At 39.3% G+C, this 50,658-nt stretch carries 47 protein-coding genes and 1 pseudogene (1 of these 48 cut by a window edge); 10 read left to right on the top strand and 38 right to left on the bottom strand.

The annotated features are described in order from the left end of the window. A partial coding sequence (locus ABES02_RS17345; protein WP_430137468.1) for a hypothetical protein occupies positions 1-222 on the bottom strand: 222 nt, incomplete at its 3' end. 68 nt (positions 223-290) lie between these two features. Here ABES02_RS17345 and ABES02_RS17340 point away from each other — a divergent pair. Next, entirely contained in the window at positions 291-2,099 is a 1,809-nt protein-coding gene (locus ABES02_RS17340) for a TIGR04190 family B12-binding domain/radical SAM domain protein (protein WP_430137465.1), read from the top strand. 34 nt (positions 2,100-2,133) lie between these two features. Here the strand turns inward: ABES02_RS17340 and ABES02_RS17335 are convergent, their stop codons facing one another. The 11 genes and pseudogenes from ABES02_RS17335 to ABES02_RS17285 all read right to left on the bottom strand — a co-directional run bounded on the left by ABES02_RS17335 (position 2,134) and on the right by ABES02_RS17285 (position 15,231). Further along, on the bottom strand, positions 2,134-2,841 hold the full coding sequence (locus ABES02_RS17335; protein ID WP_430137462.1) for an ABC transporter ATP-binding protein: 708 nt from the start codon (positions 2,839-2,841) through the stop codon (positions 2,134-2,136). A gap of 1 nt (position 2,842) precedes the next feature. Further along, a complete protein-coding gene (locus ABES02_RS17330) occupies positions 2,843-3,622 on the bottom strand; it encodes an ABC transporter ATP-binding protein (RefSeq protein ID WP_430137459.1) in 780 nt (259 codons plus the stop codon). Then, positions 3,597-4,571 carry a branched-chain amino acid ABC transporter permease gene (locus tag ABES02_RS17325; protein WP_430137457.1) on the bottom strand — a complete coding sequence of 325 codons (975 nt, stop codon included), beginning with the start codon at positions 4,569-4,571 and terminating at the stop codon, positions 3,597-3,599. The genes ABES02_RS17330 and ABES02_RS17325 overlap by 26 nt, the downstream gene beginning before the upstream one ends. A 14-nt stretch (positions 4,572-4,585) precedes the next feature. Beyond that, positions 4,586-5,464, bottom strand: coding sequence for a branched-chain amino acid ABC transporter permease (locus tag ABES02_RS17320; RefSeq protein ID WP_430137454.1), 879 nt, complete (start codon positions 5,462-5,464; stop codon positions 4,586-4,588). Between the two features lie 271 nt (positions 5,465-5,735). Continuing rightward, entirely contained in the window at positions 5,736-6,911 is a 1,176-nt protein-coding gene (locus ABES02_RS17315) for an ABC transporter substrate-binding protein (protein WP_430137452.1), read from the bottom strand. Between the two features lie 318 nt (positions 6,912-7,229). Next, the gene (locus tag ABES02_RS17310; RefSeq protein ID WP_430137450.1) at positions 7,230-8,432 is read right to left on the bottom strand and encodes an MFS transporter; all 1,203 of its coding nucleotides are present in this window, start codon (positions 8,430-8,432) and stop codon (positions 7,230-7,232) included. Between the two features lie 183 nt (positions 8,433-8,615). Then, positions 8,616-10,466: an ABC transporter ATP-binding protein gene (locus tag ABES02_RS17305; RefSeq protein WP_430137447.1), complete on the bottom strand. Its 1,851-nt coding sequence runs from the start codon at positions 10,464-10,466 to the stop codon at positions 8,616-8,618. Between the two features lie 2 nt (positions 10,467-10,468). Beyond that, positions 10,469-12,196, bottom strand: a complete 1,728-nt coding sequence (locus ABES02_RS17300; RefSeq protein WP_430137444.1) for an ABC transporter ATP-binding protein — start codon at positions 12,194-12,196, stop codon at positions 10,469-10,471. Between the two features lie 141 nt (positions 12,197-12,337). Next, the gene (locus ABES02_RS17295; RefSeq protein ID WP_430137442.1) at positions 12,338-12,685 is read right to left on the bottom strand and encodes an ASCH domain-containing protein; all 348 of its coding nucleotides are present in this window, start codon (positions 12,683-12,685) and stop codon (positions 12,338-12,340) included. 69 nt (positions 12,686-12,754) lie between these two features. Continuing rightward, positions 12,755-14,469 (bottom strand): annotated as a pseudogene (locus tag ABES02_RS17290) (GMC family oxidoreductase). Positions 14,470-14,496: 27 nt separating this feature from the next. Next, positions 14,497-15,231, bottom strand: coding sequence for a gluconate 2-dehydrogenase subunit 3 family protein (locus tag ABES02_RS17285; RefSeq protein ID WP_430137440.1), 735 nt, complete (start codon positions 15,229-15,231; stop codon positions 14,497-14,499). Positions 15,232-15,376: 145 nt separating this feature from the next. Between ABES02_RS17285 and ABES02_RS17280 the strand changes: the two genes are divergently transcribed. After that, positions 15,377-16,075, top strand: coding sequence for a hypothetical protein (locus ABES02_RS17280; protein WP_430137437.1), 699 nt, complete (start codon positions 15,377-15,379; stop codon positions 16,073-16,075). 20 nt (positions 16,076-16,095) lie between these two features. On the opposite strand, the gene ABES02_RS17275 is transcribed toward ABES02_RS17280, so the two are convergent. The 4 genes from ABES02_RS17275 to ABES02_RS17260 are packed head-to-tail and all read right to left on the bottom strand — an operon-like array spanning position 16,096 to position 19,235. Further along, entirely contained in the window at positions 16,096-16,893 is a 798-nt protein-coding gene (locus tag ABES02_RS17275) for an ABC transporter permease subunit (protein WP_430137434.1), read from the bottom strand. Positions 16,894-16,911: 18 nt separating this feature from the next. Continuing rightward, positions 16,912-17,709, bottom strand: a complete 798-nt coding sequence (locus ABES02_RS17270; RefSeq protein WP_430137431.1) for an ABC transporter permease subunit — start codon at positions 17,707-17,709, stop codon at positions 16,912-16,914. 2 nt (positions 17,710-17,711) lie between these two features. Further along, on the bottom strand, positions 17,712-18,596 hold the full coding sequence (locus tag ABES02_RS17265) for an ABC transporter ATP-binding protein (protein WP_430137428.1): 885 nt from the start codon (positions 18,594-18,596) through the stop codon (positions 17,712-17,714). 15 nt (positions 18,597-18,611) lie between these two features. Further along, positions 18,612-19,235, bottom strand: coding sequence for a TetR/AcrR family transcriptional regulator (locus ABES02_RS17260; RefSeq protein ID WP_430137425.1), 624 nt, complete (start codon positions 19,233-19,235; stop codon positions 18,612-18,614). A gap of 209 nt (positions 19,236-19,444) precedes the next feature. Between ABES02_RS17260 and ABES02_RS17255 the strand changes: the two genes are divergently transcribed. Beyond that, the gene (locus ABES02_RS17255; RefSeq protein ID WP_430137422.1) at positions 19,445-20,407 is read left to right on the top strand and encodes a nuclease-related domain-containing protein; all 963 of its coding nucleotides are present in this window, start codon (positions 19,445-19,447) and stop codon (positions 20,405-20,407) included. Between the two features lie 498 nt (positions 20,408-20,905). Next, the gene (gene pepT, locus ABES02_RS17250) at positions 20,906-22,138 is read left to right on the top strand and encodes a peptidase T (protein ID WP_430137420.1); all 1,233 of its coding nucleotides are present in this window, start codon (positions 20,906-20,908) and stop codon (positions 22,136-22,138) included. A 33-nt stretch (positions 22,139-22,171) separates the two neighbouring features. Here pepT and ABES02_RS17245 read toward each other — a convergent pair whose 3' ends face one another. Together ABES02_RS17245 and ABES02_RS17240 are read right to left on the bottom strand one after the other, a co-directional pair. Next, positions 22,172-23,122 (bottom strand): phosphotransferase, encoded by a 951-nt coding sequence (locus ABES02_RS17245; protein WP_430137416.1) that lies wholly within the window; start codon positions 23,120-23,122, stop codon positions 22,172-22,174. 87 nt (positions 23,123-23,209) lie between these two features. Next, the gene (locus ABES02_RS17240) at positions 23,210-24,787 is read right to left on the bottom strand and encodes a glutamate synthase-related protein (protein ID WP_430137413.1); all 1,578 of its coding nucleotides are present in this window, start codon (positions 24,785-24,787) and stop codon (positions 23,210-23,212) included. Between the two features lie 141 nt (positions 24,788-24,928). Between ABES02_RS17240 and ABES02_RS17235 the strand changes: the two genes are divergently transcribed. Next, the gene (locus ABES02_RS17235; RefSeq protein ID WP_430137410.1) at positions 24,929-25,054 is read left to right on the top strand and encodes a DUF4023 domain-containing protein; all 126 of its coding nucleotides are present in this window, start codon (positions 24,929-24,931) and stop codon (positions 25,052-25,054) included. Between the two features lie 41 nt (positions 25,055-25,095). Here the strand turns inward: ABES02_RS17235 and ABES02_RS17230 are convergent, their stop codons facing one another. From ABES02_RS17230 to ABES02_RS17205, 6 genes are all read right to left on the bottom strand, one after another. After that, entirely contained in the window at positions 25,096-25,698 is a 603-nt protein-coding gene (locus ABES02_RS17230) for a hypothetical protein (RefSeq protein ID WP_430137407.1), read from the bottom strand. Positions 25,699-25,711: 13 nt separating this feature from the next. After that, positions 25,712-26,878, bottom strand: a complete 1,167-nt coding sequence (locus tag ABES02_RS17225) for a ParM/StbA family protein (RefSeq protein WP_430137405.1) — start codon at positions 26,876-26,878, stop codon at positions 25,712-25,714. Positions 26,879-27,387: 509 nt separating this feature from the next. Further along, positions 27,388-27,837, bottom strand: coding sequence for a DUF3052 domain-containing protein (locus ABES02_RS17220; protein ID WP_430137403.1), 450 nt, complete (start codon positions 27,835-27,837; stop codon positions 27,388-27,390). 373 nt (positions 27,838-28,210) lie between these two features. Then, a complete protein-coding gene (locus tag ABES02_RS17215) occupies positions 28,211-28,744 on the bottom strand; it encodes a L,D-transpeptidase (RefSeq protein WP_430137400.1) in 534 nt (177 codons plus the stop codon). Between the two features lie 534 nt (positions 28,745-29,278). After that, positions 29,279-30,844: a flavin monoamine oxidase family protein gene (locus ABES02_RS17210; protein WP_430137397.1), complete on the bottom strand. Its 1,566-nt coding sequence runs from the start codon at positions 30,842-30,844 to the stop codon at positions 29,279-29,281. 134 nt (positions 30,845-30,978) lie between these two features. Beyond that, entirely contained in the window at positions 30,979-31,335 is a 357-nt protein-coding gene (locus ABES02_RS17205) for a nucleotide excision repair endonuclease (RefSeq protein ID WP_430137394.1), read from the bottom strand. A gap of 288 nt (positions 31,336-31,623) precedes the next feature. Between ABES02_RS17205 and ABES02_RS17200 the strand changes: the two genes are divergently transcribed. Then, positions 31,624-33,072, top strand: a complete 1,449-nt coding sequence (locus ABES02_RS17200) for a L,D-transpeptidase family protein (protein ID WP_430137391.1) — start codon at positions 31,624-31,626, stop codon at positions 33,070-33,072. A gap of 23 nt (positions 33,073-33,095) precedes the next feature. On the opposite strand, the gene ABES02_RS17195 is transcribed toward ABES02_RS17200, so the two are convergent. The 7 genes from ABES02_RS17195 to ABES02_RS17165 all read right to left on the bottom strand — a co-directional run bounded on the left by ABES02_RS17195 (position 33,096) and on the right by ABES02_RS17165 (position 40,617). Next, positions 33,096-33,971 carry an MIP/aquaporin family protein gene (locus tag ABES02_RS17195; RefSeq protein ID WP_430137388.1) on the bottom strand — a complete coding sequence of 292 codons (876 nt, stop codon included), beginning with the start codon at positions 33,969-33,971 and terminating at the stop codon, positions 33,096-33,098. Between the two features lie 68 nt (positions 33,972-34,039). Then, positions 34,040-34,363, bottom strand: coding sequence for a PTS lactose/cellobiose transporter subunit IIA (locus ABES02_RS17190; protein ID WP_430137385.1), 324 nt, complete (start codon positions 34,361-34,363; stop codon positions 34,040-34,042). Positions 34,364-34,417: 54 nt separating this feature from the next. Continuing rightward, a complete protein-coding gene (locus tag ABES02_RS17185) occupies positions 34,418-35,710 on the bottom strand; it encodes a PTS sugar transporter subunit IIC (RefSeq protein ID WP_430137382.1) in 1,293 nt (430 codons plus the stop codon). Positions 35,711-35,788: 78 nt separating this feature from the next. After that, the gene (locus ABES02_RS17180) at positions 35,789-36,103 is read right to left on the bottom strand and encodes a PTS sugar transporter subunit IIB (protein ID WP_430137379.1); all 315 of its coding nucleotides are present in this window, start codon (positions 36,101-36,103) and stop codon (positions 35,789-35,791) included. A 239-nt stretch (positions 36,104-36,342) separates the two neighbouring features. After that, positions 36,343-37,785, bottom strand: a complete 1,443-nt coding sequence (locus tag ABES02_RS17175) for a 6-phospho-beta-glucosidase (RefSeq protein WP_430137376.1) — start codon at positions 37,783-37,785, stop codon at positions 36,343-36,345. A 166-nt stretch (positions 37,786-37,951) separates the two neighbouring features. After that, complete coding sequence (locus tag ABES02_RS17170) at positions 37,952-39,868, bottom strand: BglG family transcription antiterminator (protein WP_430137373.1); 1,917 nt, start codon at positions 39,866-39,868, stop codon at positions 37,952-37,954. An 11-nt stretch (positions 39,869-39,879) separates the two neighbouring features. Further along, the gene (locus ABES02_RS17165; RefSeq protein WP_430137370.1) at positions 39,880-40,617 is read right to left on the bottom strand and encodes a MurR/RpiR family transcriptional regulator; all 738 of its coding nucleotides are present in this window, start codon (positions 40,615-40,617) and stop codon (positions 39,880-39,882) included. A gap of 217 nt (positions 40,618-40,834) precedes the next feature. On the opposite strand from ABES02_RS17165, the gene ABES02_RS17160 reads away from it, so the two are divergent. Both ABES02_RS17160 and rluF read left to right on the top strand, forming a co-directional pair. Next, positions 40,835-42,163: a 6-phospho-beta-glucosidase gene (locus ABES02_RS17160; protein ID WP_430137367.1), complete on the top strand. Its 1,329-nt coding sequence runs from the start codon at positions 40,835-40,837 to the stop codon at positions 42,161-42,163. A gap of 142 nt (positions 42,164-42,305) precedes the next feature. Continuing rightward, the gene (gene rluF, locus ABES02_RS17155; RefSeq protein ID WP_430137476.1) at positions 42,306-43,022 is read left to right on the top strand and encodes a 23S rRNA pseudouridine(2604) synthase RluF; all 717 of its coding nucleotides are present in this window, start codon (positions 42,306-42,308) and stop codon (positions 43,020-43,022) included. Between the two features lie 144 nt (positions 43,023-43,166). Here rluF and ABES02_RS17150 read toward each other — a convergent pair whose 3' ends face one another. Then, entirely contained in the window at positions 43,167-44,135 is a 969-nt protein-coding gene (locus tag ABES02_RS17150) for an SIS domain-containing protein (protein ID WP_430137364.1), read from the bottom strand. A 225-nt stretch (positions 44,136-44,360) separates the two neighbouring features. On the opposite strand from ABES02_RS17150, the gene ABES02_RS17145 reads away from it, so the two are divergent. Continuing rightward, the gene (locus ABES02_RS17145; protein ID WP_430137361.1) at positions 44,361-45,089 is read left to right on the top strand and encodes a UTRA domain-containing protein; all 729 of its coding nucleotides are present in this window, start codon (positions 44,361-44,363) and stop codon (positions 45,087-45,089) included. A 285-nt stretch (positions 45,090-45,374) separates the two neighbouring features. Here ABES02_RS17145 and ABES02_RS17140 read toward each other — a convergent pair whose 3' ends face one another. The 5 genes from ABES02_RS17140 to ABES02_RS17120 form a co-directional block, all read right to left on the bottom strand. Then, a complete protein-coding gene (locus tag ABES02_RS17140; RefSeq protein WP_430137359.1) occupies positions 45,375-46,343 on the bottom strand; it encodes an SIS domain-containing protein in 969 nt (322 codons plus the stop codon). Between the two features lie 98 nt (positions 46,344-46,441). Then, the gene (locus tag ABES02_RS17135; protein ID WP_430137356.1) at positions 46,442-47,287 is read right to left on the bottom strand and encodes a fructoselysine 6-kinase; all 846 of its coding nucleotides are present in this window, start codon (positions 47,285-47,287) and stop codon (positions 46,442-46,444) included. Between the two features lie 14 nt (positions 47,288-47,301). Continuing rightward, the gene (locus ABES02_RS17130) at positions 47,302-48,024 is read right to left on the bottom strand and encodes an amino acid ABC transporter ATP-binding protein (RefSeq protein ID WP_430137353.1); all 723 of its coding nucleotides are present in this window, start codon (positions 48,022-48,024) and stop codon (positions 47,302-47,304) included. Next, positions 48,011-48,673 carry an amino acid ABC transporter permease gene (locus tag ABES02_RS17125; protein ID WP_430137350.1) on the bottom strand — a complete coding sequence of 221 codons (663 nt, stop codon included), beginning with the start codon at positions 48,671-48,673 and terminating at the stop codon, positions 48,011-48,013. Before ABES02_RS17125 ends, ABES02_RS17130 begins: the two co-directional genes overlap by 14 nt. A 102-nt stretch (positions 48,674-48,775) precedes the next feature. Continuing rightward, positions 48,776-49,597, bottom strand: a complete 822-nt coding sequence (locus ABES02_RS17120) for a transporter substrate-binding domain-containing protein (protein WP_430137347.1) — start codon at positions 49,595-49,597, stop codon at positions 48,776-48,778. A 382-nt stretch (positions 49,598-49,979) separates the two neighbouring features. Between ABES02_RS17120 and ABES02_RS17115 the strand changes: the two genes are divergently transcribed. Next, positions 49,980-50,105, top strand: a complete 126-nt coding sequence (locus ABES02_RS17115) for a hypothetical protein (protein WP_430137344.1) — start codon at positions 49,980-49,982, stop codon at positions 50,103-50,105. A gap of 345 nt (positions 50,106-50,450) precedes the next feature. On the opposite strand, the gene ABES02_RS17110 is transcribed toward ABES02_RS17115, so the two are convergent. Then, a protein-coding gene (locus ABES02_RS17110; protein WP_430137341.1) for a metallophosphoesterase family protein crosses the window boundary here: on the bottom strand, positions 50,451-50,658 show its 3' portion. Its footprint extends 533 nt past the window's final position; 208 of the gene's 741 nt are visible here — the last part of the coding sequence; its start codon lies beyond the right edge, outside the window; the stop codon is at positions 50,451-50,453.

Below are 50,658 nucleotides of genomic sequence, written 5' to 3'. Positions count from 1 at the left end.
TAAGTATAGTAAACTAAAGTAAATTGGAAAAATTCTCTTATTTATAGGCTCTGTTAAATTTGGCTGTTGATTTCCGCTCCAGGCGCTCGCTTTCCGCGGGCGTGCCGGGGAGCCTCCTCGGCGCTTTTGCGCCTGTGGGGTCTCCCCAGCCCCGTACTCCCGCAGGAGTCGAGCGCCCTCCGCTCCAATCAACAGGGTATGTAAAACAACAATATCGTTCAAACAGAGCCTATTTATAAATGAAAATTTGTGAATATATTCACAAAAACTTTTCTCCAGAGGTGGTTAAATTGAAATACGATATAGTGCTATTACATGCACCGAGCGTCCATGACTTTCGGAAAAATTCTCTGCTGGCCGGACCAATTAGTGATGTCGTTCCGTCGTCGCCAGTTTTTGAAATGTATCCGATTGGATTAACAAGTATTGCCGATTATTTAGAAAGATATGGATTAAGGGTGAAAATCATTAATATCGCGAATCGCATGCTGATGAATGAAAACTTTGATGTGGAAAAAAAGTTAAAGAAAATCCAAACAAAAGCATTCGGTATTGACCTCCATTGGCTCCCGCATGCCCATGGCAGCATTGAACTGGCGAAGATAGTGAAAAGTCTCCACCCTGCAACCCCCATCATCTTCGGAGGATTATCCGCCACCTATTATCATAAGGAACTAATTGAATACCCTTTTATTGATTTTGTCATGCGCGGTGACTCCACTGAAAAGTTGATGCTGCTCCTGATGAACATGATTGATCTTGGAAATACCCACTATGCCGATATTCCTAATTTAACATGGAAAAAGGACACCGAGGTGGGGTATAATCCACTGACCTTTGTGCCAAAGGATTTGGATGATATTGACGTACCAGGCTATCGCTATACCATCCGCTCCGTTTTTAAATATAAAAACTTCCTCGACCCGCTGCCTTACAATGGCTGGCTGCAATATCCAAACACGGCGCTGTTAACCGCAAGGGGCTGTACGCAAAACTGCCTTATCTGCGGTGGTTCAAGAGAGGCATATGACCAAAACTGCAACCGCAATTTGCTGGCACTAAGATCACCGGCAAAGCTTATAGAAGACATTCAATTTATCTCACGATTTAGCAGGGCACCGATTTTTATCTTACATGACCTTCGTCAAGGTGGACGTGAATATGTGGATGAGTTTTTTAGTCGCTTAAAGAAGTTAAATCTAAAAAATGAAATCGTGTTTGAGTTATTCCAGTATGCGGATGTAGATTTCTTTCAAAAGATGAATGACAGCTGCGCCAAATACAGCATTGAAATTACGCTTGAGACACATGATGAGAACATTAGACGTTATAACGGTAAATTTAGCTGTACAAATGAAAAGGTTATCGATACTCTCAATTTCGCCTTAAAGAATGGCTGTAAAAAAATTGACTTGTTCTTTATGGTTGGAATTCCAGGACAAACCTATCAAAGTGCTGTAGAAAACATTGATTTCTGTGAGACCATCCATCTCGCCTGCAACAAGGACCCAAGGATCTTTTATTTTGTCGCACCGCTCGCACCGTTCCTTGACCCAGCAAGTCCAGCCTTTGAGCATCCAGAGATCCATGGCTATAAAAGGCTCTGCCATACGCTTGAGGACCACCGTAAGGCGATTACCCAGCCTTCATGGAAGCATATGCTAAGCTATGAAACAAAAGATATGACCCGTGATGATATTGTCAACTCCACCTATGAAGCAGCAAACAAACTGAATGAGTTTAAATTAAAATATCAGCTCATCGATCAAGCGGGATATAAGGACATTAAGTGGAAGATTGAACAATCCATTGCTTATATTGAAAAAATTGATGTTCTGCTCTCACTGCCGGTAGAGGAACAAGCCGGAGAATTAGAAAAAATTCACAGGGAAATAGTAGAATTAAACAGTTATAGTATTTGCGGAAAGAACGAGTTAAAGTGGGAGGTTCCAAAGAATTATGCCAACTTCTTTTCGCTTGCCTTAGTCGGCTTGGAACAACTCTATGTGGATTATGCCAATAAAATCAGAAATCAATTACAACCAAAACTCCGCCAACAATTTAAACTGGAGCCAGAACAAAGAAAATTAAAAGCATAATAATAAAAGGTATCGGAGCGCTCTCCGATACCTTCTAATGTCCGCCTAAATAAGCATTTCTAATTTGGTCACTTGCACTGAGCTCTGCCGCAGTGCCAGAGGCAACAATTTTACCGGTCTCAATTACGTAAGCACGGTCTGCGATCGAAAGTGCCATGTTCGCGTTTTGTTCAACTAATAGGATGGTTGTACCTGTCTTATTAATTTCTTCGATAATATTAAAAATAGTCTTTACTAACAATGGGGCAAGACCCATTGAAGGCTCATCCAACAATAATAGCTTTGGTCGTGCCATCAAAGCGCGGCCCATTGCGAGCATTTGCTGCTCTCCGCCTGACAGCGTTCCTGACAGCTGCTTGCGGCGCTCATGCAAACGCGGGAAAAGCTGATAGATTTTTTCAAAATCTTCGCGAATCCCTTTTTTATCATTACGTAAATATGCTCCCAGTTCGAGGTTCTCCTCAACAGACATATTGGAAAAAACACGGCGCCCTTCTGGTACCTGTGATAGTCCCCTTTTCACGATTGACTGCGGCACTTTGCCAGCAACATGTTCGCTTTCGAACAAAATTTCACCATTCTTCGGCTTTAATAAGCCGGAAATGGTTTTTAAAAGAGTACTTTTTCCCGCACCGTTTGCGCCAATCAAGGTCACGATTTCGCCTTGGTTGATTTCGAGGGAAACTCCCTTCAATGCATGAATATTTCCGTAATAAACATTGATATCGTTGATTTTTAGCATGTTAAGAGACCTCCTCGCCTAAGTACGCTTCGATGACTTTTGGATTATTTCTGATTTGCTCTGGAGTACCATTGGCAATCAATTGGCCGTGGTCAAGTACATAGATTCGTTCACAAACACCCATTACAAGTAGCATGTCATGTTCAATTAGTAGGATCGTTAACGAAAATCTTTCACGAATTAAGGCAATTAAATTCATCAATTCTTCGGTTTCCTGCGGGTTCATCCCTGCTGCCGGTTCATCAAGCAAGAGCAGCTTAGGGTTTGCGGCAAGAGCACGGGCAATTTCAAGACGGCGCTGCTGACCGTACGGCAGGTTCTTGGCCTTCTCATGCATAACGCCATCCAGCTTAAAGATTTTCAAAAATTCAATCGCCTTTTCTTCCATTTCCTTTTCACCAGAAAAGTGAGAAGGGAGGCGGAAGATCGAGCTCATAATCGAATGCTTAGCTAATGAGTGATAGGCAACCTTTACATTATCAAGCACCGATAATTCACTAAACAAACGGATATTCTGGAATGTTCGGCTGATTCCCTTTTTCGTAATCTTATAGGGAGCCTGCCCATTTAATTTTTCACCATCTAAAGAGATGCTGCCTTCAGTTGGAACATATACGCCTGTTAAAAGATTGAAAAATGTCGTTTTTCCGGCACCATTTGGACCAATTAAACCGACAAGTTCACCCTGTTTTAATTCTAAATTTACGTCGGAAACTGCTTTTAATCCGCCAAACCGGATTCCTGCATTTTCTACCTTAAGCAACGGTTTGTTTGCTTGCATCTTGAGAACCTCCCTTAGAGGATTTTCCTACTTTGAAGAATGAGGTAATTTCTCTTGTTCCTAGCAACCCTTGTGGACGGAAGAGCATCATTGCAATTAAGACAAGGCTGTAAACAACCATCCGGACCTCTGGATAGTTAGCAAGGAAGGTTGAAATAATCGTTAATAGAATCGCAGCGATTACGGCACCAGACATACTTCCAAGTCCGCCAAGCACAACGAAAATTAAAATATCAAATGATTTCAAGAAGCCAAAGTTAGTCGGCTGGATAATATAGAAGTTGTGGGCATGCAAGGCACCAGCAACGCCGGCAAAAAAAGCGCCAATGGCAAACGCCATAACCTTATAATAAGTCGTGTTGATTCCCATTGCATCCGCTGCAATTTCATTTTCCCTAATCGAAATGCAGGCACGACCATGGGTTGAGTTAGTGAAGTTTACAATAACAACGATGGTAATCAGAACACAGGCAAACAGCCAAGGCCAAGTGATCAAGTGAGAAACTGTCATACCACTTGCTCCGCCTACATAATCAACATTTAAAAAGAGAATTCTCATAATCTCGCCAAAGCCTAATGTGGCGATGGCTAAATAGTCTCCCCTTAGGCGTAGCGTCGGAATCCCAATCACTAATCCCGCAATCGCTGCAACTAAGCCGCCTACAATCAACGCGACAGGGAAGGGAAGGCTTAATTTCATCGTTACGATGGCTGATGCATAGGCGCCAACAGCAAGGAAGCCAGCATGTCCAATCGAAAACTGCCCTGTAATTCCAATAATTAAATGAAGACTAACCGCAAGGATAATATTGATTCCGATGAAAAAGAGCGTGTTGACATAGAAGGAGTTTAACGTACCTCCGTTAATTAAAAACTGAGTTATCACTGCAAATACGACTGCAACAGCGATCCAGATCCAAAAAGTCTTTGTTTGTTTCAATGTATTCATTCGTTAGCCACCCCCTAGACTTTTTCCCTGACATTTTTACCAAATAAACCGGCTGGACGGAAAATTAAAATAAGAATTAAGACAACAAAGGCTACTCCATCACGCCATAAAGAATATCCGGCCGCACTAACAAGCGACTCGATGACACCTAATAATAATCCACCGGTCATAGCACCTGGAATAATTCCGATTCCGCCTAATACAGCGGCAACGAATGCCTTAAGTCCAGGGATAATTCCCATTAATGGTTCAATTTTTGTATAGTACATACCGAAAATAACGCCTGCTGCTCCTGCAAGGGCAGAACCAATGGCAAAAGTCGCTGAAATCGTGTTATTTACATTGATCCCCATCAATCTTGCTGCATCCATATCGTGTGATACGGCACGCATAGCTTTTCCGATTTTGGTCTTATGAACGATAAACTGCAGTAAGATCATTAAGAAAACGGATGTACCTAAAATAAGAATAGATTGTCCACTAATTTTTACTCCAAAAATCTCTAAGCTTTTAAGTGGAACGATACCATCTGGATAAGCTTCTGGCTGAGCACCACGAGCATAAATTGTTCCGTATTCGATAAATAATGATACCCCAATCGCTGTAATCAGCGCTGCAATCCTTGTAGCATTCCTTAACGGCTTGTAAGCAATCCGCTCGATTAATACACCAAAGATGGCACAAGCGGCCATAGCAATTACCAATGCCGGGAAAAATCCTAAATGAAAAATTGAAATACAATAAAATCCGATAAATGCACCGACCATGAAGACATCCCCATGGGCAAAGTTAATTAATTTTACGATACCATATACCATTGTGTACCCTAGGGCAATTAATGCGTAAATACTACCTAGAGATATTCCGTTGACTAGCTGCTGTATGATTTCCATTTGTGTAACACTCCTTTGGAAGGACTTCAACTTTTTATAAAAGATAGGCGTTAACTGCGTTAACATGTTGGGAAAAGTGTTTTCTCTTATTAAATTGGAATAGGGAGGCAATTCGCTCCCTATCCATTAGAAAACTTATAGGAATTGTCTAGCTACAGCGCCTAGGGGCTCTTTGGTCTAAGCCAATCCGTCGAGAAGGTTAAAAAGCAACCTTCCCGCCGGCTCGTCTTATGCTTGTCGCCCCTGAACAAGGCGCTTCCGCTTTTCTAGATTAAGGGTTTACCTTTGTCTTAAATTGTTGTTGACCATTTACGTACTCAAGAATTACTGCGGCTTTGATTGGGTCATGGTTCTTATCAAGCTTTAAGTTACCAGATACAAGTTGGAGACCGTCTGTTGATTCAAGAGCTTTTTGAATTTTCTTAGGATCGCCGCTTCCTGCGCGTTTAATAGCATCAGCAACGAAGTAAGCAGTATCATAACCTAGAGCAGCAAAAGCATCTGGAGATTTATCATTGTATTTCGCTTTGAACGCTGCTACGAATTCTTGAACCTTTTTATCACTATCGCCAGATGAATAGTGGTTTGTGATAAACGTATCTTTAAGTGGAGCTGAACCAGCAATTTCTACTAGTTTTGGAGAATCCCAGCCATCGCCGCCCATGATTGGAACATTAATACCAAGAGCACGAGCCTGTTTCACGATTAGACCAACTTCTTCATAAAATCCTGGAAGGAAAATGTATTCTGGATTTTTCGCTTTAATATTTGTTAAAATCGCATTAAAATCAGTATCCTTAGCTACATATGCTTCTTCAGCAACGATATTTCCGCCATTTTTCTTAAAGTTCTCTTTGAAAGAAGCTGCAAGGCCTTTTGAATAATCACTTGAGCTGTCAATAATTACAGCTGCATTTTTAACCTTTAACGTGTTTAAGGCAAATGTCGCAGCAACTGTGCCCTGGAATGGGTCGATAAAGCAAGTACGGAATACAAAGTCATTAACCTTACCGTCTTTGTTAGTAATTGTGGCATTTGTAGCAGTTGGTGTAATTAATGGGACTTTGTTATCTTGGGCAATTTGAACTTGAGCAAGGGTATTTGTACTTGTTGCAGAACCGATGATAGCTGCTACCTTATCTTGGCTGACTAGTTTAATAGCACCGTTTGTTGCTTCTGCAGCATCTGATTTATTATCAACTGCTACTAATTGCAATTTCTTGCCGTCGATACCTTTTTTGTTGATTTCTTCAAATGCTAATTCAACACCTTCTTTAACCGACTGACCATATGAAGCTACACCGCCGGATAGCTCTAGGTTTGCACCGATCTTGATTGTGCCGCCCTTTTCAGCATCACCGCTTGTGCTGGCAGAGCCACAGCCTGCCATTACACCTGCCGCCATCATCAGCGACATAAAAATTCCTGCTACCTTTTTCTTTCTCATACTTTACCCCCTACTTTTTTTCAAAATTTTCCCAAGCCTTTTGTCCTACTTTTTTTAAAAACATATAATATTCTGAAAACATTGTATCTAATATTTTCGAGTTCGTCTAGTATATTTGTCAGTTATTTTAAAATAATTTAGAAAATAATATTTTTAAAAGGTTTTATTGGTTTTAAGGCTTTATTACGCTAAAGTGAATAAGATTTTATTTTTTGAATAATAAGTAAATGATCCTTAAAATATTTTGTTTAAATATGATTCGGTCTCCGAAACATAAAAAAAAAGAGAACCCAAAATGGACTCTCTCATTTCAAATTATTATACTAATTCTTTTCTCTTTGTTTCTTTCCCAAAAATAAGGACCGTTAAAGCGCCAATAATGATAGAGATACAGAAGATTGTAAAGATTGACTGAATCGATATTTTTTGGGCTACTAGATAGCCCACCAATAATGGCCCTAGCACCCCGCCAATTCGCCCAAACGATGCGGCCACCCCTACACCGGTCCCACGAATGACTGTTGGATACTGTTCAGGCGTGTACGCATACAAGCCGCCCCATGCGCCAAGGTTAAAGAAGGACAGCAGGATTCCAGAGGTCATTAAAAGAGCTGTTGATTCCGCTGTTCCAAAGAAATAAGCGCTGATAGCTGTACCAATTAAATAAACGACTAACACAAATTTTCGGCCAAACCGTTCAATAAACCAAGCCGCTGTAAAATACCCAGGCAATTGCGCCAAAGTCATAATGAGTACATATTCAAAACTTTTAATTAAGCTAAAGCCTTTCATCACCATTACGCTTGGCAGCCAAAGGAACATTCCATAATACGAAAAGACGACACAAAACCAGAGAACCCAAAGCATGACCGTTTGACGTCCATATTCTTTTGAAAAAAGCTTCGCCAGGCTTTGAAAAACGGAGAGTTTCTCCTTATCCTTTAAGCTTGAGAATCGCGGTGAATCCGGCAAACCAATACGCAAATATAAGGCATATAGTGCAGGAATGGCACTAATAATCAAAGCGGTTTGCCAGCCGAAGCTTGGAATGACAAAATAGGAGATCAAGGCCGCAATCAGCCAGCCGCCAGCCCAAAAGCTTTCCAAAAGGACGACAATTCTGCCGCGGTTTTCTGGAGCAACACTTTCGGATACCAGAGTAGAAGCGACTGGAAGTTCGCCGCCTAGGCCCATTCCAATAAAAAATCTAAAAATTAAAAAGAAGGTTAAAGTTGATGTAAAGGCGGAAGCGCCACTGCCAATTGAAAATAATAATAACGTAATGATAAATACATTTTTTCGCCCAATCCGATCAGCCATTAATCCGAATAGGAGGGCCCCTACGGCCATCCCAATGGAATTAATACTGCCAATCCAACCCATCTGTCCTGGCGTCAAATTCCATTCTACTTTTAACGCGGCAATAATGAACGAAAGCATCCCGACATCCATGGCATCAAACATCCAACCCATCCCGGCAATGCCAAGCAGCCGGCGTCCAGAGATTTCCTTTTTATTCATCTGAATCCCCCTATATGTACAACTATATTCATTATTCCCTAAATTCCCTTATTTTTTACATAAGGAGATTTAACTTTGAACACTAGTAATTCTACCAATTGTCTTTACAGTTGTCACCGTTGAACAGTAAAGAAACACAAAAAGAGGAATGCGCTATTCGCAATCCTCTTCATCATTTTTAGCCTATGCACCTTCAACATTTTTAAATTGATTAAAAAACATTTGATAATAACGGCCTTGTCTCTCCATTAACGCATCATGGCTTCCTTTTTCAATAATTTGGCCTTGGTCAATAACCATGATGGTGTCGGCATCTCGTATCGTATTAAGACGATGGGCGATGATAAAACTAGTCCGGTCCTCCATCAAGGCCAGCAGTGCTTCTTGGATATGGAGCTCAGTTCTCGTATCAATGCTGCTAGTGGCTTCGTCTAAAATAAGCAGCGATGGTTTTGCTAAAATCACTCTGGCAATCGCTAAGAGCTGGCGCTGACCTTGACTAAGATTTCCGCCATTTTCAGATAAAATCGTGTCATATTGATGAGGTAACCGTTTGATAAATCCATCAGCATTTGCCATCCTCGCTGCCTGTTCAATTTCTTCGTTGGTTGCATCCGGTTTGCCATACTTGATATTCTCCTTAATCGTCCCCGAAAACAAATATGTATCCTGAAGGACAAAGCCGAAGCAACTACGTAAGCTATCCCTTGTGTATTCACGAATATCCCGGCCATCAAGAAGAATTCTCCCGCTGGTCACATCATAAAATCTCGTCAGCAGATTCACGACCGTTGTTTTCCCGGCACCAGTTGGCCCCACCAAGGCCGTACTGCTGCCCACATCCGCTTCAAAGCTAACATTTTTTAAAATCGGTACATCCTTCCTGTAACCGAAACTGACATTCTCAAAGACAACATAACCTTTTGGATTTTCTAATGGAACAGCATTCGGCAAATCTGCAGGTTCCTCTTGTTCATCGATAATTTCAAAGACCCGCTCGGCCCCAGCGACACCTGATTGAAGAATATTAAAAATGTTGGCTAGATCATTAAGCGGTCTGACAAATTGTCTGGAGTAAGTGATAAAGCTTGCGATGGCCCCTACCGTGATCAGGCTTTTCAGGGCAAGGATTCCTCCGAAGACGGCGACAACCGCAAAGCCAAGATTATTAATGACGTTCATAATCGGCATCAGAAAACCGGACCAAATTTGCGCCTTAAGGCCGACCTCACGCAAGTTCTCATTGATCGTATTAAACTCCTCAATCACCTTTTCCTCGTGATTAAAGGCTTTGACCACTTCAATTCCGGAGATGGTTTCCTCTATATGACCATTTAGAGTACCCAGTTGAACTTGTTGATTTTTAAATAAAACGCTCGTTCTTTTGGCAATTGTCCGTGTCAGCAAAAACACGAGCGGCACGGTGATCAAGCTTGCCAATGTTAACAGCGGGCTTAAAATGAGCATCATGATTAACGATCCTGCGATGACAATGGCCCCAGACATTAACTGCGTAGTCGATTGGGATATCGTATTGCTGATATTATCCACATCGTTGGAAAGCCTGCTCATCAGCTCTCCATGTGTGCGTGAATCAAAAAACGACACTGGGAGTTTTTGCAGCTTTTTAAAAATAGCCTCTCTTAAGCTTTTGACAATCCGTTGGGCCACACCTGCCATCAGCCATCCTTGGAAAAAGGTAAGGAGTGCATCCCCGATATAGGCACACGTTAGGACGATAATCGTCATTTCAAGAATGTCAAAATCAACTTTCCCATGGTTCTGGCTCATCGCATCGACAGCTTTCCCTATCAGGAAAGGCGCGAGAAGCATAAGGGCAGAATCGATTACGATAAAAATAAAAATGACGGTCAGCATTTTCCTTTCTTTTCCAAAGTAATCCCAAAGTCGCTTAAGGGTTCCTTTAAAATTCTTTGGCTTTACCACTGGGCCGCGCAGGCGCTGTGCACCTCCTGGCCGTAATGGAGGTGGTGCAGGGGGTGCAGGGGTGCTGTTGCTTTGATTATTTGCCATTTTCACGACACCTCCTTGCCCATTTGTGAGTGGTAAATTTCCTGATAAACATGACAATCTTTCATTAATTCATGGTGATTTCCGACTCCAACTATTTCTCCATGGTCAAGGACAACAATTTTATCGGCATCCATAATCGACGTAATTCGCTGTGCAATTAAAAGGCACGTCAACCCCTTGGCATATGTCTTCAAGCCTTCCTTAATTTTTGCTTCTGTCGCTACATCGACTGCACTTGTACTATCATCTAAGATTAAAATTTCTGGTTTTTTCACTAATGCTCTAGCAATGGAAATCCTCTGCTTCTGCCCGCCGGAAAAATTAACACCGCCTTGGCCAATTTTGGTTTCATATCCTTCAGGAGAAGCGGTGATAAAATCGTGTGCACCAGCAATTGACGCAGCTGCTACCAATTCCTCGAACGAGGCATCCTCCTTTCCCCAGCGGATATTTTCGGCGACACTGCCCGTAAACAAAATATTTTTTTGCGGGACAATTGCAATTTTTTCCCGAAGCGTTTTCGGATTAATCTCGTCAATATTTTTTCCATCTACTTTAATGGCGCCAGTTGTGACATCGTAAAAGCGCGGAATCAGGCCAACTAGCGTACTTTTCCCTGAACCAGTTGAACCGATGATGCCGACCGTTTCGCCAGGCAAAATCGATAAATTAATCTTTCTTAGGATTGGCTCACCATATGCCGACTCATAAGAAAAAGTAACATTTTCAAAATCAATTCTTCCTTTTTCTTTTAATTGGTGGTTTGTTTCATTTGCAAGGACAGGGGAGTCCTCTTGGATAAAGATCTCACCAATTCTCCCGGCAGAGGCCCTTGCTCTGACAAACATATTAAAAACCATTGAAATCATCATCAAGGAAAATAAAATCTGCGTCATATAGTTGGTAAAGGCAATAATATTCCCAACTTGGATATTGCCTTTATTGACTCCTAAACCGCCGATCCAGAGGACGACAACAATTCCAAGATTCACGGTCAGCATGATCGCCGGGCTGAAGGTAGCCATCAGGCGACTTGCGGTAATCGATTGATCTCGGAAATGGTTATTTGCCTTCGTAAATTTACCGATTTCTATATCAAAGCGATTAAACGCTTTAACCACGCGCACTCCCGATAGGTACTCCCGCATTACAGCGTTGACCTTATCTAACGCCTTTTGTACCTTTGCGAACAATGGAAATCCCAGTTTCATATTGTATACAATCAGCAAAGCGACAATTGGCACGACGACCGCGAGGACAACCGCAAGGTGAAGGTTTAAGCGTGTGGCCATAATAAGACCGCCAATCGCAAGAAGTGGGGCCTTAACAAATATCCGCATCAAGCCATTAACGAAAACCTGGATTTGTGTAACGTCATTGGTCAATCTTGTAATTAAGGACGCGCGGTCAAACCTATCAATATTTTTAAACGATAAGGTTTGGATTCTTTTAAACAAATCGGCTCTTAGCTCTGTCCCAAAATTTTGGGACACAATACTGGCGATGATACTTCTAGATGAAGCAGCGATGGCGCCGACAGCAGTGATGACTAGCATTAGGCCTCCCATTTTCAATACATAATGGAGATCTTTTTCCACAACCCCTTTATCGATGATTTTCGCCATGATGGTTGGTTGCATTAAGTCACTCAGCGCCTCGAAGGTAAGAAATAGGACAGCCATGCTAAAAGATTTCCAATACTTTTTTATGTATTTTGTTAAAAATTTCAATCAGTTCACCTCATCATGTCGGAAATCTTTTGATAAGGCTATTATAGTTTCGTGCTCCAGGATTAAACAAATTTTTACGACTGCCGAAATGATTAAAATTCCATTAAAAAATGGCCCATCACGTGAATGGACCATTTTTTATTAATTTTCTTCGCGGAATTCGTGAACCCACACGCGCATCTGCGGCAGCCATGGCATGCCTGGATGAATTGTAAGAATCGATTGTTTGTATTCTTCAACTGTTGCGAAGCCCTCGCGGCGGGCATCATCATCTGTCAACTCACCTAAGCTTTGCGAATAGACATTTTCCACTACAAAATTGCGGCCCTCAAGCGTCATGATTTCACCAGGATCCGCATAGCGGCCATTCCTTCGTGTCGCTGTTTTTTCACCGGAAAGGACCTTCTTTACATCCTCTTCCATTGTTACCAGTCGTTCAACAGAACAGGTTTTTGGCGGCAAGGCCTTGTTTTCGTTTTGTGTTGTCATTGCAGTTTCTCCTCCTTTAGTTAGCTCATTTTACCATATTACCATAATAGGTATATTTTTAAACGCTTTCTAAATAACTTGTCCGCCCTTATCATGGTATTTCAGAATGCCCTCAACAGCACGGTAGGCTAGGGCACCGACTGTTCCGGTCGGATTATAGCCGGAGTTGTGGCCAAATGCAGAGGCACCGACGACAAATAAATTGTCATAGTCATGCATTTGCAAATAATTATTTACAGCAGAAGTCCCAGGGTCTGCACCCATAATAACCCCGCCCGTATTGTGAGTCGATTGATAGGTGGAAATATCATAGGGCCCTAATTCCTTTAAGGAATCAATATGGTCGGCACCCATTTCCTTTAAGATATCAGCACATTTGTCAGCAAGGAAAACCGCAAGCTGGCGGTCCTGCTCTTCGAAATCAAAGGTAATTCGGATTAACGGGTCGCCAAAAGCGTCTTTGTAGGTAGGGTCGAGGTCAAGAAAGTGATGTTTGAACGGCATCGATGACCCTTGGGCCCCAACAGTTAAAACACGATTCGCATATTTTAACGACTGCTTCTTAAATTCTTTCCCCCACATTGGCGTACCCTTTGGAACTGGATTATTTTGAATCGGCCTGAAGCCCGTTTGCGTCAGCGAAATCCCGCCGCCATGGACAAACTTTATGTTGGAGTGGTCAAAATTATCGCCATTATAATCATCTACCAGCATACCGAGCGAACCGGCCCCAGCGAAGGTATTAAATTCTTTATCGTTAAAAAAGCCAACTGCATTGCCTTTCATGACCTGGTAGGCATAATTTTTACCGATGACACCTTTTCCAGTGTTTGGGTTATACGGTTCGCCAACGCCTGACATCAATAGCAAACGGATGTTATTGAAAACATAGCTTGTCATGACGACAATATCAGCCGGCTGTTCAATCTCTTCACCGGTTGTAACGTCTGTATATAAAACACCCGTCACCTTTTTGCCTTGTTTTAAAATTCTTCTTACATTGGAATGGGTTCTAATCTCAAAATTACCCGATTTCAGCGCAACCGGTATTACCGTCACGACTGGATCTGCTTTTGCCCCATACTCACAGCCAAACCGTTCGCAGTAGCCGCAATATTGACATGCCGACCTCTGAATGCCATCCGGATTTTTATATGATTCCGATAAATTGGCCGATGGCATCATATAAGGATGCAGGTCCAACTTTTTTGCTGCTTTCTCAAACATTTTAATTGGCGGTGATTTTTTCATTGGCGGGGTTGGATACTTATCAGACCTTTTTCCCCCTAGTGGATTTTCCTCTCCTGATATACCAGCGGTTTTTTCAAATCGATCATAGTAAGGTTCGAGTTCATCATAGGTAATGCCCCAATCCTGTAGATTCATTTCTGCAGGGATTTTATTTTTACCATATTTTTCAATCGTTTTACTACGAATTTCAAAGTCATAAGGAAGGAACCGGAATGTCTGGCCATTCCAATGAACACCCGAGCCTCCTAAACCATCCCCTAGCAGAAACGAACCGTATTGCCTCATTGGCAGGGCGCGGATTTTTCCTTGCCGCGGAAGGTGATCGTCTCCTTAGCCAGGTCCTGCATGAGATCATAGCGCAGGGCATATCTTAGTTCATCATGGACCATATAATAGTCCTCTGTTTTTCGTTCTTTCCCTCTTTCCAAACCGACTACTTTTAATCCTTTTTTCGTTAGTTCAGAGGCAATAATTCCTCCAGCCCAGCCAACACCAACGATGACAACATCAACTTTCGGTAATTTTCTCGCCATGCTTCCACCTTCTTTGTTTAAAAATTTCTATTTACCCATATGGTTTTGAAGACTCTGCGGCTTTATTTTCTTAAAGTCTTTTTCAATCACGCTGGCATAGGCCATTTTACTACCTGGATAATTGCGCATTTTCCAGCCGTCCATATTTTTATTGCCTCCATACAGCGGGTCACTATACACACCTTCCAGGGTTGAACTCCTCAGCATATTGAAAAAGCCGCTAGGCGAAATCGTGGTAATATTTACTTTGTCTTCCTCAAAGTCTTTCAGAATAGCATCCTTCTCATCGCCCTTTAAGTCGATGAAATCCTTCTTATACACAGCTTGACTATGGTTATTCAGTTCGCGTATGGCAATGTCAAAAATATCCCGTCGCTTTAACCGCCCTTGGAAGCCTTGAACTTTTTCCCCTTTAAAAAAGGGTGCCTGCATATATTCGCGTGAATTAAAGCCCCAATCACCCGCTAATTGATGATCAATAAAAAAGGCGACACCCAATTCCTTGGCACCCGGGCCATGATCGTCCTTCGGATATATCCGCTCCGTTGCTGCTTCGACAATCCGATATTGCTCAGGAGTAAAATACATCAGAGCCTGATTAAAATTTTGGGCCGTTTCCACTTTATTTTTCTTTGCCGTCCCAAGTGAGAGGATGCTCCCCAATACACCGCCAACGGCTAAACCGCCAACCGTATAACCTGTATTACGAATAAATTTTCTCCTTGATAAAACATCCGGTTTTTTCTTTTTTTCTTCTGTCATTCCAAACACCTCCAAGGAAAATAAATCAAAAAAATGTAGACTTCGACAGTTTCCTGCCTTTTGTTTGATAATGTTCTCAAAATAAACCATTCATACGCAGAAAAGGAAAAGGGAAATTTATTTTTAAAAAGGAAGCGTCTATGGAATGAAAATAAAGTGGAAAAATTGCTGTACCCCTATAATTGGTACCCTTCTGTTCCTAGGTGGCTGTTCTGGTCAGCAAAGTTTAAAAGGGCATGAAGCAGATGCAGCCATCAACCATGATTTACACCAACAGTCCCTGAACAACAAGGGGAATGGAGTCGTCCATGGCAATCATAATAATGTGAATGTGATTCCAAGCGTGGACAGGGCGAAGAAAAAAACCACTCAAGCGACAAGCGGGGTTGGAACTAATGTTTATAGCTTGATTGGCAGTTCCAGTTTACATGACGGGGGAATTTCATCGCACTTAGAATCGCGACTTGCAGGTGAGGGGATTCCAGGCATTAAGGTGTTCGTCCTTGATGACACCATTATCCTCGCAAGGGCGAATCAAGAGACAACATCCACCCGTTATGATGAAATGCAATCCAAAGTATTAACTAATACAAACGGTTTGTCCGGAAAGGGTAACTTGGACGGAGTCGACCAGACAAAGCTGAATACCGATGATAACTTAGATCGGGCGAAGGAAATTATGAGTAAAGCCTTTAACGGACAAGTACAGATTCTGACGATCACCAACCCAAAAGCGTTGCCGCTCATCGACGGAATTAAAACCAATATTAAAGCGAAAGCCCCGTCCTACAGCAAGCTTTCAAGCAATATTATTACACTGGTAAAAATGGCAAACGAAAAATAAGACCGGGGAACCCCGGTCTTTTACACATTTAAGTCTCTTTTTTTATAAAAAACATAGGTTACAACGGTTAGCAGCGCCGTCAGTATCAATGAAATCACGACAAAGACAGGGTCCAATCCACCGCCAAACATGACATTTTTGGCTTCAAAATATTTAAATGGTGTCAAATATTTCAAGCCGTCAATATTTTCATTTAAATCAACCGCAATCGACAGCAAATACGTTAATAAAAGAATGCCAGTAGCTATAGATGCAGCTGTTTTAGGTCTCTTTTTGACCGAAGCAAGGGCACTTCCGATGACCATAAACAGCAGCTGCAAAATGAACATACTAACCATTAGAAGGGTGATATCCCCATTTACTGCCTTACCCTCATTGTATTTCGCAATAAGAGCAATCGATGAAATCCAGGTTGCCAAATTAAAAATAATGATATTCGTTAATGCTGCTAATAATTTTGCGGTAATCACAGTGCTTCTTGATACTGGTTTAACAAACAAAAACTCCGATGTTTTATCTCGCTCCTCTTTGGCAATAATGGTTGCCCCCAGCATCGCCGCATGGATGGTTGCCATTAATAACAAATAGATAAACAACATTCCGTAATAACCACTTACCTTTGATAAATCCAAATCACTAAACCCAAAAACAGCCCGCATTGATTTTGGCATGTCTTTAAGCAGGTCATTGATGGACTGACCCGACGATGAATAAGCATCATATTTCGTCATACCTGAAACGACCATCAAGAAGACACCAATGCTCCAAAAGATGATCGATTTTCGATGGGACTTCAATTCTTTTAAGTAAATATTCATTTTCGAAACACCCCCTTATTAAACAGCATGAATATCTCTTTTAGAATAAACAACATAACTGGCCGCAATGGCTAGAACGATAATGACTGCACTGGTAATCAAAAAGGACACTTCATAGCCTGAGTGTTTGATAATATAGGCACTGTTAAAATATTTAAACGGCGAAATATAACGTTTTACTTCTTCGCCTGTCGTGTCGCTGAACATTCCCAAAAAGTAGAAAGCAAAGACAGTTGCCAGTGAGATGGTCAGCACCGATTTTATTTTCGGAACAATCACAGAAATGATGATTCCTAATGCCAGGAAAATCAGTTGAATGAAAAAAATCGTCAGTGAAAGCAAAAAGAAAATTTTCATGCTAAAATCGTCTGTCTGAACTTGGAGGGCCAGGAGGCTTGCTGCCGCGAAATAAATAATATTCGTGATAATTAAGGAAACAAATGCCCCCAATAACTTGGCCGTCAGTATTTGGCTGCGTGTCACAGGCTTTGTTAACAGAAAATCGGCTGTTTTTTCACGGACTTCCTTGCTGACAATGGAAGTTCCGAGATTCATTGCTTGAATAGCAGCACACAAGGTTACAAACGATAAGGGGAAGCTATAGAAACCTAAAATCGTAAAGAAATTTCCTTGATTAAATCCGATTGCATTTCTAATCGCCTCTGGATAATTCCCCATTATTTTCATAAATCCCTCTGCATCCTTGGCAATGGAAGTATAAAGCGACATAAACAGTGCGATAATTAACACTAACGAGATCGACCAGATGATTGTTGATTTTCGATACGCCTTCAATTCATGTAAAAAGATATTCATAGTTAGGCCTCCTTTTCGTAGTAGTGCATAAAGATCTCCTCAAGGTCAGGCTCTTCAATCCATAGATTAGCAATTTCTATTTCAGCGATTCTTTTCATGACGGCATTAATATCTCCCCTGAATAGGAAGCTTGTGATGTTGCCTTCGATGGCTAAATTATTGACACCGCTCATTAGGAAATAATTTTGGCTGATCGGCGATTTCGTCTCAATCTTGAACTTCTTATAATTATTTTCTTTTAAGGTACTAATTTTTTCTACCGTAACAATCTTTCCCTCTTTAATGATCGCAACTCGATTGCATAGTCTTTGAACCTCGCTAAGAATATGTGAAGAAAATAGAATGGTCGCGCCTTTCTTATTCTCTTCCTCCAACAGTTCAAAGAATTTTTGCTGCATGAGCGGGTCGAGTCCGCTTGTCGGTTCATCAAGGATGATGAGCTTTGGTTCATGGAGCAGGCCTTGCACAATGCCAACCTTCTTTTTGTTACCGAGTGAAAGATCATCAATCTTTTTATTTAGGTCAAGATCCATGATTTCTGCTAACTCTTTGATTCTCTTACTGCAGTCTTTTTTATAGAAACTAGCTGAGTATTTTAATAGATCTTTTACTTTCATATTGTCATAGTAAAAAACTTCAGACGGCAAATAGCCGATTTCCTTTTTTATTTCCGGGGCAAACTGAACGCAGTCCTTTCCAAAAATGGAAGCACTCCCGCTAGTGGGGTAAATGAGTGATAAAAGCGTTCTGATTGTCGTTGACTTCCCAGCGCCGTTAGGGCCGATGAAGCCAAAAATTTCGCCTTCTTCGACATTGAAACTGATGTCGGAAATTCCTCGTGATTTGCCGTAGGTTTTTGTAAGGTTTATAATTTCAATTACGTTCATCGTTATGTGCCCCCTTTATTTGTAAAAGCATGTTTTTAACACTTCAAAATACTCTTCTGTCTCGTCAACGATTGGTTGATAATCAAGTTCATGGTTAGGTGTTGATTTTGCTTGATTAAGAATTTCATCACTCATTTTTTCAAAGGTCCAGGTGATAATTTTGATGATTTTTTTGAGATCGACATCATCCCTAAATTTGGAATAATCAATGCCCTCATAAAATTTTCCCATATTGATATGGGTCAACTCCTGTTTCTTTTTATCAAATTCTGCTTTTATTTCTTGAGAATCTTCCAAAAATACCTCTTGTACAAACTTAAATATATCCGGATGGGTGCCTAGCATTTCCATTTTGACCATAACTGCTAGCCGAATCCTTTTAAAGAAATCAGTTTCTTTAAAATCGACTTTTTTGTAATACTCGTCGGTAATGAGTTCGGTGCAATAATCAAACAAAAATAAATACAGCTGCTTTTTATTGCCGAAATAATGAAATAGCAATCCCTTTGAAATACCGGCTTCTTTTACGATTTCATTGGTCGATGCATTATCATATCCTTTCTGGGCAAATTCCTTTATGGCAGCATTTATGATTCGTTCCTGTTTATCCTTATCTAGGTTGAGAAATTTCGAAAACACTGTGGCGGCCCTCCTTTTATTCTTGTTGACCAGGTGGGTCAATAGCGATATTATAATCCCGTTGACTCAATTGGTCAATAGGTGGCAAGCTTTATTTTTTACAAAAATATGAATGTTTGTTTTTCTATATAGTATGGCTTTTTGGGATGTGTTACGATTCATGTTGAAGGAGGTCGAATAACATTATTATTAAAAATAGAGACCCATCATTGAAGTTAGAAGGATTAATTGCAGCTCAAAATCGGTTGGCTGTCAGCCACCCTAGTTTGCCCGTTTTAGCGTCAAAGCGTTTCTCCGTCGAGGCTGGTATAGGCGGGGAAGAACGAGTAGCTGAAGTTTTCCGCAAGGATTCCTTACCATTTGAACACCGCATTTTCCACGATTTATCTCCCTCATCTGTTGAGCAATTTCAAATGGATACTTATTTCATGACTCCCTGGTATGGTTTTGTTTTAGAAGTTAAAAATATTGGAGGTGTGCTGGAGTTTAAGGATAATCCAGCACAATTAATCCGAACTAGAGAAGATGGGCAGAGGGATGGCTTTGATAGCCCTGTTGTCCAATTAGAGAGAAATCAGGAATTATTGAGCGCCTGGCTTAGAGGCAGGGGTATCCAATTACCAGTTTATGGGGCAGTTTCCCTCGCATATCCTAAGCAAATCGTAGCCGTTCCACCTGCGAAGACCAAGATTTTATTCCCCAACTTGATTCCATCCTATATTCGAAGTATTCCACAGCAAACTAAAAAATTGGATATAGAAACTTTCAATTGGCTTTCCGGTGAGCTTCTAGCTAGTCACCAACGATTTATTCCAAAGCCAATATGTGAGAGTTATCGTATACCTTTTGGTGATTTTCAGCCTGGGGTCAGATGTGTTACATGTGGCAGGATCGGGATGATTAAACTTCCCCGAACTTGGCAATGTCCATTTTGTGAGACGATGGATCACTGTGCTCATCAGCGAACTTTGTTAGAGTGGTTTTTGATTTTTAATAGGAGGATTACGAATAGGGAGTGCCGGGAGTTTTTGGGGGTAGATATTCAGACTGCTAAACGCATTTTGACAAGTATGCATTGGCAATTCGAAGGAACGTTTCGAAACAGGTCATATATAATGGACTTTAATAACATTGTCTATGACCAAACTAAGCGAATCTTTGTTTTCAGATAGACAGTGTTGTTTGGCTATAAGTCAGTTAATGAGTCGCATCCGACAGTAATTTTGGAAGGCGACAGATATGACGAGCTATCTGACAATTAACCTGTCGCATCTGACAGTTTTATCGCCTTATCCGCCAGTAATTTTGGAAGGCGACAGATATGACGAGCTATCTGACAGTTTACCTGTGGCATTCGACAGTTTCATTTCCTCATCCGACAGTAATTTTGAATGGCGACAGATATGACGAGCTATCTGACAGTTTACCTGTGGCATTCGACAGTTTCATCGCCTCATCCGACAGTAATTTTGAATGGCGACAGATATGACGAGCTATCTGACAATTAACCTGTCGCATCTGACAGTTATGATATGTTATCCGACAGATATGGAGTCGCATCTGACATCAATGCAAAATCACTCTGCCACTCCCCCAAAAAAGTGTATCCGCTCTCATAAAGTGATATGATATTCATGTACAAAAACCTAAATCAGGGGAGTGTAGCAAACGTGAAGAACGAATTGATTGAAAGATTTACTTCCTATGTTAAAGTGGACACCCAGTCCAATGAAAACAGTGAAACGTGCCCATCAACAGAGGGACAATGGACACTGCTTCATATGCTTGAGGATGAATTAAAGGGAATAGGGATGGAAGAAGTGACTCTGGACGAGAATGGCTATCTGATGGCAACCCTGCCTTCCAATACTGACAAGTCAGTCCCAACCATCGGCTTTCTTGCCCACGTGGATACAGCTACCGATTTTACAGGGAAAAATGTTAACCCGCAAATCGTAGAAAACTATAATGGTGAGGCGATCGTCTTAAACGAAGCACTAAAAGTGATCATGTCACCAAAAGACTTCCCGAGCCTGCCAGACTATAAAGGTCATACTTTAATTACTACTGACGGCACAACTCTACTTGGTGCGGACAATAAAGCCGGTGTCACGGAGATTATGACCGCAATGGCTTACTTAATCCAAAATCCGGAAATCAAGCACGGTAAGGTCCGCGTTGCGTTCACCCCGGACGAAGAAATTGGCAGAGGACCACATAAGTTTGACGTTGCGGCCTTCAATGCCAGCCACGCTTACACCGTTGACGGCGGTCCGCTAGGGGAGTTAGAGTACGAAAGCTTCAATGCTGCCTCAGCCAAAATCACAATCAAAGGTACCAATATTCATCCAGGCTCAGCCAAAGATAAAATGGTTAACTCCATGAAAATTGCCATGGAATTACATAGTAAGCTTCCAACACAAGAAGCACCTGAACATACTGAAGGATACGAAGGCTTCTACCACCTCATTTCCTTCAATGGTGAGGTTGAACAATCAAATCTTTACTATATTATTCGAGATCATGACAGGGAAAAATTCAATGCCAGAAAAGCAACGATTGAAAACATTGTCGCCCAATTACAAGAAAAATACGGCTCTGACAATATCCTGCTTGATTTAAAAGACCAGTACTACAACATGGGAGAGAAAATCGAACCGGTAAAGGAAATTGTCGATATTGCACATGAAGCCATGGTGAGCTTAGATATTAAGCCAATTGTAAAACCCATCCGCGGCGGTACAGACGGCTCCCAGTTATCTTATATGGGATTGCCAACACCAAATATTTTTACCGGCGGTGAAAACTTCCACGGGAAATTTGAATTTATTTCCGTCGATAACATGATCAAAGCCACACAAACGGTTATTGAAATAATCAAATTGACAGAGCAAAAAGCTTAAATTCAAAAAAGCTAACCCTGAATATAACCAGGGTTAGCTTTTTTGAATAAGTGCAAGGGCACATTGCTCCAGACTCGACACCGTTTCAGTTAACTGCATATTTAGCTGTTCAACCGACCATTTACCGCCATTATTCACTAAATCCTTTTGAATCAATAGAATCATCCAAATCGAGAAGGCAGACGCAAACAAATAATACTCCTTCAAAAAGGCATCACTACTTATCTCTAACTCGACCTTGCTCAAGTATGCTTTTAAGACTTGCTCTCTAAACTCACTCGTAATTGTCTTCGGGAAAAGGGGGTGGGACAGATCCAAAACATGATATAAATCCCAGTAAGGAGTATTAAGATGGGTATGCTCCCAGTCTAGAATCATCATTTTATTATCAACGACAGCATAATTCCCTACATGCAAATCGCCATGGGATAACACCAACTGCTTTGAAAATTCCATATTCTGCTCTAGAAGCAGATAAATTTGCTCAATAAGCTTCTTTTCAATCTGCAGCCTCGGTAATAATTGAAAAAGCAACTCTCTTTTTTCTAAAATATCGGCAATAATCTGACCAATCTGCGGTTTTAACCCATTAACAGGAATATCCTCGAGTTTCCCCACTGGCAAGGAATGCCACCACGCCACCCACTTGACCACACCCATGACTGTTTCCTCATTGAAGTCATGGGATAGCTGACCAAGGTCCTCTAAAATCATCCAACTCATATCCGGATTATCACTTTCCGAATAAGAGATAATTTTAGGAAATATCGCCGGGAAGTGGGGGAGAATTTTCTCATGAACCCACGCTTCTTTACCTAATTGGGCATTGTTGGTTAATGGTTTGAAAATAAAGCTCTCCGCCCCCGACAAATAAAATCTTTCGACAAACCGGCCATTCATGCCCTTATATAGAATTTCCCTTTTCATAATTAACTTTTCATTTAGCATACCATTTTCAAGCACAATATCATCAGGCAGCTCCAAGGTCCCACCACCAAATTTAGATTAATAGGTTAGTAGTTTTACATTTTTAGAAAATGTTCCCACTATGAATATAATGTTAACTCATGCTCATCGCAAGGATTCTGAATCGGGTAAAGGGAAGAGTTCAGATAATCGTTTCACCTGACCATCGCCCGCTTTAAAAACAATATGCTCACGCGTAAATTTCCTTGGAGTATCAATTCCGCATGCCGCCGCTAAGGCAAATAGCCCTTGACGGACATTAATTATATAATTCATCACGCGCCACTTTTTTTCTTCGGGCACAAGTGCTTCTTGATGTTTCCGGTCAGTTGTCGTTACGCCTGCTGGACATTTGCCGGTATGACACTGCAAGGCCATAATGCAGCCGTTCGCGATCATAAAGCCGCGGGCAGAGTTCACCGCATCGGCACCAATCCCCAAAGCAATGGCAATTTTATCAGCCGATATTAATTTCCCTGAAGCAAAAATCTTGACCCTGCGGCGGACCCCATACTGGCATGCTTTATCGACAACCGCAATTAATGCAGGATAAAGAGGGAGTCCCATCGAGTCTGCCATCGATTTAAAGGTTGCACCTGTTCCACCTTCACCGCCATCCACGGTAATAAAGTCAGGATAAATACACAAACGATTCATCGTCTCAAAAAATTCATCGAGATTCGAATGGTAGCCAACCACGATTTTTATTCCCACAGGTTTTCCGCCTTCCTCTTGCAAGGTTTTAATGAATTGCAAGGTTTCAGCAGCATTACGCAAAAATGAAAAACGATTCGGAGAATTGATCGTCTGACCTTCCTGAACCTTTCTAATCCGAGCAACCTTCGAAGTCACCTTCGCGCCTTCGAGATGGCCGCCGCGAATTTTTGCCCCTTGGCCGAATTTAAGCTCAAAGGCTTTAATTTGTGGTTCTGCGGCCTTTAACTTAAATTCAACAAGTGAAAAATTCCCCTCTTCATCACGATAGCCAAATATTCCAGGCCCTATCTGGGCAACAACATCGGCACCGCTTTCGAGATGTTCAGGTGCTACGCCTCCTTCTCCCGTATTGATCCAGGAACCGCCCGCCATTTTACTGCCATATCCGGTCGAAAGAATATAATTTTCCCCAACCGACCCGTAAGAGGTTGCTGAAGCACCAAAGGGACCGCGGAGCCGCCATGGTTCTCTCCGATCTGGCCCAACGATCATTGAATCTTCTTCATGAAAAAGCCAGCGAGAAATTTGATCCTCTTCTAGATGCTCCCTGCGGGTGAATAATCCCTCATGGTCAATTTGATACTTCATGGCATGGACTTTTTCTTGATTATCAACTCGTAATTCATCCGTTAACAAAGGGAACAATTCGTTGGCGATATAGTACCCAGACTTTTCAAAATCCCGCTTTGAGCCAAAACTTATCAAGTCACTGCGATATTTAGCTGAAAAAACAATCCCCAAATAATCAGCGCGGGAAAATGGACCAACGCCATTATCACTATCGAACCAATATTGCCTAAGCTTCGGCCCCATCATTTCAAGAACATAACGAATCCAGCCAAAATACGGGTAGGAGCGGATAATGGAATGCTGCGGTTTTTTTGCCAAATTTCGCAGCAAGAGGAGAATGCAAACCGGACCACCGATAAATACGACCAAAAGAAAAATTAATATCGTTAATAACATCCAAAGACCTCCTCCATCATTAATACATATGAAGGTTGACTAAGTTTAAATCCTATAACTGCAAATGGGCTTTCAATTTGTATGTTTTTATTATGGAATGGTTACATTAACAATTGTTCTATAACAAGGAGGCTAAGCGACATGGATCAAAATAACACTCATGAATATGTGGAAAAGCTGCGTGAAAACAAGGAAAAAGACAGGAAAAATAAAGAGCATCAAGGGGATAATCACCCGGGAAAAAAATTACCGAACCATAAGCATTAATTAAAAAACAAGCCATGACAATAACATCATGGCTTGTTTGTTCATTTATTCATATTCGCCAAAAACCCGCCAAGCAGGTCCTCTACCTCATCTTCTCCTCCGCCTTCATCCGCTTTCGTAATGACCGGCTGCGCCTTTTCCGCAAGATCCCAATCAAACTCACTCAAATCATCCTCCATATCATTTAAATCGATATGAACGGGGGATTCTTCAACTCCAGCAGACATCTCTTGATAGCCCACTGAAAGTTCCTTAGGAAATACCTCCTCCTGAAGGTATAACGCCTCATCTATATCAACAGATTTACTATTCAGAGATGCTAAGAGGGAGGTTGCACGTACCGGGTCAGAAATCAGCTGAAAAAGGATACTTCCCAGCAATGCCTCAGAGTGCTCATGCTTTAACCAATCCCGCTGTGCTTTTGAAAGCCTCTGGGGGAGGGGAATCGTAATCGTTTCTTTTTCACGTGAAAAAGAACTGCTTACACCTTGCACGACAAATTCAGCTATTTTACTTGAAAAATTTCTGCGCTCTGTTTCCTTCAATTTTTGCAAATGCTTCACGATATGGTCAGGTGTATCAGAAGGAACCCTGAAAGATATTGCTTGACCCCGTGTAATTTCATTTGTCGCAGCCTTTTTCATCTCATCACCTTATTTAGCTTTTTACAGGTAGTTTATCATTCTTTGGCTTTTCTGTCTTTCTATTAAAGTCCATGATGAGCTTATAGTAGGCATTTGCCATCATCCAAATGCTTTCTTTGTCATCCTCAAAGAATTCAATATTATATCCATCCAAATTATTATTTAATGTTTTAATATAATCTTTTAATACATGGGCTCCACCGCCAACAAAATAGCAGATTTCCGATTGCGAGTTTCTTGCCCACACATTACGTAATAGACGGTATTGCTTCTTGGCTAATTCGAGCAGAATCCGGTCTGTTATATCATGAACACTTGTCCGGCTTCCCTTTACCATAATATGGTTGCGGTCATTTTTCCGAGTAATGATTTCGACCACATCGCGGCGGCTATCCAACTCAACACCGTGTTTCTTTCTGATTTCTTCACGAATGGCTTCTAATGATTCAGAAACTCCTAGATTAAAGCCCTGAGCTTTGTCATCATCGACATTTCGATTTTTGATGACAGCAATATCGGTTGATAATCCGCCAATATCTTGAATTAAGATACGCTTATCAATCAAGTCCTTATTGATAATTTTCAAACTATTATCCATCACAAGGTTAATGTAAGCGGCAAATCCTTCCGGATAGACCTTTACTTCATTAAATTTAAGATTAACTTTTAAGCCTTGGTATTTTGGCGTAACTAAAAATTCAACTTGATGAACAGAGCCAATTAGTTTAGAACGATATCCAGCATCTTTTCCTTCTTTTACTTCGCGAAGGGGGAGGCCAGTTCCTAATGTATAGTTGGCATCAATAATGTTTTTCGTTCTTGTGAATGTAGTGTCATCTTTAACTGCATCCAACGCTAAGGTTGTAAAAAGCATAATCAAGGTTTGGTCTTCCTCAGACTTGCTGCTACCTGGGTCCAATTCTGTGGCATTATTACTTTTAGTGGCTAGATTTCCAACACGATAGATAACATTATTTTCTTTTAAAGCAGGGGAGTGGATCTTAATGTGGATCCCATCTAATGGATTTTTGCTATCAAGTTCTTCTATTCCGATTACCGGGCGGTCTTCTGTATCTCTTGCGACAATGTTAGGAATATTTAATTCATACTCTAATTCACCAAAGATAGCCTTAATGGAGTCATTTCCTACATCAATAGCAGCGATTCTAGATTTAGTCATTATCATCATTCCTTTTCATTTAATAGATTTATTTTGAAAGTAGATATGTATCTAGTGCTTACTATTAAGGGTATATGAGATTACTAGATTCTTCAATAGTCCATCGGAAACGAAATAGAAGTGTAAAGAAGTAAACATTTTGTAAACATCAACCAGATGCAAACAATTTTGTAAACATTGAAAACAAAGTTGTATACATGTTGAATTGTCGGGAATTAAACAGGTTTGTGTACAAGTATACCTTTCTGTATACATGTACACATTTTTGTAAACACCACGTATACAGAAGTGTAAACAAGTAAACACCCTTGTATACAACAACTTTTACCCTAAAAATAATCCTAAAGCACCAACTCTTTTCTTACTCTCACTGCCGTTATTAGTTGTAAACAAACTCGTAAACTTGTATACATTTTTGTAAACATTATGTATACAGAAACGTCGACAAGTATACATATTTGTATACAATAAAAAACCTAAAGCACAAATTGCAATAGGTTTATGGTTTACTATTGGTCTATCCGTTCCTTTCCTTTTTCCGTTACAGCAAAGCTCCGTGTCATTGTCTTTATTTTATCCACTTTACGGAACCTTAGTGCAGACCAATCGTCATCAATGGCTATTTGTCTGACTGGCTCATAGCCTTCATTGGCTAACATGCTTGCCACCGTTTCACGGCTACAATCAGAGCCCTTGTAGGCTTTTGATGATTTCTTAGGGTAACAGAGCCAGAAGAGCCCATCTTCCTTAACATAGCTTTCAGAACCTCTAGCTAATGATTGGAGTTCTTCATTACTCGTTCCAAAGACCTGGACAAAATCATAACCGCCGACCATTTCTCCATTTATATGTACTTTACCCTCGAACAAAGCCATGACTTCTTCATAGGCTTTAGGCGCATTAATAATTAATACATCCTGACCTTGATCCTTAAACTGCAGCTTTTTAATAACGGACACTTTGATCAATCCTTTCGAAAAAATCTATATTACTACTAATTTTATCAATAAGTATTATATTTCATACTCAAATCGAATGAATAAAAAGAAAAATGACCCTAATTCACATAAAAAACGACACTAAATCATATTTTTGATTTTAGTGTCGTTTTTTTGGTTATTGCCTTTGAATCTTTTTAAAATATCCGAAGGTTTTTCAGTGCCCTCAATTATTTTGGGGCTTTTTCAGTTTGTCGTTATTCAATATTAATTCCACTAGTGACTAGAGCAACGGCTATTGCACCAAAAGGTTGGGTACAAGTAAATGGGAAAAAATACTATTATGGTAAATGGAGCTGTAAAAGCAGGATGGCAAACCATAGGCGGCAAAAAATTATTTTTTTGATAGATTTGGGGTTATGAAGACATAGCCATTAGCTTTTGCAATTGAATCAGAGCTATTGCTGCTATTTGTAATGATTACCGTGGTATAATTCTTTACTTGGCTGAAAAGCCAACGTACGTCTGAATTATGCATTCTTATACAACCTGAACTTACATATTTGCCAATAGAGCTCTCGTTATTATTACCATGAATCCCATATGTGGTCCCGTAAGTTCCCCTTGCTTCTAAGCCCATCCAACGGTCACCGAGTGGGTTGCGAGGATCACCACCTCGTATTTTCCCTTTATAATATGGTCGATTTTTTATCATATTAACTATTCTAAGTTTCCCTTCGGGAGTATATGAACTTTGTCTTCCAGTTGCCACTTTAAATGTTTTGACTAATTTCCCTCCGTTATAATAAGCAAGGGTATTTGTCTTTTTGTTAATGACAATTAACTGGGAACTTCCACTTGCATCTGAATGATCCGTAAAGAAAAAGAAACTAAACAATAGAAAAAAAATTACTGTAATTTTCTTCATATCCATCTCCCCAATTATGTAGTTTTTATTAAAATAGCATGTTATTTTAATAAAAATTGTCATAATTTGGTGACAAAAATGAAAAATATTTTTTAAGAGGAATTTTCGTTGAATCCGGTATGTTATTATTTTAAATGGTAAGGAACAGTAGTAATCACAATATCCTTATAACGCAAAAACCAGACCCTTAAAAGGAAGGCACTGTGGTTATGCAGTAAGTTATGCCACCACTTTACTGGGATGAATTGGGGAATTAGGATATGAATGATACTATCCCCATGCTTTTCTTCCAAAACGTGAATTAATCTTGATAGAGGTTCGATTAGTGAGCGATATTTATTTTTCAAGCAGATTAAGCGGCAAGGGTTACCCCATCTTCACTAGGACCAGATGGTGCTTGGATCAAATAGCAACGATGAATAACAAAGGGTGCGGACACATTTACATGTGGCTGGCACCCTTTTTCCTTTGAACCGTTAAACTTGGCTGTTGATTTGTGCTCACATTGCCGTTCTATGGTACTTAAGTTGAATATCATTCCTGATTAAGTAAATCATTCAATACCTCTTGGGAAGCTCTTTCTCCAGATTCAACGGCTCCGTTTAAATAACCTGTATATTTAACGGAGGTATGCTCACCTGCAAAGAAAATATTGCCTTCCCGTTCTCCACCCATTCCGGCAAATTTCGTATATTGACCAACCTTCCAATACGAATAGGACCCTTTGCTCCAAAGATTGCTCAGCCAGTGATCCACAGTCGATAAACCGTTCCAATTCGTCACACTTCCTGGCAATACAAGGTTTAACTTTTCTAAAAATTGCTTAGTAGACTCTTTTAAATCATCATCTGTTAAAGCGAATTGTTTGGCAGCCGTTTCGCCCCCAGTATAGTTAACAAGAATTCCTGATATACCTGGTTGCGCTCTAGAAGACTCAAACGTCTGCTGATAGCCTGCATCTGTAAATGTTTCGCCATTATTGCCTAATTCATTCCAGAACCGATTGAAAAATTGAACGTGGAGCTTTGTGTTTACTCCCATTCCCAGCTCTTCAATCGCTAGCTTTTTTAACTCTCGAAAGCTTGCATTTTTGTAATCTATCATTCTTAAAATACTAAATGGGATCGCGAGAATGACTTTATCCGCCAATACTTCCCATTCCTTTTCATCATTTCGGAAGAATAGCCTTACTTCATTACCATTAACTTGCTCAATCTTTACCAACTGGGAATGATATTGTATTTGCCCATCCAAATTTTTTGCTAATAGAGCGGGGAGTTGATCATTCCCACCCCTTATATGAAAGCATTCATCGGAGTCTCCGTAAATTTGAAAGGGTTCCTTTTCGGCAAACCCTAACAAATAAAGGAGATTTAAAGCACTCTGCTCCCTGGCAGCCGCTCCATATTCAAGCGTATACGCAAGCTCTAATAATTTGCCAAATTTCGATTGGATGCCTCCTGGGATGATTTCATTGATATAATCGACAACGGACATATGGTCCAGCTCAAACCCACGCTCTGTATATTGATTATAAAGGGTCACTTCTCCTGCTTGCTCTAAATCTCGCTCAAGTTTAGGCAAGATTCCCATAAAATCATTTGTTACTTCTTCAAAGGAGTAGGAACATTTGTCAAAATAATAAAATGGTTTCGTTCCGCTGGATTCTGCCATGATTAAATGATCTAATTCTAATCCAAGCTCTTTTGCTAGTTCCTGAATCTCCAAATGGCAAGTGTCAATTAATTCTCCACCATGCTCTACAATTTGACCATCTTTAAAATACCCTCTTTTTGTCCAACAACGTCCCCCAACTCGGTCTGTTGCTTCATAAATAGTCATGATGATTCCAGCCTGCTTAAGTCGATAGGCTGTAGTTAATCCCGCCAATCCTGCTCCCACTATGACGATTCTCGGAGCCTTTTTTCCATCACCGCTAAATTGAGAAATTAACTGCTTCCTGTCTTTATCCCGAGCCACTTTCTGTAAAGCTTGTTTTTCCTGTAAAATAGCTTGTCCTGTAATTTTTTGTTTTTCCATTTCAGCACTAGCAGCGACATAGGATTTCTGCAAAATACTTGCTAATGGTGTACGTGCCAAAACCTATCCTCCTTATACAAAAAATAAACCATGCTGATTAATTCACTATCGTACGATAGTAATAATCTATGCATGGCTTGTTTTTTTTGCTTTAGGCAAGAATAAGCTTATTTTCATTTTAGTCCCTAAAAAATTTACTTAAAAAACACCTTATCAATATTGTACTTCGACTTAAGTTCATTAATAATATAAGTTTCATAAATTTCTCTATGTACAGGGTCTTCGATCACACAAACCTCAATTTTAGTGACTTCATCTCTATGCATTTTGATTGGTGATACAGTATCTTCAAAATGTTTTTTAATTCTTTGTCTCAACTTTCTTGCTTTACCAACGAATAGTAGTTCTTGATTATCGTTATAGAACATGAAAATTCCACCCTTATCTCTAGGGATAAGATGAAAATCAGTAAATCCATAAATATTACTCAGTTCAGGATTTTTCTGCTTGTTAATGGTAATACTTGGTTTTGGAATGCTAATATTTATCACGTAAGTTCATTTCCTCCTCTTTATTGCTTTTAAATGTTATCCTATATCGACATTTATTACAATCGCCTATATACATATTATTTCCCCTTGTACATAGGCAATACAGGACAAATAAAAATAAAAAATTTCACTTATTTACAAATAGCGACAAACTTCACACAATAATATTTAGTAGAATAGTAGTGTTAATTTAAAAAAAACTTAAAAATAAGGTAAAATAATTGTAAACTTTGTTACATAACCAGGGGCTAATGTCAAAGGACAATCAATTTAATCGGAGGAATCATAATGGGAAGTACAGCAACTGAAACAGTAGGGGAATTAGATAGCCGCCGGAAAAAATCCGTTAAATGGTATACAAACTGGAAGTTCATCACAACGGGTATTGTCATCATTATTGCCCTCATATTCGCGGGAATGAGCTATTATCAGGCCAACCACTTTAATGCACATATTAAGATTAATGGCACAAAAGTCGGTGGACTTACTGCCGATCAGGCCCTTAAAAAATTAAAAACATCCGTCCTAAAAAACGTCGTCTATGTCGGAAAACAACAAATTTTAGACGGAAACGACACGAAGATGAAATTTACGGAAACTGATCTTCCAGGTGTCAAAGAGTTAATAAAAAGGCAGCGGACATTTTTTCCTTCTTCAAAGGTAAAAAATTATTCTATTATGCCAGGCGAACTTGATCAATATCGAAGCCAGACGATGAAAAAACAAGTAGAGGAAAAGCTTGTAACGATGAATAAGAGTTTAAAAGCACCACAAGATGCAGAGGCTACTTTGGAACAAGGTAAAATTATTGTCTCCAAAAGCATTGACGGGGAGCAGTATGATGTTGACAGTCTACTAAATGACTACCAAAAGCAGAAGTATACTAGTGAAATCCATCTGAAGCCTGTATTAATGCAGCCACTCAAAGAAGATAGTCCAATTGTAAAAAATAAAGAGAAAAAGCTGCAGGAGATCCTCGGGCAAACCATTGAGTATAAGGTACAGGACAAAGTTTATTCTTTAAAAGCTAGCGAATTAGTTAAAAATGCTACTGTATCAAAAAGTATGAAGGTTACAATAGATCCAAGCGATATTAACAAGAAATTGAAAGAAATTAATAACTCTCAATCCACATTAGATAAAAATTTCTCATTCAAGACCCATTCAGGTTCAGTCGTATCTGTTAAAGGGAAAGGCTATGGATGGGCATTAGATGTTTCTAAAGAAGCAACACAGATTCAGGCCGCTTTAGAAAAAGGAGAGAAATCTCTTTCAGCTACTAATATTATCGGACATGGCTGGAGTAATGAAGGCTACGGTTATGAAACAACAGCCAACAGCGGAATCGGCGATACGTATGCGGAAGTGTCGATTGCAGAACAGCGTATTTGGATTTACAAAAATGGAAAACTAGTTACCACTACGAATGTTGTGACAGGTAAACATAGCACCGGTAATGATACTTCAAAAGGAGTGTGGTATATTCTCTATAAACGAACACCTGCCACACTAACTGGAAGAGAACTTGGAGGAAAACCAAGTTATCAAGTTAAAGTCGATTATTGGGCTCCTTTTACCAATGATGGGCAAGGATTTCATGATGCCGGATTCCGGTCAAACTGGTCAAGCAATGCCTATCTTAATGCAGGATCGCATGGCTGCGTCAATACACCGCCTAGTGCTATGAAAACCGTATATAATAATCTCAGCACATACGAGCCAGTTGTTATTTATTAGAACATAAAAAATCAGGAGATCGTTCACGATTTCCTGATTTTTTCATTATATACAAGCTGACCAAAGATCGTTTTATGCTGCAGCCTTCCGATTGAATCGCTCTTTTTGTGTCTGTTTAAATCCGCCAGATAGGATACGGCCAAAACAACCAAACCTAACCCTAGGCTAAAAAACAATTGAGGAATCATTTCCCCAAGAAAGACAGCCTGATAAAAAAAACCTCCGATGGATCCTCCCATTATTGGCCCTACAATTGGAATCCAAGCGTATCCCCAGTTTGAATCTCGCTTACCCGGGATAGGTAAAAGAAAATGGATTATTCTTGGTCCTATATCACGGGCTGGATTCATCGCTGCACCTGTTGAACCTCCTAATGACAACCCCAGAGTAAGAATAAGAAACCCTATGATTAATGGATGGAGCCCTTCAGAAAATCGGTTGGCGCCAATCGTAAGCAACGCCAGTATTAAAATAAATGCCGCTAACATCTCACTTAAAATGTTTGCAAACGTATGTGGAATTGCTGGTTTGGTTACAAAAACAGTAAGTTTCACGTTTGGATCCTCTGTTTCTTTCCAATGAGGCAAATACTGCAAATAGGCTGCCGCTGCGCCAAGCATAGCTCCTAGAAGCTGTGCCAATAAGTATCCTGGAACTTCACTCCAAGGGAACTCCCCTATAAGTGCAAAGGTTATGGTTACAACAGGGTTGAAGTGGGCACCGCTAAATTTTCCGACTGCAAAGATGGCAATCATCACGGACATTCCCCAGCCAAATTGAATAGCTAGCCAGCCTGCATTATTACCAAAAGACTTCTTTAAAGAAGTTCCGGCACACACACTGCACCCTAAAAAAAGTAAAATAGCTGTACCGACTAATTCCCCCCAAAAAGCTTCCATGTTAATCTCCTTTAAAAAAAGGATTATTAGCGACCTTTAAGCCGTAATAATCCTTTCTTGTATTTCCATTATTTATCAAACTTTTTGTACATCTCGATCATTTCTTTGACTAATTCAGCAATCGTCTCTGCACTTAATAGTTGGTCCTCAGCGTGCATCAGGATAAGGGTGACTTCGACCTTTTCTCCACTTGCCTCTTTCTGAATTAAGGAAGCATGGATTTTATGTCCTTCAACAAAGTACTGTTTAGATTCTTTTAATTTTTCTTCTGCTAAAGCATAATCGCCATCTTTTGCAGCATAAAGTGCTTCCATGACCGTGCTTTTTGCCATTCCTACGTTACTAATAATCTGAAATGCGATCATATTAACATCTGTTATTTCTTCTATCACTTTATACACACCTTTTTTAATAGTTTTAGTATGTTAACCCAATGGTTTTATCCCTTATGCAGATTGTTTAATATCATCCTGCTCATTCTTTAATGCCATGCGGTCGACTGATTTAAAGAATGGATAATAGATGGCTGCCGAAATAATGATTTGGATTACGTTTAATACTGCACCTTTCCAGCCACTTACAAGGAAACCTGCAATGATTGGCGGAGTCGTCCATGGGATATTCGTTCCATTTGTATATGGAACCAAACCAGAGGACATTGCGAAATAACCTACAAAAAGCATCACGATCGGTGTAAGAAGGAACGGAATCAACATGATTGGGTTTAATACAATCGGAAGTCCGAAAATAAGTGGCTCGTTAATTCCAAAGAAACCAGGTGCAATCGCTAATTTTCCAAGAGCTTTATACTGACTTGATTTTGCAGTAAATAGAACGATTAGGGCAAGGCCGAAAGTACTTCCAAAACCGCCAATTTTCATGAAGTTTGAATAGAATTGGTAGTTAATGATATGTGGTAATGCTTTTCCTGCTTCAAATGCTGCTGCATTATCAGCTGTTAACGCTAACCAAATTGGCTGCATGATACCGCCGACTACGTTTGAACCATGAATTCCAAAGAACCATAAGATTGCTTCAAAAAGAGTGACGATTCCCATTGCTGGCAATGTACTTCCCAAGCTTGTTAATGGAACTTGCAAGTAGTGGAAGATAAATTCTTGAACGGTTGCAAAATTTGTAAATGAAAAGGCAATACGAATAAGATCAAAAACGATAATAACGATTAATCCTGGAATTAGTGCTGAGAATGAACGGGATACATTTTCCGGAACAGAATCCGGCATTTTGATTTTCCAGCCTTTTTTATCAACAAAACGAATAATTTCAACTGCTAAAACGGCTGTAAGCATTCCTAAGAATAAACCACTTGCACTTAAATTCGCCATTGGAATAGCAAAGCCGCCAGCTTTTAATTCAAGCATTGGTGTTAATAACAAGAATGCGACAACTGATAAACTGATACACATGATACTATCTAACTTATAGGTTTTGGCAAGGCTTCTTGCCATGGCAATTACGACATAAATAGTCATAATGCTCATCGTTACATCAAAAGGAACGGTAAAATAGCTCGCCCAGTTTTTTCCTAAGAAGGAGGCCATAAAATCGCCATATCCATTAATCGGAAGGTTTGCTAACAATAAGAAGATTGACCCGATAATAAGGAGCGACATTGCTCCGAAGAATCCATCTTTAATGGCCGTAATATATCGGTTGCTATCAAGTTTGAAGGCTATTGGCGCCATTTTGCTTTCCAAAATATCAATAAATTTTTGCATGCTCTTACCTCACTTTGATATAGAATTTTGGGAGGGAAGGTTTGGACCATCCAAACCCTCCAATTCGTAACCGTTTTATTAGCCTTCAATTAATTTAAGAGCTTGTTCTAAAACCTTTTCGCCATTCATCATTCCGTAAAATTGCATGTTGATTGCATCGATTGGAATATTTTTATCTGCTAATTTAGTAGCCAGCTGCTTTTGCATAAATTTCACTTGAGGCCCTAGTAATACAACATTGATTTCTTTTTTTGCTAATGTATCGTCAAATTCTGAAGCAGAGATAGCAAAAATGTCTGCTTCAATATTTTTCTCTTGAGCTGACTTTTTCATTTTGCTTACCATTAAACTCGTACTCATTCCAGCTGCACATACCAACATGATTGTTTTCATCGTTTATTCCTCCATAATGTTTTGTTTTTTATTGATTAACTTGTTGCTTGTCTAACTTCCTTATTTTCTTAGTATAAAATGAAAACGCTTTACATTGCAGAAAGGTTTTTTCCGTTAGGCAACGGAAACGGTGGAAGGAAATTTCCACCATACGTCTCCAGCTGATCCTTTAACACTAATAACAAAGAGGTGTCCTTCTTCAGACACCTCTTTGCTACTATGCAATGATAATCAATCGTTTATAGGTCTTCACCGTTGGTAGCAATAACGTTTTTGTACCAATCAAACGATTTCTTTTTACTTCTTTTTAGAGTTCCGGACCCGTCATTGTTTTTGTCTACATAAATGAAGCCGTAACGCTTTTTCATTTCTCCAGTTGTAAACGAAACTAAGTCAATACAGCCCCATGCTGTGTAACCCATTAACTCTACGCCATCAAGCGCGACAGCCTTTTTCATTTCGCTAATATGAGCGCCTAAATAGTCGATTCGATAGTCATCTTGAATGCTGCCATCTTCCTCTACTACGTCTACCGCGCCGAAACCGTTCTCGACGATAAATAAAGGCAATTCATATCTTTCGTATAATGTAACTAGAGAATATCGAAGTCCAACTGGGTCAATTTGCCATCCCCAGTCACTTGCTTTTACATAAGGATTCGCAACGGAGTATTCTGTCGCGCCTTCCATTGACTTACTAGTGTCGTTATTAGCATCTGCTTTTACAGCATTGGACATGTAATAGCTAAAACCAATGTAATCCACTGTACCCTCTTTTAGAATCTGGCTGTCTTCCGGCTGCATTTCAATTTCAAGACCTTCGCGCTCCCATTCCTTTAATGCATAATTAGGGTAATGTCCTCTTACATGAACATCGGCGAAGAAGAAGCGGTCATGCATCGATTCTGCTGCCACCATCACATCGTTAGGGTCACAAGAATAGGCATAGAATGGAACAAATGAAACCATACAGCCAATTTTGAAATCAGGATTGATTTCACGGCCTTTCTTTACCACAAGCGCACTGGCAACTAATTCATGATGGGCAACTTGGTACAATGCCTGTTTCTTGTTTTCATACTCTGAAAACTTCACACCAGAACATGTCCAGCCAAAAATATCTGTATTAGTATTGAACTGATTGTTGATTTCATTAAACGTCATCCAATACTTCACTTTATTCTTATAGCGTTCCATAACAGTAGTGGCATAGCGAACAAAGAAATCGATCACTTTTCTGTTCATCCAGCCGCCATATTCTTTCACTAAATGATACGGCATTTCAAAATGGCTCAATGTAATAACAGGTTCGATTCCATGCTTTAGCAATTCATCAAACATGTCATCGTAAAACTGGAGCCCTTCTTCGTTTGGCTCTAATTCGTCGCCTTTAGGAAAAATTCTTGTCCAGGCGATGCTTGTACGAAAACACTTAAATCCCATTTCAGCAAATAGAGCAATATCCTCTTTATAATGACCGTGAAAATCAATTGCCTCGTGATTTGGATAATTTTCTCCTTCTACGACACCATCGGTAATTCTTCTTAATACACCGTGTGCACCTGCAGTTAAAACATCTACAATACTAGGGCCTTTTCCGCCTTTATTCCATCCTCCTTCGAGTTGGTGTGCCGCTACAGCTCCGCCCCATAAAAAGTTTTCTGGTAAACTTGTTTTACTCATATTTATCGGATCCTCCAATTGAGAAATTAGTATTTTAAAGTCTTCTTTTAATTCCACTTTTAATACTAAAATGCAAACGCTTTAGATTAAAGAAACGGAATTTCCGTTAGGCAACGGAAAAAAGACGATTGTCCGCTACAATCGTCTTCATGCTTTTTATTTTCTACTAATTTAAAATTTCGATAATTTCTTGGGTAGATTCGCTTTTAACTATTTTTCGAACAGCACTATTGTTTTCAAGTACGGCAATTAACTTTTGATACATTATATCCAGATCCCCTTTAGGGCCCTTCCGAATGTTTAATAGGCAGACAAATTGAACCATTTGTTTATTATGCCATTCAATGGGGCGCTTCAATGTACACACGGTCCAAAAAGTTTCTTCCGTGACAGGGGTCATGGGATGGGGAATCGCGACAAGATTGCCAAAATTGGTCGGCGCCAGCGATTCTCTTTCTAATACTAAGTCGGCATAATTTTCTGGTACCAACCCTTGTTTCGATAATTCCCTACTCATAAAACGGATAACAGTTTCTTTGTCTTCAAAGTCTTTATGAATAAAGACCCTTGATTCAGCTAAATAATTGGTGTCTTCTTTGTTTACAGAAACCAGGTTTTCCCTAATATTTTGAATATCTCCTTCCCCTAAAAAGGTATTTACGACCTGAACAGGGACACCGATATCCTCCTTGATGGGGATGGTACTGATAATTAAATCTATAGACGATAAGTCATATTCTTTTAATTGATAAAAATTGGTTGAAGCCACGATATCGATTTCATCTTTAAATAGACCTTGCAAACGGTAAAATAGTAATTTGGCACTCCCAACTCCCGAAGCACACACCACGATTACTCGTTTCACTTTCCTTTGCCTTGTTTTCATTCGTTCCAACGCTACACCTATATGCAAAGCGATATAGGCAATTTCATGTTCTCCAATCTCTATTGATAAATAATTCTCTATACACTTGCTGGCGATAGCAGCGCCCTCAAAGGCACTTGGATATTTCTTTTTAATTTCATTTAATAACGGATTTCTGATGTTCATGTTATAGCGTAATCGGTTCATTGCCGGCCGAATGTGTAACGTTAAGGCCTGGATGAATTCATTATCATCGCGGAAATCCCAATGTAATTCTGTGTTCAATCTTTCCAGCATGCACTGAATGATGGCTCTCAATTCATCAAACTCACTAAATTCAGTTAAAGTCTCTTTGTGAATTAACTTCGTCCCTAACAAATGAACAATAATGTAGTCGATTTCAGAGTCTGGGAAAACCAGGCCAGTAAAAGCTTCTACTTCTCTAACAATCTCCAGAGCTACAATTTTTTCAAATGGATATTTTGCTGCTAAGCCTTGTTCAAGATTTTCAATAACAAAGCCTTCCTCAATTCGTCTGCAGCCAATTGTAATATGAGTAGCTAAATTTTCAAGTGCGATGTCGGAAATTTCAATTTTGTAATCATTAACTTTTTTTATGATAATTTCTTTTATTTTTTCAAATAATTCTTCGTTTAAGACCTGAAAAGAATGACCGTCAATATTTAAATTACTATTTCGGCTTAAAATGTAATTTGAAAAGCATAACCTTTTCATATACTCTTCGCCTTCAACGAGTGTTCCATAATGAGGCCGGGTTACTAATTTTAGTTTATACTTTTCTAAAATTTCGCGGACGACTTTCAAATCATTCTGGACCTTCGGCTTCGAGATAAACAACTCATCTTCTAAACTTTCTACTTTTATTGGTTCTCTTTCTAATAAAAATCGCTTTAATATATACAGGACTCTATTATTCTGTTCGGAAAAATCAGTTTGATTTTCAACTGTTGCTTCGTTTGTTATAGGATTAAACTCTTTTTCGAATAACTCAAGATCCTCAATTTCAATCTTGTATCCTTTACCACGAATCGATTCAATGGCTACTCCTAATGTATGGCATTGTGATTGAAGTTCTTTAATTTCTGTTCGAATGGTCCGGTCACTTACTGCTAATTCCTTGGCGATCCATTCGGAAGTAACAGGTTCTTTGCTTTTCATTAAGGAAACCCAGATTTCTTTTTGGCGCTTTGTAAACATGTATTTCACCTCTATTCACCCTTACTTATTGTAAGCTTGTTTACTTCACGAGCGATCGATTCCAATATATAGATAACTGGAATTTGGGTCGTTATATTTGAATTTTTATATGTTTCCTCTGTTACATAGTAAGGTATATTAACATCTGAAATTTTGGCAACTGTGCAATGTTGGCTGTTGGTAATGCTGATAATTTTGCTGCCATCTTGTTTTAGTTGATTAATATGTGTAACCGTAAACCGGTTTTCTCCAGATACAGACAAGGCAATCGTAGTACTATTTTGTAAATAGGTTGCATTGATGGGAAAATGGGGGTCCTTAATGTAGAGAGAAAACTTTCCTAAACTAGAGAAATACCTTGCTCCATATTCAGCTAAGATACCAGAGCTGCCAATCCCAATAAAGATGACACTATCTGAATGAGCAATAATGTTGGCTGCCTCCGCGATAGATGCGTCAAGATTTCCTTTTAAGGTCCGCTCCAAAAACTCAGACATGGAATCTTGCGAACTTCTCAAATGGGGGATATCGTCCTTATCTAAAAATATCTTCAGCTTTACTTTAAATTCCGAAAATCCTTCACAATTCAATTTGCGGCAAAATCGTAAAATCGTCGAGGTCGATACATGCGTTTCATTTGCCAATTCTCGAATACGCATATAAATGACTTTATCGCTGTTTTTAGTAATGTAATTATATAAGGCCACTTCCAAATCATTAAAAGTACTGATCACTTCATTTGAAAACATGGAAATATCCGCTCCCGTTGGCATAATCTGAATTTTAAAACTTTTTTATATCATACCACCATTTTAAAAAAAACATAGTGTTTTCTGCTAGAAACAAATCACATTTACTGGCAACTGTCACAAAAACCTCATAATCTATTTACCCCCCTTATCATTCGGAGGTACACTTTCCACAGAGAGGAAAAGTAATTTTTCAAATAACCGGAGGTGCACTATCATGAAAAAAGGGATTAAAATTGTAACCATTGGCGGAGGATCCAGTTATACACCAGAACTTGTCGAAGGATTTATTAAAAGATACGATGAATTGCCAATCAGAGAGCTATGGCTGGTTGATATCCCAGCTGGCCAAGAAAAATTAAATATTGTCGGTTCTCTTGCAAAACGGATGGTCGAAAAAGCAGGGCTTCCAATTGAAGTGCATTTAACTCTTGATCGCCGTGCAGCACTTAAAGACGCAGACTTTGTTACCACGCAATTCCGCGTGGGATTACTGGATGCCCGGGCAAAGGATGAAAGAATTCCACTAAAATATAATGTCATTGGCCAAGAAACAAACGGACCTGGCGGATTATTTAAAGGGTTAAGAACGATTCCAGTCATTTTGGATATTTGTAAAGATATCGAAGAACTATGCCCTGACGCTTGGTTAGTAAATTTCACAAACCCTGCTGGGATGGTAACGGAAGCTGTACTTCGTTATAGCAATATTAAAAAGGTAGTTGGACTCTGCAATGTTCCTGTTGGTATAAAAATGAGAACAGCTGAGATGCTGGATGTAGCTCCTGAAAGAGTTGAAATTGACTTCGCTGGACTTAATCATATGGTATTTGGTTTAAATGTTTATGTAGATGGTGTAAGTGTACTTGGTGACGTAATTGAAAAAATGGCTGACCCAGATAATTCCATGACCATGAAAAATATCAAAGCGATTGATTGGGAGCCTGATTTCCTTCGCGGTTTAAATGCAATTCCATGTCCATATCACCGCTACTATTACAAAACGAGTGAAATGTTGGAAGAAGAAATGCGTGCAGCGAATGAAGAAGGAACTCGTGCGGAAGTAGTAAAGCAAGTTGAAAAAGAACTATTCGAGCTTTATAAGGACCCTAATTTGGCGATTAAACCGGCTCAACTAGAAAAACGCGGCGGCGCTTATTATAGTGATGCAGCTTGCAACCTTATAAACTCTATCTATAATGATAAACGTGATATTCAGCCAGTAAACACAAGAAATAATGGGGCGATTGCCAATATTCCTGATAACTCTGCCGTTGAAGTCAATAGTATCATTACTAAAGAAGGCCCTAAACCAATTTCAGTAGGCGAGCTTCCAGTTGCCGTTCAAGGTCTTGTTCAACAAATTAAATCATTCGAGCGTGTTGCAGCAGAAGCTGCTGTAACGGGTGATTATAATACTGCCCTATTAGCAATGACCATTAATCCACTTGTTCCTTCTGATACCATCGCCAAACAAATTTTGGATGAAATGTTAGAAGCACATAAAGAACACTTACCGCAATTTTTCACTGCAGTAGAGGCATAACTTCAAGTATAAAATTAAATTAGGCTATAAACGATGTCCGGGTTCCAGTATTGGTTCCCGGATTTAATATGTGGTTTTTTATAAGTCCTTGAAAATACGGGATTGGTTGGGTATTCTTAAATCACAATCTCCATTTAAGGATGTGTTTAACCTGCGATTAAATAAATATATTTCCGAGTCTGGAAAAACTTCTAGACGAGGAGCAGATAAATTGATTAGTGAAGGAAGAGTAACCATTAACGGTAAAATTGCCAAAATTGGCAGTCAAGTTGAGCCTGGAGATGATGTGCGTGTAAGTGGAAGTCCGATCAGGGTTGCAAGGAATTATGTCTATATCGCCTTAAATAAACCTGTAGGTATTACTAGTACAACAGAAAAAAATGTTAAAGGTAATATCATTGATCTGGTCAACCATCCATTAAGAATATTTAATATAGGTCGACTTGATAAAGATTCTGATGGGTTGATCCTCCTCACTAACGATGGAGATATCGTCAATGAAATCTTGCGTGCTGAAAATAAGCATGAAAAGGAATATATTGTTACGGTAGATAAGCCCATTACTCCTGATTTTTTAAAAGCAATGGCTAGTGGCGTAAAAATTCTTGGAACAAAAACGCTGCCTTGTGAAGTCATACAACTTTCTAAATATGTCTTTCAAATCACTTTAACGCAAGGCTTAAATCGGCAAATTCGACGCATGTGTGAAGCACTTGGATATGAGGTATATAGACTTCAACGAACTCGAATCATGAATATTCATTTAGGTAATCTCCCGGTTGGACAATGGCGGGATTTATCAAAGAAAGAACGTACTCAATTATTTAGCCAACTAAATTATGAGCCAAAAGAATGGTAGAAATAAAACAGTGCTACTGTCACTTCCTAAATAATGTCTATGAATTCGACAAAATAAGGGCGGTGACAGTGGCACTTATTTATTTAGGGTTTTAAATATAAAAACTGGTATTAAAAAGTAATACCAGTCTCTTAAAATATCAGATTAATATTCTAATTTCCACATGTATCTTCTTTTTGTAAGCGGGTGCTTTCGAACGATTGATAATTGTTCTGCATATACACGCAGTACGCCTGAAATTAACATTGGGTTAAAGTAGTCAACTACTTCTTTTGCAATTGCTGAACCTAAGCCAAAGTCTTTTGCATCGACAACAGTCGTTTTAGCATCAAATCGATTTAGGAATTCAAGAGCGCGTGAATCCATATCCCTTGTTCTGCCATCATTCATCAATAATAGGAATGGTACATCTTTGTCGACGATTTCGAATGGGCCGTGGAAGAATTCGCCATCATGGAATGTTCCAGAGTTGATCCATTGCATTTCCATTAGTAAACAAATGGAGAAAGAGTATGCTACTTCATGAGTGGCTCCGCTAGACATTACATAAATAACTTGATCATCTTTGTAAGCATCGGCAAATGCTTTTGCTTGTGGAAGAACAGTGGCAACAGATGATTCAATTAAATCGTATATTTTGCTGAATCCATCCTGCATTTTTCCGTAGTGCTCATATCCTTCAAATTGATTGAGAATCTCAACCGCAAGACCTAATACCTTGGTCATTTTCTCCATTTTCGCTGCATAATTCGCTGCCCAGCCATGATAAACAACATAATCCGCATCTTTTGTAATGGCCGAACCTTCTTCATACGTAACTGCAATAACATGTGCACCTAATTCTTTTGCTTTTGAAGTGGCAGTAACCGTTTCAGGAGTTGTTCCTCCTAAAGAACAAGTGATCACGATGCTCTTGTTATCTACTGATACTGGAGTCGCATAATTAAATTCATTTGCTGTATATAAGCTGACACGAAGTTGTTTCGCATTGGCTTCTAGGAAATATTTCGCAGGATATAATTCTGCTTTGGAAGCTCCACAACCTACAAAAAATACACTTTTGATCTCTGGCTGTTTTTCTTTAATTTGTGAAATGATAGTATTCAATTCCATTTTTACCCCTCCACCTAAGTCATATTATTTGGTATAACGTTATATAACATTATATTAATGTTTAAGACTAAAAAAGTCAACTACAATTCTGAAAATTACTAATATAATCTTAGTACAGATTCATATTAAAGGAAAATTATGAAAAATTAAATAATTATATACATTGAAAACATTTTCATTATATAATATTATATAACGACTTATCGTTAGAAAGGACAATATACAATGAAATTAAACAGTTCCATTTCAACACCTTTATATGACCAATTAAAACAAATCATTAAAGATTCGATTTTTCAGGAAGTATATAAACAAGGTGAGAGACTTCCTAACGAGACTGAATTATGTGAGATCTATGGTGTCAGCCGAATAACCGTTAGAAGAGCCATTCAGGAATTGACTGAGGAAGGTCTTTTAGATCGCAAACAAGGAAAAGGTACATTTGTGATGCGGAATAAGTTGGCAAGGGAATTAGTTTCAGTTGATGGCTTTACAGACTTTCACAAACATTTAGGAAAAAATCCTTCAAAGCGGATTCTTGTTTGTGAAGAAATTAAAGCAACTCCTACTATATCGGAATCCCTTCATATTGCCCAAAACGCACCTGTATTAAGGCTCGTCCGTTTAATGTTTACTGATGACTACCCATTTATCCTAGATGAAACTCATTACTCCTTAGAGCGTTTCCCTGATTTAGCCAGTCACTTCCTTGAGAATAGCTCAACCTATGATGTACTAAAAAATATATATAAAGTTAAACTGAACAATAGTTCCACCTATAAAATCATTACAGTTATCCCGGCCCCGGGTCTTGAGGCTGAATATTTAGATTGTGAAATTGGTGATACATTATTTAATTTTGATAAAATTGTTTACGATGAAAACAAAGTCCCGATCCATACTTCCAACTTTAAAACACGGACTGATTTAATTGCTTTAACCATCACAACTTAACTTCTCTGTCGAAGGCAGAGAAGTTTCATTTTTTCCTAAGGCTGTGTTAAAGGTTTGATTTTGTAACTCTTGTTGATTGGTGCGAAGCGGCGAAGCGTCATGAGGACAAAATCAACGATGATACCTTGAAAACTGTCCTCATGGAAGCTTCGATAGCAAAGCGCCTTGAGCGGGAATCAACACTTCAATTTAACACAGCCTTTCCTAAATAAGCCATTGCACTTGATTTCAAATAAAAACAGGTATCGTTCGTAACAACGATACCTGTCTTAAAAGATTTATAGATTAGTATTCTAGTTTCCACATATATCTTCTTTTTGATAGCGGATGGTTACGGGCAATGGCCAGTTGTTCTGCATAAACACGGATTACACCTGTAATTAGCATTGGATTAAAGTAATCGACTACTTCTTTCGCGATAACAGAGCCTAGTCCGAAGTCTTTCGCATCCACAACTGTTGTTTTTGCATCAAAACGATTTAGGAACTCAAGGGCCCTTGAATCCATTGCTCTTGTGCGGCCGTCATTCATTAATAATAGGAATGGTACACCTTTGTCCACGATCTCAAATGGTCCGTGGAAGAATTCACCGTCGTGGAAGCTTCCAGAGTTGATCCATTGCATTTCCATCAGCAAGCAGATAGAAAAGGCATAAGCTACTTCATGAGTGGCTCCGCTAGACATTGCATAAATGACAGGCTCATCTTTATAAGCATCCGCAAATGCTTTTGCTTGTGGAAGAACAGTCGCTACGGATGACTCGATTAGATCGTAAATTTTTGCGAAGCCGTCCTGCATTTTGTTGTAGTTCTCATAACCTTCAAATTCGTTCAGAATTTCAACAGCAAGGCCTAGAACCATTGTCATTTTTTCTAATTTTGCTGCATAGTTTGGTTCCCAACCGTGGTAAACAACATAGTGAGCATCTTTCGTAAGGGCAGAATCTTCAACATGTGTAACGGCAATCACGTGTGCGCCTAATTCTTTTGCTTTTGTAGTCGCTGTTACGGTCTCTGGAGTGGTTCCGCCTAAAGAGCATGTAATCACGATACTAGTTTCATCAACGGAAACTGGCGTTGCATAATTAAATTCGTTTGCTGTATATAGGCTTGTACGAAGTTGTTTTGAATTTCCTTCAAAGAAATACTTGGCAGGGTATAAATCAGACTTTGATGCACCACATCCTACAAAAAATACACTCTTGATATCTGGCTGTTTTTCTTTGATTTGTCTCACGATGTAATTTAACGACACTTGCTTCTCCTCCAATATTCTTATTTTTATAAAATAAATGGTTCAAAGGCCTTCATTCATTCCCGCTATTTTTTCTCTTTTAATTAAAGACATGGACCTCACCACTCATATACCTTTCCATAACCGAAGGAGCCCTCAACCAGACATTGCTGGGATGAGAAATCAGCGGCTTTCTCTAGGCTGTTAGTTATGATTTGGTCCTCCTCTAAAATGCCTTCTTGAAGTTGGCTTAAATAGTTCACCATAAAGCTAGTGATGAATGAATCGCCCGCTCCCATTGTGTCAGTTGCTTTGACAAGCTTCGGCTCCTGCAGATAAAACTTACTGCCATTAAATAATAGAGCTCCTTTTTCCCCCATGGTACATAGCACCAATTTGCAGCCCATCTTTGTCACCTTTAACATCAGATTAAGCATCTCATCTGTCTTTAGATGACTGCAGGAAAAATAGGCATAATCTACAAAAGGAACAATTTCATTTACTTGATTTTCAGTAAAATCGGATGAAAAATCGAAGCCGATCGGAACACCCAACTCTTTAATCCTCGGCAATTCTGGTTCTGTAAATCCATAAAGGCCTGTATGGACTAAATCAAATTCTTTGATATAGCTTAAATCTTCAGCTGTTAAATTTAATCCATGCTCCCTTAATACTCCGCAGCGGTTGCTGCCTATAAATACCCGGTCTCCGTCTTTTAAGGTAACTCGGGCACAGCCGTTCTCTCCTTCATAAACCTTACAATGACTAGTATCTAGTCCAATTTCCTGAATACTTTCTTGGACGTGTGCTGCTTCACGATCTGTTCCAAAAACACCCAGAAATGCCGCTTCCACGCCAAACCTTCTAGCATATACGGCGAAATTCAGGGCATTTCCACCTGGATACATGGTACGTATGTGCTCATATTTATCTACGACATTGTCACCTATTCCAATTACTTTCATCATTAAAACCTCACTTATAACACCTTTGATAAGAAGTCAATCGTCCTTGGATGCTTTGGATTTTCGAAAAATTCCTTCGGATTATTTTCTTCCAGAATCTTTCCTTGATCAATGAACAGAATTCGGTCGCCCACTTCTTTGGCAAATCCCATTTCATGTGTAACAACGACCATCGTCATTCCTTCTTTGGCAAGGTCTTTCATAACCGCCAAAACCTCTCCAACCATTTCAGGATCCAGTGCAGATGTAGGCTCATCGAATAACATAACCTCAGGCTTCATCGCAAGTGCTCTTGCGATGGCAATCCGCTGCTGCTGACCACCGGATAAAGAAGATGGATAAGCTTCTATCTTTTCCAATAGACCTACCTTTTTTAATAGTTCTATCGCCAACGCCTTTGCTTCGGGTTGCTTCATTCCCTTTACCTTAATAGGAGCATGGCAGATATTTTGACGAACCGTTTTGTGGGGAAATAAATTAAATTGCTGGAATACCATCCCCATTTTTTCTCTCACTTTGTCAATATTGACATTCTTAGCTGTAATATCCTGACCATTCACTAGAATGCTTCCACTTGTGGGAGTCTCCAATAGGTTGAGACATCTTAAGAACGTACTTTTACCAGAGCCTGAGGGGCCAATGACGACCACTACTTCACCCTTTTTGATTGTGACATCGATCCCTTTTAACACTTCACTTTTTCCAAAACTCTTATGTAAATCCTTAACGGCGATCACTAGTCTTCAACCTCCTTTCAACAATCCCCAGTAATCTCGACAAAGTAAATGTCAGTACTAGGTAACCAAGAGACGCTACTAGAATTGGCTCCAAACCTAATGCCGTATTTCCTCTAACGATGGTTGTTTTATACATAAGCTCAGCCACACCGATAACAGACACAATAGAAGAATCCTTAATGCTTCCAATAAACTGATTTCCCAGGGCTGGTAAAATATTTTTAAATGCTTGAGGCATGATTATATCGAACATTGCGAGTCGCTGATTCATCCCTAAACTTCTTGCTGCTTCCATTTGACCCCTGCTAACTGCTTCAATACCAGAGCGGATTGTTTCAGAAATATAGGCTGCAGCATTAAGCGATAAGGCAATCGCACCTACGGCTAAATCTGGAATATCACTGCCGCTAAAAAGTGCAGGTACACCAATATAAATAATATAAATTTGGGCAAGAAGCGGTGTGCCTCTAATAAATTCTACATAGATGTCCCCAATAAATTTCACGATTTTAAATCTGGAACGTCTTAAAAGGGTTAAGGCAACACCAAGGACACTACCTAACACTACCGCAATCAACGCAAGGATGATGGTTATATAGATTCCTGTTAAAAAAAATTGATAATACGTTCCAAGGAATGAAAAATTCAATAGACTCCCCACCTTTGAATCAGGTTTTCACGAATGCCAAACCGATATGATACTAAGATTAGAAAAACGCTCTTTTGTTTCATATCGGTTGAAGCAGCTAGTTTAATTTTGTTTTACTTTTCCCATTGCATCTGTTAACCATTTTTCATATTCAGGTTTTGTTCTTTCAATTGTCTTATTAATTTTATCCATAACTTCCTTATCTGTACCATTAGGCATTGCGATAGCCGCACCAGCTGTATCGTCATCAAATAGAAGTTCCGTTTTTGCTAAGCTCGGGTTGCTTTTCACAAGAAGTGTAGCAGTTGGACGATCCACCAAGACTGCGTCTACTTTGTTAGCTGCTAAATCCATCGCTAATTCAGTTGATTTTCCTAATAATTTCAATTCTGCATTTGGAAATTCTTTTTCTACGATTTTTTCTTGTACAGAAGATTTAATAGCAGCAATTCTTGCCTTCTTTAAGCTATCATTTGATTTAAACTTGTCCAACTCACTTTTACGGACGATCATCACGTGTCGATCCTTATAGTAGACATTGGTGAAGTCTGCATTTTTTTCTCTTTCCTCTGTCGGACTGATTGCTGAAACAATCATGTCAATTTTTCCAGCTTGAAGAGCTACTAATAAACCATCGAAATCCATATCTTTAATTTCGTATTTAACGCCTAGATCCTTTGATACTTCATCAAGCAGCTTAATATCAGAACCAACAATTTCATCTTTTCCGCCTTCAACGGAGTGAAATTCATATGGTGGTGTGGCTGCCATCATCCCAACGACAATTTTCCCTTTGTCTTGTAGTCCTGCGAGTCCTGTTTTTGCTTTTGCTTCTTTTTCAGTTGTTCCACAACCTGCTAATGAAATAGCAAGAATTCCTGTTAATGCCATTCCTGTTAATGATTTTAAGATTCCTTTTTTCACTGTCTTGTTCCTCCTCTGTCATTCACTTCATTTTTTTACTATTTTAAAATATTAATATCGTCCATAACATTCAATAACGTTATATAACATTATATTAATAATCAATTTCAATATTGTCAATAATTTTTCTGAAAATTATTAATTAAAAGTCTTGTAACCGTTTAAATATTTTATTTAATCTACTAAAAATTTCCGTATATACTCAAAATATCCCGCGATTGTGGGGAATACTCTTATTTTTTCCGATATAGAGAATACTAATCCATTTATTATTCTCTATAATTTAATGTTCAGTAACTTCTTCCATAGAATTAAAAAAACAGTTATGGGACAACCTACCAATATGGAATCAAATAACATTTTATATGGAGGTAGTGTTTTAATGAAAGACAACACAAAGGAAACGGTAGATATTGTTACTAATGAAGCCATTCGCGGAAAGCCCTATCTTGATATTGATCGTGTCATTAATGAAGGTAAATCAGGTTATTCACAGAAAAAGAGATAAACGTAATTTTCCTCGATAAAAAAAGCAGCGACATGGAAATCGCTGCTTCACCTTATATTCCTTTTCCATTTACTCAAACCCATAGCTAACACTTTCAATGAAAACTTTTTAACCAAGTTTTCAACTGTAATTTTTTTCACCCTATACTCACGTCCTATTAGACTATTACTATGCATTATATCATCCACAAGAACTGTGTCCTAGGATAACGAAAAAAATAGCCCTCAAGACTGTTCGAAAACAATCCTCGAGGGCATCCAGAAATAATATAAAGGGGGGTCTTGAAAAAGCTTGTCTTAATAATAGCTTTTTATTCTTAATAAAACCTTAACATACTGCAACAGTTTATTTTTTTTGATTTTTTTTATATTCATTAATTCTTTCATTTATTTTTTTCGTTTCAATTTCATATTTCTTAATTTGAAAATTTACCAATTCACACGAATAATACGTTTTACTGTTTAGTTCAACAAGGGATAGTACCCCATCTTCCAAAACGGAAGCACCTGTATCGCAAGAAATAAAATTTTCTGTTTGGTACACTGAAGGATAT

The organism is Neobacillus pocheonensis (assembly GCF_050477905.1).
In the GTDB taxonomy this organism is placed as follows: domain Bacteria; phylum Bacillota; class Bacilli; order Bacillales; family Cytobacillaceae; genus Neobacillus; species Neobacillus pocheonensis_A.
This window is presented reverse-complemented; position numbering and strand designations above follow the sequence as displayed.

Excerpts from the sequence above, each read along its gene's own strand:
- ABES02_RS17335 (WP_430137462.1), bottom strand. The coding sequence starts at position 2,841 with ATGCTAAAAATCAACGATATCAATGTTTATTACGGAAATATTCATGCA.
- ABES02_RS17330 (WP_430137459.1), bottom strand. The coding sequence starts at position 3,622 with ATGCAAGCAAACAAACCGTTGCTTAAGGTAGAAAATGCAGGAATCCGG.
- ABES02_RS17325 (WP_430137457.1), bottom strand. The coding sequence starts at position 4,571 with ATGAATACATTGAAACAAACAAAGACTTTTTGGATCTGGATCGCTGTT.
- ABES02_RS17320 (WP_430137454.1), bottom strand. The coding sequence starts at position 5,464 with ATGGAAATCATACAGCAGCTAGTCAACGGAATATCTCTAGGTAGTATT.
- ABES02_RS17315 (WP_430137452.1), bottom strand. The coding sequence starts at position 6,911 with ATGAGAAAGAAAAAGGTAGCAGGAATTTTTATGTCGCTGATGATGGCG.
- ABES02_RS17310 (WP_430137450.1), bottom strand. The coding sequence starts at position 8,432 with ATGAATAAAAAGGAAATCTCTGGACGCCGGCTGCTTGGCATTGCCGGG.
- ABES02_RS17305 (WP_430137447.1), bottom strand. The coding sequence starts at position 10,466 with ATGGCAAATAATCAAAGCAACAGCACCCCTGCACCCCCTGCACCACCT.
- ABES02_RS17295 (WP_430137442.1), bottom strand. The coding sequence starts at position 12,685 with ATGACAACACAAAACGAAAACAAGGCCTTGCCGCCAAAAACCTGTTCT.
- ABES02_RS17285 (WP_430137440.1), bottom strand. The coding sequence starts at position 15,231 with ATGACAGAAGAAAAAAAGAAAAAACCGGATGTTTTATCAAGGAGAAAA.
- ABES02_RS17280 (WP_430137437.1), top strand. The coding sequence starts at position 15,377 with ATGAAAATAAAGTGGAAAAATTGCTGTACCCCTATAATTGGTACCCTT.
- ABES02_RS17275 (WP_430137434.1), bottom strand. The coding sequence starts at position 16,893 with ATGAATATTTACTTAAAAGAATTGAAGTCCCATCGAAAATCGATCATC.
- ABES02_RS17270 (WP_430137431.1), bottom strand. The coding sequence starts at position 17,709 with ATGAATATCTTTTTACATGAATTGAAGGCGTATCGAAAATCAACAATC.
- ABES02_RS17265 (WP_430137428.1), bottom strand. The coding sequence starts at position 18,596 with ATGAACGTAATTGAAATTATAAACCTTACAAAAACCTACGGCAAATCA.
- ABES02_RS17240 (WP_430137413.1), bottom strand. The coding sequence starts at position 24,787 with ATGTTATTAACGATATTAATTTTTCTTTTGGTCGTATTTATCGGTGGT.
- ABES02_RS17235 (WP_430137410.1), top strand. The coding sequence starts at position 24,929 with ATGGATCAAAATAACACTCATGAATATGTGGAAAAGCTGCGTGAAAAC.
- ABES02_RS17230 (WP_430137407.1), bottom strand. The coding sequence starts at position 25,698 with ATGAAAAAGGCTGCGACAAATGAAATTACACGGGGTCAAGCAATATCT.
- ABES02_RS17225 (WP_430137405.1), bottom strand. The coding sequence starts at position 26,878 with ATGACTAAATCTAGAATCGCTGCTATTGATGTAGGAAATGACTCCATT.
- ABES02_RS17215 (WP_430137400.1), bottom strand. The coding sequence starts at position 28,744 with ATGAAGAAAATTACAGTAATTTTTTTTCTATTGTTTAGTTTCTTTTTC.
- ABES02_RS17200 (WP_430137391.1), top strand. The coding sequence starts at position 31,624 with ATGGGAAGTACAGCAACTGAAACAGTAGGGGAATTAGATAGCCGCCGG.
- ABES02_RS17195 (WP_430137388.1), bottom strand. The coding sequence starts at position 33,971 with ATGGAAGCTTTTTGGGGGGAATTAGTCGGTACAGCTATTTTACTTTTT.
- ABES02_RS17185 (WP_430137382.1), bottom strand. The coding sequence starts at position 35,710 with ATGCAAAAATTTATTGATATTTTGGAAAGCAAAATGGCGCCAATAGCC.
- ABES02_RS17180 (WP_430137379.1), bottom strand. The coding sequence starts at position 36,103 with ATGAAAACAATCATGTTGGTATGTGCAGCTGGAATGAGTACGAGTTTA.
- ABES02_RS17175 (WP_430137376.1), bottom strand. The coding sequence starts at position 37,785 with ATGAGTAAAACAAGTTTACCAGAAAACTTTTTATGGGGCGGAGCTGTA.
- ABES02_RS17170 (WP_430137373.1), bottom strand. The coding sequence starts at position 39,868 with ATGTTTACAAAGCGCCAAAAAGAAATCTGGGTTTCCTTAATGAAAAGC.
- ABES02_RS17165 (WP_430137370.1), bottom strand. The coding sequence starts at position 40,617 with ATGTTTTCAAATGAAGTGATCAGTACTTTTAATGATTTGGAAGTGGCC.
- ABES02_RS17160 (WP_430137367.1), top strand. The coding sequence starts at position 40,835 with ATGAAAAAAGGGATTAAAATTGTAACCATTGGCGGAGGATCCAGTTAT.
- ABES02_RS17150 (WP_430137364.1), bottom strand. The coding sequence starts at position 44,135 with ATGGAATTGAATACTATCATTTCACAAATTAAAGAAAAACAGCCAGAG.
- ABES02_RS17145 (WP_430137361.1), top strand. The coding sequence starts at position 44,361 with ATGAAATTAAACAGTTCCATTTCAACACCTTTATATGACCAATTAAAA.
- ABES02_RS17135 (WP_430137356.1), bottom strand. The coding sequence starts at position 47,287 with ATGAAAGTAATTGGAATAGGTGACAATGTCGTAGATAAATATGAGCAC.
- ABES02_RS17115 (WP_430137344.1), top strand. The coding sequence starts at position 49,980 with ATGAAAGACAACACAAAGGAAACGGTAGATATTGTTACTAATGAAGCC.